Below are 57,671 nucleotides of genomic sequence, written 5' to 3'. Positions count from 1 at the left end.
CCAGCATCTGCCACGCTTACGATATGTTGTATGCGTACTACGCCCGTGGTGGGATGTACATGAACTTTGGCAAAGTGTACAGAGAAAGAGTACATGGAGTATTTCTTTCTTTCCTCTCCGCCCTGGGAGGTGGCTGTTACTTTTACTTCCGGCAGCTTTTGTTGTTGCAGGAGTGCTTCGTGTGTAATTTTTGTTTGCCGGTCGGCAGTGATGAGTTGTCCATCTTCATAAATAATCTGCTCCGGGGTGGTTTGTTTAAATGCGGGTACCTGGCTGATAGCGAGGTTAGCCAGCTCTTTCAGCAGGGTATGGCAAACATCCGATACGGCGCTGCCCACAGTAGATACGGTGGCAGACCCTCCTTGTTCCGGCGCATAGGGAAAGGAGGATTCTCCCAACATAAAAGTTATTTTATCCGGGGAGATACCGGTAACGTCGGCGGCGATTTGTACCATGGCGGTAGCAGTACCGGGACCAATATCTGCAGCGGCGCTTTGCAAGGTGAGCGTGCCATCGGCTTTTAGTATAGCCGATACCGTAGCTTTGCCACGATAGGCGCCGAAGGTGCCGCTGCTCATGCCATAGCCTGCCAGCATACCGTTTTCCTGCATGCTGCGGGGCGCCGGGTTGCGGCTGGACCAACCAATTTTTTCCGCTCCTATCTGGTAAGCTTCCTTCAGGTATTTACTGGAGAAGGGAAGGTTTCTTTCCGGGTCGGTATCGGCATGATTCAGGATGCGCAATTGCAGCGGATCTATTTTCAATTTGTAGGATAGCTCATCTATGGCCGATTCCAGGGCAAAAGAACCGGTGGCTTCTCCGGGGCCCCGCATCCAGATGGGCGTGCTCATATTGAGCGGTACCAGCTGGTACCGGGTATTTACGTTGGGGCAATCGTACATGAATTTCGTCATGGCTACAATGCCTTCTGTAAAGTCTTCATAAGGCGACGTGATAGCGACGGCTTCATGGGTAATGCCGGTTAATTTCCCATCGGCGGTGGCGCCCATGCTTATTGTTTGGCTGGAGTTGGGGCGGTATCCTACCAGTGTAAACATTTGTTCGCGGGTGATAACCAGCTTTACCGGTTTACGTATTTTTTTGGCAGCCAGTATGGTGGCAATTTCCAGTGGCCATACACGGAGCGCCATGCCAAATGCGCCGCCTACAAACCGGGAATGGACGGTAATATTTTGTTCAGGGATTTCAAACAGTTCCTGTATCGTTTCCTGTACGCTTTTTACGCCCTGTGTTTTGGCGTAGAGGGTGAGGGTGTCGGGGGAGGTCCAGTGTGCAATGATGCCAGCCAGTTCCATAGGATTGTGTACTTCCAGTGGGATGGTGTATTGGGCGCTGTGGGTAACGGGCGCTTTTTGCCAGGCATTGATTTCTCCACGGGAATAGTCTTTCATACGGTTGTTCTGAAAGGCTTTATCCATGCTGGCTTCCATATTGGTATAATGTGTTTCCTGGTTGTACTGCACTTCTACCAGGGAGGCGGCATATACCGCGCGTTCCATGGTGTTGGCCACTACAATAGCCACTGGTTGTCCGTTGGAATAGATGCGGTTATCGCGGAAGATTTGCAGGCCGTTTTTGTCGCCCGGATTTGTTTTTTTATATCCTGGCACTGGTGGTGCGTTCAGGTGCGACACTATATCCGCTACTCCCGGTGCACGCAATGCTTTGGTGGTGTTAATGCTGGCAATGGCGCCGCAGCTGATGGTACTGCAAACCAATGCAGCGTATTGCATATCCGCCGGTTGGTGGTCGGCAAAGTATTTGGCTCCGCCGGTTACTTTCAGGCGACCATCCACGCGGTTCATGGGTTGTCCTGTTTGTTGTTTTTTCATGCGGTAGCAGCTTTTAGTAAGGCGGTTTGAATACTGTTGAATGCCAGGTCTTTTTTAAAGCCGTTGTGGGCATACGTTTTAGCACCCTGGATGGCGATGTTTGCCGCCAGCCGGAAATTGTCGCTGGTAGGTGCTTTGCCGGTGAGCGCTTTCTCTGCATCGGGAAGGCGCCACGGTTTATGCGCTACACCTCCCATGGCTATACGAATATTGCGTATCACGTTGTCGCTGATATCCATGGCCACGGCTACGGATACCAGTGCGAAAGCATAGGAGGCACGATCACGTACTTTGAGGTAGCAGATATGTTTGGTGAATGGGTGCGTGGGGATTTCCACGGCCGTGATCAGTTCGTTTTTAGCCAGGTTATTATCCAGCTGTGGGGTATTGCCTGGCAGGCGGTGAAAGTCGGTAAATGGAATGCGGCGTTCGCCTTTAGGTCCTGCTACCAGTACCGTAGCGTCGAGGGCGGCCAGTGCTACGCACATGTCACTCGGGTGAACGGCGATGCAGTTGTCGCTGGCGCCGAAAATGGCGTGCATACGGTTAATGCCACCGATAGCGCCACAGCCGCTGTTGGGCTGGCGCTTATTACAGGGCATAGACGTATCGTAGAAATAGGAGCAACGGGTGCGTTGCATCATGTTGCCACCTACGGTAGCCATATTGCGCAATTGTTGGGAGGCGCCGGCCAGCAGAGCTTCCGACAATAGCGGATGCTGTGTTTTTACCAGCTCATGTGCGGCCAGGTTGCTGTTGAGCACCAGGGCGCCTATGTGCAGGGTATTACCGTCCTGCCGGATCTCCCGGAGGGGGAGCTGGTTGATGTCGATCAGTTTTTCCGGTAAGGTGACCCCGTTTTTCATGAGGTCGAGCAGGTTAGTACCGCCTGCAATGAAGCGGGCGCTATGATCGCGTGCCATAGCGTCTATGGCAGCCTTAAGGCTGTTGGGTCTTACGTAGGAGAAAGGATTCATGCTATTTGTCCTCCATTTTTTACATCCATGATGGCGTTTACAATATTGTCGTATGCACCGCAGCGGCAGATGTTGCCGCTCATGAATTCGCGGATTTGTTCCGGGGAGCCGGCATGTCCTTCGTGTAGGCAGGCTACGGCGGACATGATTTGTCCGGGAGTACAATATCCGCATTGGAAGCCATCGTGCCGGATGAATGCTTCCTGTACCGGGTGCAGTTGATCGCCGCTGGAAAGTCCTTCGATGGTGGTGATTTTTTTGCCTTCCTGCATCACGGCAAGGGTGAGACAGGAGTTAATGCGCTGGCCGTTTACATGTACCGTACAGGCGCCGCATTGGCCGTGGTCGCAGCCTTTTTTAGTACCGGTCAGCGCCAGCTGTTCACGTAGGAGATCCAGCAGGGTAACGCGGGGTTCTACAGAGAGCTGCATTTTTTTTCCGTTTATTTCCAGGTTGACCGGCATTTTTTCAAACACGGCAGCAATGGCTTCGTCATGTTGCGCAGCCTTCAGCACCAATGGTGGTGCTAAGGCCAGCGCCATAACAGCAGAAGATTGTTTCAGGAAATCGCGGCGGGCTTCCTGTTTATCTTTTTTTGGTGGAACAGATGATGGCTTGTTTTCCTGTGGCATTTTGCACCCGTTTTTTTCACTAATAAGTTAGCAAAAAAAAATGGTTCCGGGTGCTAAACTTTGATGTATGGTGAACGGAGAAGTTAGCCTATTGTTTTGGGGCTACCCTGGTTTCCCCGTTGCGGGTTATGCGCATGGCGGTAGCGTTGCCATTGTTGTCGGTTACAAACTCAATATCGAAGCCGGCCTCATTGTCCAGGAAGAAGTGGGTATTATCTGCCGCGCTCATGGGCGATCTGGGGCCTTTGTCGGGATAAGCCACCAGCTGCCCGTTTTCCAGCTTTAGCTCTACCAGCAGCGATTGCGCAGTGATCTTATACATGCCGGTATATTTTTTCAGGATGTCTTCGCTCAATTTTACCGCCACTTTCTTTGTCGGTATATAGTAGGGTTGTTGGTAACAAGCGGCCAGTATGCTTTTGGCGATGCCGTTGAGCGCAGGAGTTTCAGTATTGCTGAGTAAAATAATACAGATATCATCTTCTGGTACTCTCAACAGCTGGGAGCGGAAGCCAAAAATGCCACCACTGTGCATCACGGCTTTATGTCCAAAGAGACTGTCTATTTCCCAACCAAATCCATAATGGTTTTTCACCTGCGTGGTAGCCAGGGCGATAGATTGCGCGCTGATAACGCGGTTCTGTTGCAGCGCCTGGTGAAAGCGGTATAGGTCGCCGGTGGTGGAGTAAATGGCGCCGGCTGAAAAGGATACGGATGAATCTACTAAGGGAGATATTTTCGTGTAATCATTCAGGCTGTCGGCTACATATCCAATAGTTCTGTTGTTGCTCTGCAGGTGCGCAAAGTCAAACCCACTGTGTTGCATACCGGCTGGTTTGAAAATATATTTCCTTACTGCAGCTTCCCAGGGTATGCCGGTGGCTTTATGCACAATATATCCCAGCATGGAATAGCCGGAGTTACTATAGTTCCAGCCGGTACCCGGGGAAAAATCCAGTGGTTTATCTTTAAACAGTGCGATCATTTTTTCTTCTGTAGCTGGTTGTTCGGGGTGCCAGAGATCCCTGTCCAGCCTGGTATAATTGAAGATGCCGGAAGTATGCGACAGCAGTTGACGGATGGTAATACTATCGCCATGTGGATAAGCCGGGTAGAATTTGCTGATGTGGTCGTCGAGTGACAACTGATGCAGCTCTGCGAGTTTTAGGATCAGGGTGGAGGTGAAGGTTTTGGTAATCGACGCCAGCTGGTATTGACTGTTGGTGGTGTTGGGGATATGTTCGTTCACGTTAGCGGAACCGTAAGCTTTATCTATGAGTATTTGTCCATGTACCGCTACGAGCGCCGTGCCGGAAAACTGGTGTTGGTCATGATAAGCATAGAGGAGGGTATCAATTTTTTGTGCAGTGGTTTGGGCATACAGGGTTTGTACTGTGAGGAAGAAGCACAACAGGGGGAGTATTCTCTTGAGCATAGCAAAAATTTTTGGGAAGGTAGTCCAGGGGATGGGAAATGGGGAGGTAAATGTGATGGAACTATGGAAAAACAGGACGAAACCGGTAAAGCGGTGTTTTAATTAGTGTGCCTGATAGTGCCAGGAGCGGGGTAGCAAAGTCATTTACGGGCAATATTTTTTGCCTGCATGTTGTTCTTCAAAGTCTTTTATTTGTTGTTGCAGCGCGCGTTTTTGTTGCAGGTATTGTTTGAGGTCTAAGCCTTGTTGCCTGGTCGTTTCCAGTTGGGTGAGCGCTTTATGCAGCTGGTAATAGGCTTTTCTGATCTGTGCAATTTCGGAGTTCCGGAAAGCCAGTACATCAGGAGCTTCGCGGATAATATCGGTAGAAAATCCATTCTGTACCCAGTTATTAAAGTCATAACCCAGTACGGCCATGCTGCCGGTGTTGAGGGCGCCGTATCCGACGATGTATACAGTGGGATCGTTGTATTGGCAGTGGAGGCAAACGGCCTGACCACCACTGTCATCACCGATGCTGAGGTATTGTGGAAGGTATTGTTGTACCTGGTAGTCGGCGTTGCGTTGGAGCAGATGAGCAGTGCCATACAGCAATACCAGGTCGGTTACCGGCAGGTCATCTTCTGCTTGTTCTTTTAGCAGGAAGTTGCGATAAGCACCCGGCAAGGGGAAGCCGAGTGCTTTTTCTATTTCAGAGATGTTATTATTGTTCGCCATTTTTAAGTTGTGCTAACCATTGTTGGGCGAATTCGTTGCCGGGTTCCAGTTTGATCACTTCCTCAAAAGCGGCGATGGCATTGGGTATCTGGTCCATGTTGTAGAACAATACGGCCCGGTTTACGTGCACATAGGGATCGTTTGGTGCCAGTTTCAACACTTCATCATAGATCGCCAGCGCCTCTTCGTCCAGCTGAAGCAGCATAAAGACGGATCCTTTATTCATCATCAGGTTAGGCTCTCCGGGCGCCAGTTCCAGGCCTTTGTTGGCATATTGCAATGCCAGTCGTAATTTGTTGATAATACCCATTTGAGTATCCTGGTTATAGCCGTTATCTTCCATGTGGGTGATCGCTGTATTGGCTTCCTGCAGCATTTTTATTACCTGTTGTTCATACCAGCCAGCGCTTTTTTCTACATTTTCAGCGAAGGGAACATTTTCCAGGTCTATTTCTTCTGCCGTATCCGTGCCGGGTTTCATTTTATCGGCTGCCGGTGCATACCACCATTCGCAGAATTTTCCCAGTTCGCCGCCGATGGGTAATTCATCGGAAGGTGGTAAGGTATCCGCATCAATGGCATCGTTTGCCAGTACCAGTTCCAGTATAGATTCGAGTGCTTTGTAATTAATAGGTTCTCCCATTTGCTCTGCATTCATTACGATGTAGGGCATCAGCTGGTAGTAGCTGGCCAGCAGGCTGGTATTTTTTTGTTGGCCTGCCAGTTCTGCAATTTCGTGCGACATGGTAAATACGTCTATTTCTTCCGGGGCTATCGCATCTTTGCCGGTTAGGGTACCATTGTCTACCAGGTCGGTCCACAGCAGGGAGCCGGCATCGCAGTATAAGATATAGTGGTTGGTGTTATGGTCGTAGTTGGCGTAGCCGGCTACCGGGTTGGTTTCAGCGTCCCATTCGGCGGTCGGTTGCTCGTAGATGAAACTGAATTTTTTGCTGGCTTCCAGCGCATCAAACCAGGCTTTATGGGCTTCGTAGGCCGGATGAGCGCTGATAGGAAATGTATAAACGAAGCGGTGTTTGATCAGCGTATCTATTACGCGGAAATGGGTAAACCCGGTATCAAACTGTTGTTGTACGCGATAAAGGTTATAGAAAAGACTTCTTCGGTCGAGTCCTTCTTCGGGGCTTTCGTCCAGACAATAAACGGATAATTCCACCCATGATTCAACTTCGTGCATCGACATATGTAGCGCGGTTTTTAGGCAAAACTACGTAAAAAGCAGAAAGCGTAAGGCAGAAAGCAAAAAGCTATTGTGGGAAGTGATCTTAGCGAATATTTAAAATATGCTTTGGTCATTCTCCACAATAGCTTTTTGCTTTTTGCCTTACGCTTTCAACAATACGTTCTTCACGTATTTGTAGCTTTGGGTGATGCTCTGGAACGGATCGATGGTGATTTTGTCCTGTTCTACAAACAGGTGTTTTACACCTGCCAGCTTAGCCTGGGCAAATATTTTGTGGAAGTTGATACTGCCGGTGCCTACTTCTGCGAAGGTTACGCCGGAGAGCAGCTCCATAGAGGTTTTGTTTTCTGTACCGGCTGCAGTGAGACTGGCCGTATTGTTTTTATCCATGTCTTTTACGTGCCAGGCAACGAAGCGGCCGGGTGCTTCTTTAAAGAGGGCTACCGGGTCGCGTCCGGATTTTACCGCCCAGAACAGATCCAGCTCAAAGGATACGAGGGAAGGATCTGTTTCTTTGAGCATAATATCATAGCCGGTGCTATTGTTATCTGCCAGGGGTTTAAATTCCCAGTAGTGATTATGGTAGCCAATGTGGAGGTTAGCTTTTTTACAGATTTCACCTGCCTTATTGAGTTGTTCTGCCATGAATTTATAATCGTCCGCTACCAGTTTTTTATCCCAGAGGGAGAGTGGTAATACCGGTACAATGAAATAGCGTTGCCCCAATGCGGCGGCTAGTTCAATTTGCGGTTGCAGGGCATCTGCGTTACCATTGCCCCGCGTAAGGTAGTCGTTGAGCTGATAGTGGCCGCTGGGTGTTACCAGTTGATGCTGTTGTAATACGGCGCCCAGTTCTTTTGGCTTGAGGCCCCAGAATTCCCCTTTATCGCCGGCGCCCTGGAAGCCATAGAATGTTTCTACTTCGCGGTAGCCAATGCCGGCTACTTTGGCCAGGGTACCTTTAGGGTCCTTGTCCAGCTGATCACGCAGGGTATACAGCTGAATACCGATTTTCTTAGGGAGTGCTTTATTGCCGGTCATAGCCAGGAGGCTGCCGGGGAGCATCATGCCTGCTGCCATCAATCCTGTTTGCTGGAGGAAGGAGCGTCTCGAAGTATGCATGGTCATAAAAAATTTATAACGTGGGTAAATGTTGAATCACTGCAGTGGTTATATAGGGCAATTTAATAAAACGATTTTATCTTGACCGAATTTTTTAGCCGCTATGGGAGGAGATGGTACTTTTTTGCAGAAACCGGCAGAATAATACAATAAAAAGATAGTTTGACATAACGGAAATGCGCGTGTGATAAAAATAAATATTCCCTTTGTAATCGTTAGTGGTGGATGGTTTGAAACCTCTTGTGCTGCATCATTGCAGCAGCTGTTTTTATTCCTGTAATTTTTGAATAGAGGAGGTTTTAAAATGGTTAAATTGTTAGTCGTTACTTGTCCAAAACCTTGTCCAACATGCGTGTTTTTTTCAGCAGTATAAAACAGGCCGAAAAGGGTACCCGCCAGAAATCCAGGTTACGGGAGTGGATAGAGGCGGTAATTTTCGCCGTTGTTGCTGCGACCCTGATCCGTACTTTTATTTTTGAGGCTTTTGTTATCCCCAGTGCTTCCATGGAGAAGACGCTGTTAATCAATGATTTTATTTTTGTGAGCAAAGTCAGTTATGGGCCCCGCATTCCTATTACCCCGTTGGCATGGCCTTTTACTAACCATACCATGCCTTTTACAAAAGATGTGGCTCCCTTTTCCACGACTGTACAGTGGCCTTACAGGCGGCTGCCGGGATTTGGGCATATTGAGCGTAATGATGTAGTGGTGTTTAATTATCCCTGCGGCGACACGGTGCTGAAGAATAAAGCGGGGGAAGATGAAGACTACTATACCATGGCCAGTTTGGGAGCGGAATACCTGCACAAAAATTACGGACCACCTATTACCAGGCCGGTAGATAAGCGGGAAACCTGGATCAAGCGCTGTATAGCGGTGAGCGGGGATACTATTGAGATCGTGAGCGGCGAAGTATATATCAATCACCGCCCGGGGAGGATACCTCCAGATTTCCAGGCCCGCTATTATGTGACTATGCCGGACCGCAAGCGGTTGAGCGAGGCCATGCTAGACAAGCTGGGGACAGATCACATCCCACGGCCTATGCGCGATTCAGGTATGTTCATACATAACTTGTCGCCCAATAACCTAGATACCCTCTATGCCAGGGGAGCGCGGATAAAACGGGTGATAGTGGAAGGTTACGGCGATTACCGGATATTTCCCTTCGATAACAAACACTATGAATGGACACAGGATTGTATGGGCCCGGTTTATGTTCCAAAAAAGGGTGTTACCGTGACACTTGATACTTTAACCCTGCCTTTTTACCGCCGCATTATCGACACCTATGAGCATAATACGTTAAAGGTGGTGGATAACAAGATTTATATTAATAACCAGGAAACCGGTACTTATACTTTTAAGATGAATTATTACTGGATGATGGGGGATAACCGTAACGAATCGACAGATTCGCGTTTCTGGGGTTTTGTTCCTGAAGATCATATTGTGGGGAAGGCCTGGATTATCTGGATGAGCTTTGACCATGGCCACATCCGCTGGCGACGATTGTTTAGCACGATTAAATAAGGAGGACTTTGCATGACAGTTGGGTTACACAAAATCCTCCGGGTGATTTACCGGCTATGGCAAAGGGCTGTATGGTGCTTTGATGATTTTTAAATTCGTACTTTCGCAGCATGCCCGTATTGCATCATTCAGACTACAGAGCGCCATTCCTGCTGCAGAATCGTCATATGTTAACGATTTACCCTTCCCTGTTTCGAAGTATCGCTCCTGCGCCTTACCGGCGGGAACGTATTCCTACGCCGGATAACGATTTCCTGGACCTGGATTTCAGCGAAAAAGGGAATGACCGTATCGTAGTGATTTTGCATGGACTGGAGGGAAATTCAACGCGTAAGTATGTACTGGGCATGGTGCATATTTTTAATGAAGCAGGCTTCGACACCGTGTCTATGAATTTCCGTGGCTGCAGCGGAGAGCCCAATAAAAACCTGTGTTTTTATCATAGCGGGGAAACGGGTGACCTGCATACCGTGATTACCTACCTGCAAACATTGGGGAAATATAAGACCATACACCTGGTCGGTTTTTCGCTGGGAGGTAATGTCACACTCAAGTACCTGGGGGAAAAGGGGAGTCAGCTGAAAGGCGTCATTAAATCGGCAGTAGCCATCTCGGTGCCCTGCGATCTTAAAAGCAGTTCGGCTGAATTGGAGAAACGGCATAATATCATTTACATGCAGCGATTCATCCGCGACCTGGGAGAGAAGCTGCGGTTAAAGGAACAACTGTACCCGGGCCGAATCGACTTGTCGGGCTACAACGCAGTAAAGTCATTCCGGCAATTCGACGACCGTTACACCGCGCCTATACATGGCTTCCGGGACGCGTTGCAATACTGGGAGGAATGCAGTTCCCGCAAATACCTACACAGGATACAGGTGCCTGCTTTGCTGATCAATGCTGTCGACGATCCCTTCCTGAGCAAAGAATGTTATCCCTACGACCTGGCATCCAAAAGTTCCTGCTTTTTCCTGGAAACACCACAGCAGGGCGGACATGTAGGCTTCGTGAAATTTGGAGTGCCCTATTACTGGTCGGAACAACGGGCCTTATCGTTCTTGCAGGAAGCGTAAATAGTTTGTATTTTGATACCAGCTTTAGCATCGACGCTAATTTATTTTGTTATGAAAAAAACTGGTCAATTTTTTTTGAGCCTTGCCCTGCTCCTGGGCAGCTATATGAGTGGAAACAGCCAACAGAAAGCGCCTGGTATCAACTATTGGCTTACTTCTCCCGATAAATCTGTTGTGCTGCAACAACAGCCGCGTACTTTGTTGTTTAGCGCCGTGAAAAAAGATATGCCCGTTATAACGGTAGACGATACCCATACGTTCCAGGGAATAGATGGATTTGGGTTTACGCTCACCGGAGGCAGCGCTACGCTGATCAACCAGCTGCCCGCCGATCAGCAGGATGCTTTGCTGAAAGAATTATTTCTTACCAAAGGAAACGGCATCGGTATCAGCTATCTGCGCCTGAGCATCGGCGCCTCTGACTTGAGCGCCAGCGTATTCACCTACGATGATATGCCCGAAGGAGAAACAGATCCGGAGCTGAAGCATTTTACCATCACTGAAGAAAAGAAAGACCTGATCCCGGTGTTAAAAAAGATTGTGGCCCTTAATCCTGCCATCAAGATATTAGGCTCTCCCTGGACTCCACCAGCCTGGATGAAAACCAATGAATCTTTTATCGGTGGTAGTTTAAAGCCGGAATATTACAGCGTGTATGCACAATATTTTGTGAGATATATACAGGCGATGAAAGCCGCCGGTATTACGATCGATGCCATCACAATTCAGAATGAGCCGCTGCATCCCAAAAATAATCCGAGCATGCTGATGCTGGCGCCCGACCAGGCCGCCTTTATCCGGGACCACCTGGGACCTGCGTTTAAAAAGGAACGCATCAAAACGAAGATTATCTTATATGATCACAACTGCGATAAGCCGGAATATCCTATTTCTATTCTCCAGGATGCCGCTGCCAGCCCGTATATCGATGGATCCGCTTTCCATTTATACGGTGGTACTATTGATGCGCTCAGTAAAGTACACGACCTGTTTCCCGGTAAGCATCTTTATTTTACAGAACAGTGGTCGAATGGGAAGGGCAGCTTTGCTGAAGAACTGACAACAAATACTACGCAGTTGATTATTGGCGCTACCCGCAACTGGGCGCGCAATGTACTGCAATGGAACCTGGCAGCGGATGCGAAGTGGAACCCGCATACTGATAAAGGAGGTTGTTCCCAATGCCTGGGAGCTATTACCATTGATGGAAATGCTGTCTCGCGCAATTCCTCTTATTATGTGATCGGGCATGCGTCTAAATTTGTGCCGGCCGGTTCGGTGAGGATTGCATCCGATATTCCCGGTAAACTGGATAATGTAGCTTTTAAAACGCCTGCCGGAAAAAGAGTACTGATAGTGGTGAATAATGATACCACGTCGCAATCCTTCCAGATCAGTGCGCGCGGGCAACAGGCCACTGCATCGCTGAATAGCGGAGAGGTAGCCACGTTTGTCTGGTAATGTTTTATTCTCCTTTCATGGTGTTGGCTTAACCGGTGTAAGGAACCTTCGGGAAGGTTATATATATTGTTAAGACACCGTTATGAAATAACACTACCAAAAATATCAGCGCGAACAATGATGGTGATGCTTTCAGGGTGTTGTATCTATACCTGATGCCTATTTTATTCGAAATGCCTGTATGAATTTATAGCATCGCACTTTTAACCGAATATGTTACTATGCGTATTGAACGGAGAAAATTTTTAAGAAACGTAAGTCTTACGATGGCAGGTGCGCTCACGGTGCGCCTGCCGGTAGTAGGCCGGGCTATCCAGGATAGCCAGCACCGCCTGTTGACTACCACGCAGCCTCCTGCCGGGTGGATCGCTTCCCTGTATGAACGTGGCCAGGCTACCCGCTATCTGAAAAGCAGGAATGAATTGCAATACATTGGTATGCCGGTAGGCGGCATTATGTGCGGTACTGTATACCTCGGCGGCGACGGTCGTTTGTGGCTATGGGATATTTTCAATAAAAACCAGGAAGGTATTGAGCCGAAAGTCGTAGACTATAACGCCAATGTACTGGATGGTGGAAAGAAAGTACGCTCCCGCGATGGGGCTTGCTACATTGCTCCTTCTAAAGATATCCGTCCGCTGGACCAGGGATTTGCCCTGCAGCTGCGCTATGGTAATAAAACGGAGATACGGAAGCTGGATGAACACAGCTGGCCGGAGATCAGCTTCGAAGCCACCTACCCGATGGCTACCATCCGGTATATAGATCCAGCGTTACCGGTAGAAGTAACGCTGGAAGCCTTTTCGCCCTTCATTCCATTGAATGAAGATGATTCTGGGCTGCCGGTAACTATCCTGTCTTACAAAATAAAAAACAAGAGCAATACGCCGGTTACCGCCACTATCATGGGATGGCTGGAAAACAAAACTGCGCTGTATTCCGCCGCCGCCGCGCATGAGCGGGTAAACACCGTGGTAAATGGTACCGGGTGGAGAGGCGTTAACGCCATCATCCGTACGAAAAGCGGAAGTAACGAAGCGCTCGAAAAACAGTTCGACTACGGTAATATGTGCCTCGCTGCCTTTGATAAGGCCGCCATGGCTAATTCCGCTATGCTGGAAGGGCCGCTGACCAACAAGAGTTTTACCCTGATGCCGGAAAAGCAAACCGTAAAAGATACCGGGGAGAAATTAACCGGCGCCGTGGCATTATACAATACGATACCACCGGGAAAGACTATACGAAATGACTTTGCTATCAGTTGGTATAGCCCTAACTTGCATTTCAACGGTATCCAGGGTGAAGGCCGTTATTATGCCAACAAGTTTGCCGACGCGATAGCGGTCATGGATTATGTAAACACTAATTACGAGCGCCTGAGCCGTGAAAGCCGCTTATGGAAAGATACCTGGTATGACGCGTCCTTACCCTGGTGGTTTATGGAGCGTACTTTCCTCAATATTTCCACGCTGGCTACTACCACGGCGCATCGTTTCCGCTCGGGCCGTTTCTGGGCCTGGGAGGGCGTAGGTTCCTGTGAAGGCACCTGCACGCACGTTTGGCAATATGCACAGGCGGTGGGCCGTATCTTCCCGGCATTAGAAAGGGATACGCGGGAACGGGTGGACTTGGGCATTGCGCTCCTGCCAGATGGGGGCATTCTTTTCCGCGGCGAAGCAGAGAAACGCCCGGCAATAGACGGACAGGCCGGTACTGTGCTGCGTATTTATCGTGAGCACCAGATGAGTAAAGACAGCGCTTTCCTGGAAAGGAACTGGTCTGGTATTAAGAAGGCCACGCTCTTTATTATTCGCCAGGACCGCAACGGCGATGGCATGGAAGACACGCCGATGGAGAATACGCTGGATGCCGTATGGGATGGTGAAATAGCCTGGATTGTAGGGTTGTGTATTGCTGCCGTAAAAGCTGCGGGCCTGATGGCTGCAGAAATGAACGACCAGGAATTTGCTGCTATCTGTAACGACTATACGGAGAAAGGCCGGCGTAACATGGAAACGCAGTTATTCAATGGCGAATACTTTATTCACCAACCGGATAAGGTAAAAGGAAGAACGGTAATTGGTTCTTATAACACTTGTCATATCGACCAGGTATATGGACAGAGCTGGGCTTTCCAGGTGGGCATGGACCGGGTGATTGACCGCGAAAAAACCTTGTCGGCATTAAAGGCTTTATACCGTTATAATTACAAAGCAGATGTAGGACCTTATATCGCTGCGCATCCGGGTGGGCGGCCTTATGCGCTCGCAGGTGAAGCAGGGATGATCCTGAATACCAATCCTAAAAATGAGCCTTATCCATTTGGGGTAAAAGATGCCTGGCAGCTGGGATATTTTAATGAATGTATGACCGGCTTTGAACACCAGGTGGCGGCTCATATGATGGCGGAAGGGATGACAGATGAAGCGCTGACCCTCACCCGCGCAGTGCACGACCGTTATCATGCTGCCAAGCGCAATCCTTTTAATGAAATAGAGTGCAGCGACCATTACGCCCGTGCCATGGCTAGCTACGGTACTTTCATTACTGCCAGCGGGTTCCAGTATCATGGCCCCAAAGGCTATATCGCTTTCGCTCCCGCTATAAATAAGAACAATTTCAAAGCCCCATTTGTGACGGCAGAAGGCTGGGGTACTTATTCGCAGCATAGAGAGCATCATGTCTTGCAGCTGAAATATGGTAAGGTGACCCTGAACACCCTTCGCTTTCAACATAGCGGCGTAAAGCAGGTGAAGTTGGGAAATAAGACAGTACCTTTTAAAGCAGAAAATGGATTTGTTACTATACAGCTGGATCAGCCGCTACAATTACAGGCCGGTCAGCAGCTCGACATTACAATGGTATAACAACTCCGTGCCGCCATGCAGGAAAAATAAAATACAGTACCTTACTGCCATAAATTTTTATCAATGGCAGCATTAAAATTGTTCATGGTACTGTTGGGATGTAAGCCAGATGGCCGTCATACAGAGCAGCATGATATATTCTTTGGTATTGGAAACCAGCTGAGAGACCTGATTCCTGATATGGAAGTATTCTGGCCGGAAGCTAAAGGGAAGTTACATATTGATGGTTTCCGGGAGGTGAATATAGTAGATGATCACCAGATCAGGGTGGTAGAGAGAAACGGACAGGAACCCGGCGACCGGCAACTGTTTTTCCTGAACCTGGGTGGATATAAGCCCAATGAGATGGAAGAGTTTCATTATAAAATACTCAGTGTACAAACAGATATCGGCGTCGCGATCCGGGCATCTAAAGAAACCGTCTTTTTTAAACATACCACTTTCGGGACCGCTACGTCTCACGTGGATGACAAGTATGGAGTGGACGTGGATGATGTTTATACCGTGAAAGATATACTGCCACTACATCTCAAAGAAAAATACACGCTGGAAATAACACCGGTATCAGAAGCAGTGGCGGATCAACTGCACCTGGGATATTTCCAGTTTAGTAAAATATAAATCATGATGGGAGCTGTTTTTCAGCAGGAAGAAGAATTAAATGACATGCTGGCACCACAGGGACGCATCATTGATATGAACCTCAGAGGAGAAGCGCTGGAAAAAATATTACACTAATGATCGTCCCTTTCATTTCCGGCATGGTATCTGTGCCGTAGACTACGAATTTTTATTCGGTGAAATGGATGACAATGACCACCCGTTCCGGTTTCCCGGGACGGGTTTTTTTATGCCATTAATTTTATTATTTTTAATAGTTGTAAAAATGACAATTAATAATTCCGCGTATGAAACATATTTACTGGTTTGTCCTGATATTACCTGTTGTTATTGGCGCTTGTCAGTCCAATAAGCCCGCTTCCACGGTAGAGGGTCCGCTCACAGAAGCGCAGCAGCGGTTGCCTGAAAACGCCGTCAGAGGGCTCAAATCCCGGGAAGGATTGGAAACGACCCTCTTTGCCAGTGAACCTGCCATTATGAATCCCACCAACATGGACATTGATGAAAAGGGGAGGGTGTGGATAACAGAAGCTTACAACTACCGCAATGAACTCAATCCCGGCCATCCCTATAAGCAGGCGGGCGACCGGATCATGATCCTGGAAGACCTGGATGGTGATGGCAAATCTGATACGGCTAAAGTATTTTACCAGGATACCTGTATTAATGCAGCACTGGGAATTTGTGTGCTGGGCAACAAAGTCATTGTCTCCTGTAGCCCCAACGTCTTTATTTTCACCGACACCGACGGCGATGATAAGGCTGATAAAAAAGAGCTGCTATTCCGCGGTATTGGGGGTATTCAGCATGATCATGCCATCCATGCCTTTACGTTTGGTCCGGATGGTAAATTGTATTTCAACTTTGGTAATGCAGGAGATAGTATCCTTGACAGGAACGGCAACGTTATTAGAGATGCAGAAGGGCGGCTGATTGCCAATAAAGGCACGCCTTACCGGCAAGGCATGATTTTCCGCTGCAATCTGGATGGAAGTGACCTGGAAGTGATGGCGCATAACTTCCGGAATAATTATGAAGTAGCAGTAGATGCTTTTGGTAACATGTGGCAGAGCGATAATGACGACGATGGTAACCGGGCGGTACGCATCAACTATATCCTGGAGCACGGTAACTATGGTTATACTGATGAGATGACCGGTGCTGGCTGGTCGAGCCGCCGTATGAATATGGAAGACTCTATTCCTTACCGGCACTGGCATCTGAATGATCCGGGTGTAGTGCCCAACCTGTTGCAAACGGGTGCTGGTTCACCTACAGGGATGGTGGTGTATGAAGGTGATTTATTACCTCCCGTGTTTCATAACCAGATGATCCATGGAGAGCCGGGACATAACGTAGTGCGTTCTTATCCCGTAAAAAAGCAGGGCGGAGGCTATACGGCTACTATCGAAAACATACTGGAAAGTGGTACCGACCAGTGGTTCCGTCCTTCCGACGTGGGAGTGGCTCCGGATGGTTCGTTGTTTGTGGCCGACTGGTATGATCCGGGCGTAGGTGGCCACCAGGTAGCTGATCTCGACAGAGGACGTATATTCCGCGTAGCTCCTGCCGGGAGCAAGTATAAAGTATCACCGCCGGTACTCAATACTGCTGCAGATGCAGTCACCGCATTAAAGAACCCCAATCTCAGTACCCGTTACCTGGCATGGACAAAGTTGCATAATATGGGCGCATCGGCAGAGAAAGACCTGGTGAACCTGTACCATAGCAATAATCCACGTTACCGGGCGCGTGCCCTTTGGTTGCTCAGCAAGTTGCCTAACGGTGCAGACTATATCAAAACAGCCTTGCGGGATAAAGATGAAGATATTCGTATTACGGCGATCCGTGCTGCAAAGGAAACGGGAGTGACTTACGGCAATATGCTGGTAACGGATCCCTCGCCGGCTGTGCGTCGCCAGGCCCTGCTGGCTATGTATCATAGTCATGAGGCTGATATGCCTGCCAACTGGGCGCTATTGGCAGCGCAGTACGATGGTAAGGATCGCTGGTACCTCGAAGCGCTGGGCATTGCAGCAGATAGTAATTGGGCGGCCTGCTTCGATGCCTGGCGGAAATTACCACCCAACAAACAACATCCCGAGGCAGACAATGACATTATCTGGCGCGCCAGAACGCCGGCAGCATTGCCGCTATTAGCCGCATTGATTCAACGTGACGAAAATGACCCCTTGCAAAATAAGCGCTATTTCCGGGCCTTCGACTTTTACCCCGCCAAAGAAAGTACGCCTGTGTTGTTGGGATTACTGAAAGGACATCATCCTAAACAGGATTATATCAATGCCCTGGCTTTTATGCAGCTGGATGCTGCCGCTTTGCCCAGGACCGGGGAAATGGCAAAACTGCTCCATAACGCGTTGCAGGTATTTAAAGACCATTCAGCGTTCATAGACCTGGTGCGGAAGTATAAGCTACGCGACCAGAATGAAACACTGTTACAAACGATCCTCCATAACCCGGCAAATGAAATACAGGGTTATGCCATGAAAACGCTGCTCGAATGCGGCGGTCAACCGTTGGTGATGAAGCGCCTTCAGGGCAAAGACACTGCCGCCGCCTTTATCCTGGTGGAAGCCATGGGTAAAGCCCAGGACCGGCCTAACCGTGAGTTGCTGACCACCCTTATTCGTAATAAAGTATATCCGGCCCCGTTACGTGAGCTGGCTGCCCGCAACCTGGGTCGTGGATGGGATGGATACGCTGATTTATGGAGCCTGGTAGAACGTAAATTATTGCCGGCTGACCTGGATACGGTAACAAAAGATGTACTTACCCATGCCTGGCGTCAGGATGTGAAAGCCAAAGCAGTAGCGTATTACGAGCCGGCCGTGGTAAATAAAGCATTACCGCCTGTTGAAAAATTGCTGGTTATCAAAGGAGATATACCGAATGGCAAAAAGGTATTTGCCAGCTATTGCAGTTCCTGTCATTTAGCAGGAAACACCGGGGTGAATTTTGGCCCTGCCTTATCAGAAATCGGCAGTAAGCTACCCAAAAGCGCCATTTATGAGGCCATTATCCATCCTGATGCTGGTATCAGCTTTGGCTTTGAAGGTTACTTCTTCCAACTGAAAGACGGCTCACAGGTGTTGGGATATATTGCCAGTCAAACTGATGAGGAAATAGATGTGCGTATGGCAGGAGGACAAGGAGTGAAATTGAAGAAAAAGAATATTGCGTCCCGGAAAGCATACGAGCATTCGTTGATGCCTACTGGATTGGCTACTGCTATGTCGCAACAGGAACTGGCAGACCTGGTGGAATACCTGGCGGCCTTAAAAAAGTAGTGTAAACTGATTTAAAGCTAAGCCGCGCCGGTGCTCCTGGCGCGGCTTTTTATCGTTCCAGTATGGCGGTTACGCCCATGCCACCGGCAGTGCAAATAGATATGAGCGCCCGGCCGCTACCACGCTGCTGTAATATTTTGGCCGTTTGTGCTACAATGCGGGCGCCGGTGGCCGCAAAGGGATGGCCGATGGCTACACTGCCACCGTGGGTGTTGAGTTTTCTGCGGTCGATACTGCCGAGCGGTGTATCCCAACCCAGTTGTTTACAGTAGGCGGCATCTTCCCAGGCTTTGAGGGTACAAAGCACTTGCCCGCAAAACGCTTCATGAATTTCATATACATCGAAGTCCTGCAGGCGCAGGTGATTGCGTTTCAGCAAGCGGGCCACAGCATAGGTGGGCGCCATCAGCAGTCCTTCTCCATGTACATAATCAACAGCAGCTGATTCTGCATCTACCAGGTGAGCCTGCACCGGCCAATTTTGTTGCTGGGCGTATTCTTCGGAGGCAAGCAGGAGCGCCGCGGCACCGTCGGTATACAAGGTGCTGTTGCCGGCTGTCAGCGTACCGTTTCCGCTGAAGTCGAAGGCTGGCTTCAACGCGGCCAGTTTTTCAGGCGTAGTGTCTGCGCGTACAATGGTATCTCTTTTAGCTCCTTTGAAGGGTATTACCAGGTCATTAAAGAAACCGTCGTTATAAGCTTTGGCAGCGTTCATATGGCTTTGATAGGCCAGGGCATCCTGCTCTTGCCGGGTAATGCCCCATTCTTTTACCATCTTTTCGGTATGTTGGCCCATAGACAGACCTGTTCTGGGTTCTACGATAGAAGGATATACCGGGGCCAGGTCTTTGAACCGGATAGCCGCCAGTATTTTTAACCGTTCTCTGAAGGATTTGGCGGAGCGTAGATCTACCAGTTTCCAGGCCAGCTGTTGTTTAAACAGCAGGGGAATATCGCTGTTGGTGTCGCTGCCTCCGCTGATGCCGGTGTCTATTTGTCCGCAGGCAATGCGGAGACCGAGTTGTATGGTAGCATCGAGACTGGTGCCACAGGCTCTTTGCAGGTTATAGGCCGGCGTATGTGGATCGAGGGCGGTGCCCATGATACATTCCCTGGCGAAGTTCCATTCGGTAGAGCGGTTCAGCAGGGCGCCCAGGGCCACCTCCCCGATTCTTTTTCCTTCCAGTCCATAACGTGTAACGAGGGCGTTGAGACAGGTGGTCAGCATTTCCTGGTTGCTGATATGGTTATATTCCTTGAAGGATTTTACAAAAGGGATGCGTACTCCACCAATAATAGCGACCTTTTTCATAAGGAAATGCTTTTATTAAAGTTAACGAATCCGGGGTGATTTTCCTGTTCGCTATTGAACCTGCGTGTTCGTTAATGGACGGTGATAAGAATAGCATATGCCCGTCCCTGGCTATTTTGTATATTGGCCTGCTTTCTGTACAGCATTGGCGCACCGCATAAAAAGTAATGTATGATGCAACTTCACTGGTTTAAAACTGCCTGGAGAAATATTCACAGCAACCGCTTTTTTGCCTTCATTAATCTCATTGGGTTAACAGCAGGATTCGCAGGGGCTATGCTGATTTTTTGCCTGGTATATTATCATCTGAGCTTTGATAATTTTCACCTGGATGGAGACCGTATTTATCGCATGGTGTCTGCTTCTCATTATGAAGAGGACGATTATTCCCAGGGAGTACCACAACCTGTGGGGAAAGCTTTCCGCAATGACTATATTTATGGCGAGTATATCGCCATGCGCTCCAGCCTGGGAGAACCCCAGGTAACTGTTGGCAGCGGCGCCGCGAAAAAGATATTTAACAGTGAAGCGGCCTATGTGGAAGCCGACTATTTCCGGATTTTCAATTATCCTTTTATCCGCGGCAATGCGGCTGTGCTAACGGCGCCCGATCAGGCAGTGATTACAGAGAAGGAGGCAAAACGTTTTTTCCCCGGAAGAGATCCTGTAGGGCAGCAAATCGTTATTAATAACGGAAATGCCTATACGATAGCAGGTGTGCTGAAAGATATTCCGTCCAATACCAGCAACCGGCAGCAGCTATACCTGTCTTATGCCAATTATAGAAAAGCTAATCCATGGATGGGCGGAGATAGCAGTTGGGCCGCAGTATCCAGTGGCGTACAGTGTTTTGTAAAATTACGCCCGGGTATATCTGCCGCAGCGGTGGAGAAAGTATTCCCGGCATTTCTCTCCAAATATATATCCCCGGAAGGCGCCAAACATGCTTCATTGTTCTTGCAGCCCTTAAGCGATATTCATTTTAACAGGACTTATGACGGCCAGACAGAAAAAAAACAACTGTGGGTACTGGCTACAGTAGGCTTATTCCTGGTGCTTATGGCGGGGATCAATTTTGTGAACCTGGCTACCGCACGCTTGTTTTACCGTTCACGGGAAGCGGGTGTACGAAAAGTGCTGGGAAGCTCCCCGTCGCAAATACGCTGGCAGTTTATTACAGAAACGGCCATACTGGTGTTTACATCAACGATATTATCGCTGCTCACTGCTTATGCGGCACTGCCTTCGTTTAATCAATTATTTGATACCACCATTAGTTCCGCTGCTCTTTACCAGCCTGTTTTTATAGGGTTTTCCCTGGCACTTTTTGTAACAGTATCCTTGCTCGTAGGTTATTACCCCGGTACATTATTGTCGCGCTTAAAACCGGCAGAAACCATCAGGGGAAAGCTGGGCGTGGCCCGTACAGCAGGCGTACCGCTACGCAAGGTATTGGTGGTGTCGCAATTTGCAATTGTATTGTTTATGATCAGTTGCACCCTGATCATCTCCCGGCAAATGAAGGCATCCATGGATACCGATATTGGCTTTAATAAAACCGGTATTGTGATGGTAGATGTGCCCAACCAGGATCTATCGGTCATTGAAACTATCCGCCAGCGTGTGGGGATGCTGGCAGGTGTAAACGGACTCAGTTTCTGTTACTCCTCGCCCATGTCTAACATGTATAACCTGAATGATTTTGAGTTTGAAAATGCTACTGCGAAAACGGGCTTCCGTATCAATGAAAAGGCAGCAGACACCAGTTACCTGCACACTTTTGGCCTGCATCTGGTAGCCGGCAGGAATATGACCGGGGGAGATACAGCGGCCACCTGCCTGGTGAATGAAACGTTTGTAAAACGAATGAAATATACACCGGAGCAAATACTGGGAAGAAAGATGACCGCGTTTGGTAGAAAAGTTGTTATTACGGGTGTGGTGAAGGATTTCCATACAAACGATTTTCATGAAGAGATAGCGCCGGTGTGCCTGGTGAGCAATTATCGGTCTTACGGGAGGTGCGCGGTAGCGATGGATATGCGGAAGGCAAAGCAACTGTTGCCCGCCATGGAGAAGGTTTGGAAGGAGGTATTTCCCGATTATGGGTGGTCTTATAATTTCCTGGACGATAACATCCGTGATATGTATCATGCGGAGGAAACGTTGCTGAAGCTGATACAGATTTTTTCTTCCCTGGTTATCCTGGTAGGTTGTATCGGCTTATTTGGTATGGTATCATTTATAGCCGTACAGAGAAAAAAAGAGATAGGCGTAAGGAAGGTGTTGGGCGCAAGCGTTACTTCCATCCTGTGGTTGTTTATGAAAGAGTTTCTGCAGTTACTGTTAATGGCATTGCTGGTGGCTATCCCTGTAGCCTGGTATGTAATGCATCAGTGGTTGCAGGATTTTGCCTTCCGGGTTACTTTGAAGCCCGGCTATTTCGTAATGCCGGTGTTGATAACAACGGTATTGGTACTGCTGACTATTAGTGTGAAATCGGTAAGAGCTGCCTTGTCAAACCCAGTGCATAGTTTGAAGAATGAATAAACGTCAAATGATGCTTCCGGGCTATAGCATTAGCGTTTACAAGGCGTAAATATGATTTACCGGGTTCGGTACTGGTTGTCCCTGGAATGCGGCAATAATATTTTGTGCAGCAATGCGCGACATGGCATTGCGCGTTTCTACTGTAGCAGATCCGATATGCGGTAGCACCGCTACTGTAGGCATTTGCAGCAAAGGGTTATCGGGGTGCATGGGTTCCGGGTTGGTTACATCAAGGCCGGCGCCCCATATCTGCCCGGTTTCCAGGGCGGCGATGAGGTCTGTTTCATGGTGGATACCACCCCTGGCGGCATTGATAAAAATGGCGGAAGGCTTCATTTTCGCGAATGCGGCTTTGTCGAATTTCTCTTTAGTTTCCGGCGTGAGAGAGGTATGTACGCTGAGTACATCGCTCTGTTCGAGCAGCTCGTCGAAGCTCACCCATTGGGCGTCCAGCGCTTTTTCGGCAGCTTCATTGCGATGCCGGTTACAGTAAATAATCTTCATGTCAAATGCTGCGCGGCATCGCTGGGCCATTACACTGCCTATGTTGCCGAGTCCCCAGATGCCTAATGTTTTTCCTTCTATATCTACACCCAGGTTGGCCGTAGGAGAGGAGAAACCCCACTCGCCGTTGAGGATTCTTTTATGATGAAAAAATGCTTTCCTGGCTACGGCGAGCATCAGCAGGAAAGCGTTATCGGCAGTGGCATTACTAAGTACGCCGGGTGTGTTGGTAATTTGTATACCTAGTTCGGTGGCGGCTTTCAGGTCTACGTTGTCGTAGCCTACGGATAGCAGGCTGATTATTTTCAGGTGCCGGCAATGTTCCAGTAGTGGGCGGTCAATTTTCCTGCCCCCGGCAAATAGCAAGGCATCGTTTTCCTTACATTTTGCAATCATCTCCTCTAGACTCATTTCCCGCGGTTCACTCCACTGAGTAACGGTAATGCCTGCATGCGCCAGTAAGGCAAGGCCTTCTTCGGGAATAACCCGGGTGGTAAATACCTTCATACATCTATTGCTTTAATATCGGGTAAATTACATGCTGCCGGCGCTCGCTGCAGCGAGCTTGCGATGCAATTGCTTTTTCCGGACATGTGTATTTCTTTTCCATGCTTTCCATAATTCAAACCATAGTACGGCAGTGGCGCCTAAACCGGTACAGATAAGCAGTTGCGGTAGCTGTAAGGCAGCTATACTAAAGAAGTTTGCTATTGGTGGTACATACAGCATGATAGCCAGTAACACGAGGGTAATACAGATAACGCCTATCATCATTTTATTGCGATTGCGCATACTGTGTATAAAAGAATAATAGAATGAGCGGTTTACCAAAGTAAGGAAAATATTGGCAAGTACCAGGGTGGTAAATACCATGCTGCGGGTGTTAATCTCGGAATAGCCCATAGTTACGCTCCACTGGTAAGCCCCCAGAACGCCTGCAGTAATCAGCAATCCCTGCAGGATGCTGATATTCATTTCCCTGAACGAGAGGAAGGTTTGTGTGATAGGTCGTGGTGGCAGCTGCATGGCATTTTCCTCCATTGGTTCATTTTCATATACAATAGAACAGGTAGGCCCCATGATTACCTCGAGGAAGATAACATGTACCGGCGTAAATATATTCGGATAGATCCATCCCAGGAATAAGGGTACTGACACCGTGAGAATAATGGGAATGTGGATAGAAATAATATACTGTATTGCTTTTTTAATATTCGTATAAATCCGGCGTCCTATGGCGATGGCGTCTACCATGCCACTCAGGTCATCGTTTACCAGGATGAGTGCTGCCGCTTGTTTGGCTATTTCCGTTCCTTTTTTACCCATGGCGATGCCGATATGTGCGGCTTTTAATGCCGGGCCGTCGTTGACGCCATCGCCGGTCATGGCCACTACTTCCTGGTCGGATTTCAGGGCATTGATAGCGGCCAGTTTAGCTTCGGGGAACATGCGCGTAAAAATATTAACCGATTGCAGGGTATCCTTCATTTCCTCCTCCGCCATTTGCATCAGCGCATCGCCATTTATGGCTTTATCGGCATGCTGCAGTCCTGCTTGTTGGGCAATAGCTTTGGTAGTAACCGCATTATCGCCGGTAATGATTTTCACCACGATGCCTGCCTGGTAGAACTGTTGGAAAACCTTTTCTATGTTGGCCTTTGGCGGATCGTAGAAGGCCAGCAACCCCAGGAAAACAAAAGGAAATTCCTGCTGTGTAGCCGGAAACTGATCGCCGGTAAATTCGGCGTTCGCTACACCCAGCACCCGGTATCCTTTGCCGGCAAGGGTATTCACCTGGTCCAGCATTTGTTTTTTTTCTGTTTCGGGGAGATGAGATACGGCAATAATAGCTTCCGGTGCTCCTTTCGCTGCCACGATGCGCTGACCTGCTTTGTTGCCAAAAATATGCGTCATCATGGGAGGTTTACCTTCCAACGGATATTCATGGATGATTTCATACTCCGGGCGTTCGTCTTTGGATGTTACCTTTTCGTATAGTCGATGCAGTGTTTTTTCCATGGGGTCGAAAGGTACCGGTTCGCTGGCCCACATGGCCATGGTGATAACATCGGCCGGAAGATCGTCTTCACCGTATAAGGTAAGATCCGCGGCGCTGTAGATAGCATGCAAACTCATCTTATTTTCAGTGATAGTGCCTGTTTTATCGGTGCAGATAATCGTGGCGCTACCCAATGCTTCTACCGTGCGTATCTTTTTTACGATGATACCCATTTGCATGAGTCGCCGGGAACCCAACGCCATAAAGGTGGTAAAGGCCACAGGTATTTCTTCGGGCAGGATAGACATGGCCAGGGTGAGGCCTTTCAGCAGGCTGTCGGCCAGGCTGCCGCTGCGGATATAATTAAACAGCCATACTGCCAGGAATACCACCACCCCGACAATAGCCATCCATTTCACGAACTGGCGGATTTGCAATTGCAGCAAGGTAGGTTCTTCTTTAATGTCCAGTATCGCCTGTCCCAGCTGTCCTATTTTCGTTTGCGCCCCTACCTGCGTTACTTCGCAGATGGCCAGTCCGGATACCACCAGGGTGCCGCTATATACTTTGTTGTCTTCGTCATCGGGTTGTTTGGATACGGCAAAGGCTTCACCGGTGAGCGCCGATTCATTGACCGAAAAATCGTTGGCATGTACGATGATGCCATCGGCATTGATGGTATTGCCTTCTGATATCATGAGCATGTCGCCGGTAACAATTTCGCTGGTGGGGATATTGGTGAGCTGGCCGTTACGGATAACCTTGCTAAGCGGCTCATTCAATTTTTGGAGGGCGTCCAACGCCTTACGGCTGCGGCTGTCCTGGTAAAAGGAAATGCCCGATACAAGCGCAATGGCCGCCAGCATGAAATAGGCCTCGCCCAGTTCACCCATGACAAAGTAAATAGCCGTTACCGCGATGAGCAGCACCAGCATGGGCTCGTCTATTATTTCTCTAAGTATATGTGTCAACAGGTTGCCATCTGGAACGGGAGGGGTATTGCTGCCATATTGTTCCCTGGAAGCGGCTACTGCTGCGTCGTCCAGTCCATGGATATTTTCCGGTAAATTAATTTGTCCAATCATATAGGATCTTTTAGGGTGATAGCCGTGTACTAAATTTACGAATTATGTAATTCATCTTTTTATTACCATCTTTATTGCCTCATACGATTTAACAGTGAAACAAATGAAAAAGCAAGTGATACTGGCGGGGCTGTTGCTATGCCTGTCTTCTACGTTATTGGCACAGGATTTTCCGGCCATACAGCAACTGGCGCAGCGCAGGGTTCCCTGGCTGGCCAAATCGCTGGTTTTGAAAAATATACCGGCGGAGAATGATAAAGATGTTTTTGACATTACGACCCCTGGAAAGCAGGTGCAGATCAGCGCTTCCAGTCCCAGCGCCGCCGCCGCAGGCCTCAACTGGTACCTCAAGTATTATTGCCACCGCGCTATGTCGCATATGGGCGACAACCTGGCGCCTGTATCTCCCTTACCGGCAGTAAAAGAAAAAGTACACATCAACACCAGCTACGACTACCGCTATGCACTCAATTACTGCACCATCAGCTATACCATGAGTTATTATAACTGGAAAGACTGGGAGCGGGAGCTCGATTGGATGGCGCTCAACGGGGTAAATGTGATGCTGACTACCATGGGAACCGAAGCTGTATGGCAGCATACGCTGGAGCGCCTGGGCTATACGCCGGAGGAAGCGCGCCGCTTTGTAGCCGGACCAGGTTTTACCGCCTGGTGGCTCATGGGTAACCTCGAAAGCTGGGGAGGACCGGTGACCCAGCGAATGATAGACCAGCAAACCCACCTGGAGAAGCAGATACTGACCCGTATGAAAAATATGGGCATCGCCCCGGTAATGCAAGGCTTCTATGGTATGATCCCGGTAAACCTGAAAAAGAAAATGCCGCTGAAAGTGATTGAACAAGGCAAATGGGCAGGTGGCTTTCAGCGTCCCGATTTCCTTGTGCCAGGCGACAGCAACTTTACCCGTATTGCCGGCATTTACTACGAAGAGATGAAGAAATTATATGGCAACGAGATCCATTTTTTTGCCGGTGATCCTTTTCATGAAGGAGGTATCAGCAAAGGAGTAGATGTAACCGCCGCTGCCGCAACCATCCAGCAAACCATGCTGGCGCATTTCCCGGGCAGCACCTGGGTATTGCAGGGCTGGCAGGCTAATCCTTCCAGTGCCTTACTGGCGGGACTCGATAAGTCGAAAGTGCTGGTACAGGAACTTTTCGGAGAAAATACTGCCAACTGGGACACCCGCAAAGGATATGAAGGCACGCCCTTTATCTGGTGCAGTGTGAATAACTTTGGCGAGAAGCTGGGATTGTACGGTAAGCTGCAGCGGTTTGCAGATGAAACCTGGAGAGCGGCTCATAGTCCCTATGCCAGCCTGTTTAAGGGTACTGGTATTATGCCGGAAGGTATTCACAACAACCCGGTGGTATTTGACCTGATGCTGGAACTGGCCTGGCGCCCGGAAAAAACAGACGTAAAAGAGTGGATAAAATCATATGTGCGTTACCGTTATGGCAGCGATAACGCCGATTTGCAGGCTGCCTGGCAAGGCTTGCTGGCCACTGCATATAGCAGTTTTCCACAATACCAGGAAGGTCCCAGCGAGTCGATTTTCTGTGCGCGGCCTACCTTAACGGATCGCCCGGTATCATCGTGGGGCACCCGCAAACGGAATTACAACGCAGCCGATTTTGCCGCTGCGGTGGCCACTTTCCTGAAAGCGGCGCCCAGGATGAAAAACAATGCCACCTATGACATTGATGCCATAGATTTCCAGCGACAGGTGAATGCCAATAAGGGGGAGGAGATCTATACCGCCATGGTGGCTGCCTATGAGCGGAAAGACCTGGCCGCTTTTCGACAAAGCGCTGCCAGCTTCCTGGCGCTGATAGCGCAACAGGACCTGCTGCTGAGCGGTAACCCGCACTTCCGGCTGGACACTTGGGTAAATGCCGCCAGGAACCTGGGACAAACACCCGCGGAAAAAGCTTTGCTGGTAAAGAACGCCAAAACTCAGATCACTTATTGGGGACCAGATAACCCGGATACGGATTTGCATGAATATGCCAATAAGGAATGGGGGGGACTTCTGCGCAGTTATTATCTGCCCCGTTGGAAAATGTATATAGCCGCATTAACCAGTCAACTGGAAGGCAAGCAGGTGCCGCCAACAGATTTCTTTAATTGGGAAAAGCAATGGACTTCCCGGTAATGCAGTATTGGTATCTTATAAATATAGCCCTTAGTGTTAAATTTAGTTAAGGACAACCTGTCTGACGGTGGTACGGCATGGAGATTGTGGCCCTTGTATTCCTACACACGATCTGTCACATTAACTGTCAGCATGCTATGGAGGAATCGGCCGGGATTAAGCGCTTTGTAAATTATCTTACAGCGGATAAGTGGGTGGCAGTGGCCATCTGTTTCATTACGGTATTAAGACTTTCTTTTATCTGGTTAATGGGGCCTATGCCCCAGGATGCCTATTATTACTTTTACGGGCAGCATTTTGCCCTTTCCTATTTCGATCATCCTCCAGCGATTGCCTGGATTTTGCGGGCTTTTACAGACCTTTTCGGACGGCACGTGTTTGTAATCAAGCTGGCCGACACCCTGGTAACGGCAGGCACTCTGCTGGTGTTTTACCGGCTGGCCCGGTGTTTCCTGCCCAGGGAGCGGGCCTGGAATGCCTGGCTGCTACAGTATGCCACGCTGATGGTAACGATATTGTCGCTCATTTCTACGCCGGACGTACCGCTGTTGTTCTTCTGGTCGTTGTCGTTGCTGGCCATGTACAAAGCGCTGTTTGAGCGGCGCCGGATGTACTGGATCTGGTCGGGCATTGCCATGGGACTTACGTTCGACAGTAAGTATACGGCGTTATTCCTGCCGGCGGGCGCCGTGTTATTTTTATTATTGTCGCGGGAACACCGGCGCTACCTGTGGTCTGGTGGCTTTTTGCTGAGTATCCTGTTTTTTGCAATTACCATCTTACCGGTGGTGATCTGGAATGTAGATAACCAGTTTGCCTCTTTCCGATTCCAATCGTCTGAACGGGTAGGAGGAGTGGAGTTGCACCCGTTAGACTTTTTCGGCGTTATCGGACACCAGGCAGCCATATTGTTACCGGTATTGTTGGGCGTTTTATGTTATTATCTCTGGAAATTTGTTCGTAAATACGGGGTACATCTTGGCCGCATTCCTGCGCGGCACCTGTTCCTGTTATGCTTTTTTGTGCCTATTTGCGGCCTGTTTACCGTGATATCACCTATATATTGGGTAAAGATCAATTGGATGATGCCTGCTTATATCACCGGCATCATCTGGGTGAGCACCTGGCTTACGTTTAAGTATATACGGTGGCAGTGGATTTGTTCACTGGTAGTGCATGCGGCCCTGGCTGTGGAAGTGCTGTTATACCCGGTGCCTATCCATTCCGATGATACGATGATAGGCTGGAAGGGCCTGGGAGATGGGGTAAAAACATTGTCGGCCAGTTACCCTGATGATTTTATTTTTTCGGCAGATGATTATAAAACCAGTGCCATGCTCAACTTATATCTTGGCCGCATGGTATATTCCCGCAATGTGATTGGGGAAAACGCATTGCAATTCGATTTTATAGGCACTGATTTGAATACCCTCAAAGGTAAAAACGCTCTTTTTATTAATTCTCTCACCGATGTAGATGATGATAAAGATGAAGTCGCTTTTACGGATGAGTTAGCTCCGTTTTTTGGTTCCGTCACACCGCTGCCTGCGATTGTTGTTACCCAAAACGGCCATGTAGTAAGGAAATTCCTGGTATACCGCTGCCTGGATTACCGTCCTCCTATGGACACCGATGATCACCGTCATCCCGAAAAATGATGAATGTCATTCCGACAGGTAATGCGCATCATTGTTCAACAACATGCGCGGGCCTAATTTTACATCATTGAATTTCTAACCGGATCATCATCATACTAAGATAAAATAGTGAACGGAGAGGTGCTGTTGTAAAGTATCACCGTTAAAAGCGGTGATACTTTTCCTGGTATCTTTAAAATTGCAAATTATGTTTAGTGGTTTGACTCCTACTTCCAGGCAACGCAGGTTTTGTGAAGGCTTTCTCTTTTTCCCGATTAAGCATCTGCGTAAATACGGACATTTCATTTTCAGGCAATATGGAGGTCATGCGGGCGTGAAATCGTTGCTGGATATGAAGTTGGGTGCACTGGACTTTAATACCCGGTATGCAGAAAGTATCCAGCAGTGTATTACCGAAGAAGCAGCGCCTAAAGCCCTGCGGGTATTGGATAAGATGGAAGCGGCCTATGCCAGGATGCAGGCAGCAGGAGCGCCGGTAACAGGGGTTTACCAGGATTTCAATGAGTTGTTTATTCACTACTACCGTGAGGTGATGGTATATCATAACGTGGTGTTGCGGAACCTGAAGGAAGAGCTGAAGCCGGTGCTGAAGCCTAAAATCACGGATGGAACGACTGCAGTGGCCGGGTATGATCACATACATAAAGTAGCTAAACTGGTCAAGGAGTTTTTAATACAGAGCAAAACGATATTGACTTTACTGGATGATTTTGTGGAAAAGGAAAACAATTTCCCTGCTGCTTACAGCCACAAGGAAATTGTATTGCTGGTAAACGATATCAGGCAGTTATATTTTACGCAGAAAGACCTGGTACAGCTGTTAAAGAGCTGGGCCAGAGACAAAGACATACATGGACTTCAAACGTATTACAATTAGCCTTTGATATGGCGCATGAACTGCTGAAAGATCCTACCCATGCTGAATTTATTGAATGGTGCAGTGCATGGATCAGGATACTGAAAACCTTGAGAGCGGAAAATGCAGCGTTAATTAACCAGTTGGCGGATGCATTAAAAGAAACCGCACGCCGTTCTTTCATAGAACAGGCGGAGGAATTTCAGTTGTTGATGTTGTCCAGGGAACAGTCTATGATATTATTGAGGCACGAGATAAATGAGCAGATGGAATGGCTGGAAAAGCAGCCCATTGGCGTACCTGCCCCTCATTTGTATGAGGTGTTGAAAGGAGATGTAGAGGGAATGGTACAGGAGCATGATAGGGTGAGGGTTGCTTTTCTGGTCTTTATTAACCAAGGGGTTAGTTAACCAGGTCCGTGAGTTTTTTGATCGACAGGGAGGCAATCTGTCCTTCTTTTAAGGCAATCAGTTGCTCGTCCCGGAAATCGCCCAGGGTGCGTATCAGCGACTCTTTGGCCACGCCTGCTACGGCGGCCAGGTTTTCCCGGCTGATGTCTATAGTAAAATGTTTACTGCCGGTGCTGTTATATTTCTTATCCAGCATCAACAATGCTTCTGCCACTTTTTTACGCAACGAATTATAAGCCAGCCCAATCAGCTGCTGTTCTTTTTCAACCATTTCCTTCGACAATAACTGGATGAATTTCCCCAGAACTTCGGGGTTGCTGCTAATCAGCTGCTCGAAGTCTTTCTGGGGGATAATAGCCAGCAGGCTTTCTTCCATGGCTTCTGCATTTTCCTGGTAGTTGCCACCTTCCAGTAACGCATTATACCCCAGGAAATCCCCTTCATTGTACAACCCGATAATCAGCTCCTTTCCATCATCATTACGTTTATACGTTTTTATCTTTCCCTGCAGGATATAGTACAGGTATTCGGGCCGGTTGCCGGCGGTATAAATGTTTTGTTTCTTTTTGTACAGGTGGGTATTCCTGTCCTCCCGCAGGCGGGACAGGTGTTCATCGCCGGTGCTGGCAGACAGCAGTACTTTTACGCCGTGTAAGCCGGTAACACTGGTGTCTTTAATTTCAGCGCATCTTTTCAGCCGGCTTTCGATGGCGCTCAGCAGCTCTGTTCCTTCAAAGGGTTTAGTGATATAATCATCGGCGCCCATTTCCATACCCTTGCGGACGTCGCCCCGTTCCGCTTTGGCCGACAGGAAAATAAAAGGCGTGGTTTGCAACGCTTTGTTTTTATGGAGCATATGTAGTACCCCAAATCCGTCGAGTACCGGCATCATAATATCGCATACGATCAGGTCGGGATGATGTTCCAGGGCCTTGGCCACGCCTTCTTTCCCGTTGGCAGCGGTAATTACCTCGTAGTTGGCCAGCTCCAGGATTTCGGCCACATTTTCGCAAATAGCGGTATTATCTTCTATCAACAGGATTTTTTGCATGTTATTTAGTTTTTCGGAAATGGTAGGGATACCAGGAATTCGGTGCCCTGATCAAGTGTACTGTTGCAGGAAACAGAACCGTTCATCAGTTCTGCATATTTGGCTACGATATGTAATCCAAGACCGGTGCCTTGTATGTTGGCAACATGCTGGCTACGGAAGAAGCGCTCAAACAGGTGATGCCGGTCTTCCTCTGAAATGCCGATCCCTTTATCCCGTACGGACAACTGGAAGGCGCTGTCGCTGCACTGGGTACGAATAGAGATAATGGCGCCTTCGGGAGAAAACTTGATAGCGTTGGACACCAGGTTCATCACGATGTGCTTCAACAGTGTAGGATCAAGATGTGCCTGCGGATTACCGTGGTGGGCATAATAAATTTGCTGGGCCGATTTTTTTAATCCATCCATTTCGCTGATGATCGTGCCAATGTGCTTACCGGCATCGAACAGGCTGTGACGTACCTGGATTTTCCCTTCTTCAATTTTTCCTACGGATAAAAAGTCATTCAGGATATCGGTCAGCATATTCACTGAAGAAATGATACGCTGTATATGTTTACCGCGTTTGGGGGCATCTTCTATGGCTTCATACTTGGATACCAGGTATACCGACGACAGGATGGCGCTCAGTGGTGTTCTGAATTCGTGCGATGCCAAGGAAACGAACCGGGATTTCAATTCATTGAGTTCCCTTTCTGTTTCCAGGGCTACCCTTAATTCTGACTCTGCCTGTTTAATCCGGGTAAGGTCTATAGCAATACCTATATAGCCGGTAATTTCGCCCGCTTCGCGTATAGCCGATACCGTAAGCGACACCGGCAGGGAGGTGCCATCTTTACGAACATACAGCCATTCATATTCATTGTGTAAGTTCAGTTTGGCTTTGATCGTGAGTGTTTCCATCCCAGGTTCCACGGCCTGGTGCAGCTGCCGTGAAAACTCCTCTGCTCTCAGCGCTACTTCTTCTTTATCATGCAGCATCATAGGCGTGTATATATCAATGACCTCGCTGGCTTTATACCCGAGTATCCGTTCGGCGGCAGGGTTAAACCATTTGATATATCCTTCCTTGTTGATAACAATGATCATAGCGCCGGCGTTGCTCCATACGCTATTGAGAATGCTGTTGATTTTTTTGAGCGTACCTTCTTTAATCGCTACTTCCTTCTTTTGCTGGGTGAGTTGTTGCTGCGTTAGCTCTGAATTTTTCCTGTCGGAAATATCCATTACATATATAATGGTTAGCACTCCCCTGGGTGTTTCATGGTCGCCCTGGTTGACTTCCACCGGGAACCGGCTGCCGTCTTTCCGCAGTGCAACCCATTCCCCGTCCTGGCAGGACAGGAGACTATCTATTGGTGCGCCGGTGATTTCTTCTTTCGTATAGCCGAACTGGTTAAGCAGGAAGGGGTTCGCCATGAGGATAGCGTTGTCACTGTCGGCTACCAGTATACCGATCGACGCATGGTTAAAGAGTACTTCGAAGCCGATGTAATTATTTTGAGTGGTACTAGTCATACCGTAACTGACCCTTTATTGCGGTGCTATATAAATTTAATGATTCCGTTTGGAATAACACGCAGCCAGTTTAAAAACCGATGTTAAGTCTTTCATTCTGAACATAGATTTTTTTATTGCTATAGGTAAGTGCTTCAAAATAATTATCATCCTGGGGAAAAGTGCGTAGGGCGGGCGCCCAAGGCGGCCTGCTGCGGTATTACTTCTGGTTAATTGGGGTTTCTATAATCAGGAATTCTGCCTTCTCACCGCACTGCAGGGAAATATCACCGGTTTCCCAAATCCCTATCGCATCTCTTTCCTGCAATACCTGGTCCTGTACCCGCAGGCCACCGGCAATAGAAAAAATAAACACGCATTTATTCAGCGGATTGAAGGTGTAGGTGAGACTGGAAGGTTGCTCATAATAGCCCAGTGATAATTTCGCATTCTGGTTAATCCAGCAATGTTGCAAACCTTCCTCTCCTGAAACGATGGTCACCAGTTTATTCTTACGTTTATCTTTCGGAAAACTGCGTTGTTGATAACGGGGCATGATATTTTGTTGCTTGGGCATAATCCATATTTGCAGGAAGTTCACTTCTTCGCTGCCAATATTATATTCTTCATGTCTTAACCCACTACCGGCACTCATAATTTGTACCGCGGGTGCTTCTATTTCGGTGCTATACCCCATCGTGTCTTTATGGTTCATTTTACCTTTCAGCAATACGGAAATAATTTCCATGTTAACATGCGGGTGTATGCCAAAGCCTTTGCCGGCCTCCACAAAATCGTCGTTGAATGCCAGCAGGGTGCCGAATGCGCTGCGCATCGGGTGACAATAGTCGCTGAAGCTGAAGAAGAAATTGCTTTTCAGCCAGCCAATATCTTTGATACCCCTTTCGCTTGCGGGGAAGAGTTGCAGTTTCATATAATCAAGAACAGGTAACGTGTAAAATTGTTTTGCACCGGTACATAATTACCGTGAAAACGAAATTAACGGCAATTTTCCGTATCTCGTAAATAACTTTCCCGAACTCGTAAGCCTTGTTTTTTTTCTGCACTTACTTTTGCTTCACTTTTCAGATAAACTTTAACATGTATAAATATTTACTCCTGATCATATGCATCATGGGGATAGGGAATCTCTATGCCCAAACCGATACAGCCGCCAACGCCAAAGTGTTGCAGGAGATAGTGGTGACTGCTACCCGCAATGAACAGTTGCTCAGCAAAGTGCCGGTACCGGTGAAGGTGATCTCGAAGCAACAAATACAAGCCATGGGCGTCGTATTACTGCAGCAGGTGCTGGCCGAACAAACCGGTTTGTTGATCACCTCTAATCATGGTACCGGCGTACAAATGCAGGGGCTGGAAGCTGAATACACCCTGATACTGCTGGATGGTGAACCGCTGATAGGCAGAACCGCCGGTACTTTCGACCTGTCGCGGATCGTAGTATCCCATATCGAAAGAATTGAAATTATTAAAGGTCCTGTATCATCCCTATATGGAAGCGACGCGTTGGCTGGTGTTATTAATATTATCACCAGCCCTCGCCAAGCTTCCGGAGTAACCAGCATTACCGGCAGGTATGGATCTAATAATACCAATACGCTGGATGCGAATACCCGCGTGCCTTATGCCAATGGTAGTTTTTCTGCCAGCATTAACATGTATAACAGTGATGGATATACGTTAAATGCCAATGCTGCTTCACCCACTGTGTCGCCGTTTAAAGCTACTACGGCGCAAGCCCGCTGGCAGCATGACTGGTCATCGAAATGGCACACCGTTGTGTCGGGCCGGTATTATGCACAACGAGCCAATAGTTATTTCGATGATGCCAAAGGAAAAATAGATGATATTGGAAAGGAGAAGGACATGAATGCTTCCCTGCAAATCAGCCATACACCTTCTGCCCACTTCAAACAGGTGCTGCGCGGATACTATTCCAGCTATTCCACCAATGAAGAAATGCGCTATCAGCAGGATAAAAGTGTGTATGATGTTTCCTTTTTTAAACAACAATATATAAAACCCGAATACCAGGCTGACTGGCAGATACACCCGAAACACCAGTTGATAGCGGGCGCCGGTTATGTGCATGAAACATTGGAAGCTACCCGCTATGATGAGCGCATGGCGTTTAACACCGGCTATATTTTTGTACAGGAAAACTGGAAGCCCGCAACTGCCTGGAATATATTGGCTGGCGGGCGTTTTGATACCCATAATCAATACCCTTCCCAGTTCAGTCCCAAGCTATCGGTGTCCTGGAATTTTTACCCTGATTGGCGTATACTCGGTACCGTGGGTCGGGGCTACCGCGCACCGGATTTCCGGCAGCTGTACCTGCACTTCAACAATGCGGCAGTAGGCTACTCGGTAGTAGGTACCAAGCTGGCTGCTGATATTTTAAAAGAGATGCAACAGCAGGGGCAAATCAAGCAGGTAAACATCGACCCGGAGCAGCTGAAAAACCTGGATGCCGAAAGCTCCTGGTCTTACAACCTGGGGATAGAAGGAAAAGTATTTGCGGCTACTACCGCGAAGCTGAATTTCTTTTATAACCAGGTGAAAAACCTGATTGATACCCGGGCTATTGCGGTAAAAACCAATGACCTCGCCGTATACAGTTATGTCAATATCAACAGCATTACTACCAGCGGCGCAGAACTGGAGTTGGGGCAGCGCATAGGAGCATGCTGGCTGTTTTCGGGCGGATACCAGTACCTGCGTTCCAAAGATAATGAGCTCTTTAAGAAAGTTAAAAACGGCCAGGTATATACAAAAGATGCGCAAAGTGGAGAAACACGCGCACTTTCGCGGCGGGAATATTTTGGTTTGTTTAACCGTTCCCATCATGCCGCTAACCTGAAAGTAGCGTATACCCATACCCGTTTAGGTATAGATGCCAATGCCCGTGTATTGTATCGCAGCAAATACGGATTTACGGATGAGAATGGAAATAATGTACCTGATTTAAAAAGTGAGTTTGTGCCGGGGTATGCTACGGTGAACCTGGCAGCAGCCAAGTGGCTGTTAAGGCGCCAGCTGCGCCTGCAAGCTACTCTGGAAAACCTGTTTAACTACACCGACCCGCAGCACATTGCCACCATGCCGGGGCGGATTTATAGTGCGGCTGTTACCTGGAATTTTTATCACCCTGTTAATAAATAATCACAACCTATATGAAGATGCGATCTTTTACATCAGGCCTGCTGGCCTGTTCACTGGTTTTCCTTTTTTCCTGTAAAAAAGATGATAACAAAGATATCCAGCCTGTACCTGGTGCTACCTCTAAAACAGTCGTTAACCTCGACGCTGATGTGGCCAACAAAAACAGTTTTACCCTGTATAACCTGGCGGAAGGGAAAATTGTACCTAACAGCGACTCAGCTACTACCAAATGGGATATTGGGTTTAAGGCAACTACCATCATCATCAATGGTGGCAGCAGTGGCCCCGGTGGTACAGTAGCACAGGTGATTTCTGGTGTGTATAACCAATTGAACCAGGCGCCGGAAGCAGGTTATGCTACCGATGCTACCGCCAAGAAAGCCATTACCGGCTGGTATTCCTACAATATGACTACCCATGTGATTTCACCGGTAGCAGGATCTATTATTGTTGTGAAGACCACTGGCGGCAAGTATGTAAAAATGGAAATCACCAGCTATTACAAAGATGCGCCTGCCAACCCGGATCAGACGGCTGTGAGTCGCCACTATCATTTCCGCTACGTATACCAGGCCAATGGCTCCCGTAATTTTAACTGATTCTGTTACTCAACTCAAATAGCATGAAACACATCATTACCTTTACCATGGCCGGCATATGCCTGGCATGGACAGCTTCCGCACAGCAGAAAGGCGGCGATAAACTGGCACAGGACAAAGCCGCCATAAAAAGCATGTGCGGGTGCCAGGAAGTAACCTTTGAATATACCGAAACCTTCCCGACCGATACCAGCTATAAACCTAAAGGATATCATAAAATTACCGATGCAGTAGAATATGTGACGGTAGCTGCGGAAGATAAGAACCGCATTGTATTGCAACACCTGCTGATTGCAGATAGTATGGTGATCAAGCACTGGACAGAAGACTGGCTATATGAAAACCAGCAACTGCTGGCGTATGATAAAGACGATGCGTGGAAGAAAGTAACCCTGCCTGCGGCACAGGTAAAAGGGCAATGGACCCAGAAAGTATACGGCGTGGACGATGAGCCCCGCTATGAGGGCTCCGCTACCTGGGTACATGCAGATGGCCGCCACTATTGGGAATCGGCAAGTGATGCGCCGCTGCCCCGCCGGGAATATACTACCCGTAAGGACTACAACGTATTGCATCGTACCAATCACCATGAAATTACCGCTACCGGCTCCATCCATGAACAGGACAACCTGAAGGTAGTGCGTGCCAACGGTACCGACAAAATAATTGTGGGCGAGAAAGGACTCAACACCTATAACCGTACAGATGAAAACAGGTGCAAGCTGGCAAAAGCCTGGTGGGAACAAAACCAGGTTTTCTGGGCGGTAGTGCGTAAGAGCTGGGATAAAGTGTATGGCGGCAACAGCGCTATTCACCTCCAGCGCAAAGTGAATAATGAGCCGCTGTATAAGGTAATGGCAGCACTGGAAGAGAAGGCTTTGCGCAAGGAACTGGCCGGCGCCGCGCTGGAAAAAGAAGTCACCGCCACCCTGCAACAGTTTGCCACCAATAAAGAGTTGAGTTTACAACGATAAACGAGTGGATAAGAAAAGTCGCCGCAGTCATTCCTGGCTGCGGTTTTTTTACGTAAATAAGTAAAAAGGGGGTAAAGGAACAGGGGTTCTTTGCTGCTTACTTGCCTTGCTCCGTGTGTGAACCCTGGTAACCTTGGGGTTAGCACACCTTTTTATTTGCCGTCTGCTGCCTATCTTTACAACTTGTTACTTTAACAGTGTAACAGTTGTAGGTTATGAAATGACTGGAATATTCCTATCCCGGGTCCAAATAAAAGAAGCGGTGCATGTGCTACATGCGCCGCTTTTTCTAGGTATCCCATTATCCTGCCGATATGATTTTCGCATCATTATCTGTATATTTCTGAAAAATATAACGGATACCAGTTTCCTATTGTCATTCACAAAACTAATATATGCATTTAACTCCCCGCGAAACGGAGAAGCTCCTGCTTCATCTGGCCGGCGAACTGGCCGCTAAACGAAAGGCCCGCGGCCTTAAGCTCAATTACCCGGAGTCTATCGCCTACATCAGCAGCCACCTGCTGGAAGCTGCCAGGGACGGGAAATCAGTAGCAGAACTGATGCAATACGGCGCTACTATTCTCACCCGGGACGATGTCATGGAAGGCATTCCTGAAATGATACACGATGTACAGATAGAAGCTACTTTCCCGGATGGTACCAAACTAGTGACCGTCCACGATCCTATTCGTTAATACGTAAAACTACGCAACATGATTCCTGGAGAATATTTTTTAGGGGAAGGAGATATTGAATGCAACGTGGGCCGCAAAACCGTAAGGGTAAAAGTGGTGAATACCGCTGACCGCCCCGTACAGGTGGGCTCTCACTGCCACTTTTTTGAAATCAACCGCAAAATGAGTTTCGACCGGGAGAAAGCTTTCGGTAAACGCCTCAATATCGCCGCCGGTACGGCTGTTCGCTTCGAGCCCGGCGAGGAAAAAGAGGTGGAGCTGGTAGAGCTGGGCGGCGCCCGCCGGGTATTTGGGATCAACAACCTGGTTAATGGCGACACCACCCTGGAAGCCAGCAAGGAAAAAGCGATGACGAAAATGTTGGCCGCAAACTTTAAAAACAAAGCACAATGAGCCTGAAAATAAACAGAGTTAAATACGCCAATATGTACGGCCCTACCGTAGGGGATAAAGTAAGACTGGGCGATACTGATATTATCATTGAGATAGAAAAGGACTTTAACGAATATGGCGATGAGAGCAAGTTTGGCGGTGGTAAAACGGTAAGAGACGGTATGGCCCAGTCCAGCACCGCTATGAGCGACCAGGGCGTACTAGACTTTGTGATCACCAACGTGATCCTGATCGACCACTGGGGCATCGTAAAAGGTGACCTGGGCATCAAAAACGGAAAAATTGTAGGTTTTGGCCAGGCTGGTAACCCCGATACCATGAATGGCGTACATCCCGATATGATCATTGGCGCCGGTACGGAAGTACATGGTGGTGATGGCCTCATTGCCACCGCTGGCGGTATCGATACCCATATTCACTTTATCAGTCCGCAGCAAATTGAAACCGCCCTGTTCAGCGGCATCACCACCATGATAGGCGGTGGTACTGGCCCGGCAGACGGCACCAATGCTACCACGGTGACACCCGGTAAATGGTTTATGGAGAGAATGCTACAGGCAGCCGACTCTTTCCCGATGAACCTGGGCTTCTTTGGAAAAGGCAACTGCGCCACCGAAGGTCCTATCGCCGAGCAGATCGAAGCAGGCGGACTGGGGGTAAAAATACATGAGGACTGGGGCGCTACCCCGGCTGTTATCGATGCCGCGCTGAAAGTGGCCGACCAATACGATGTACAGGTAGCTATCCACACGGATACACTCAATGAAGCCGGCTTCCTGGAAGATACCATGAATGCCATCAATGGTCGCGTAATACATACCTTCCACACAGAAGGTGCCGGTGGCGGTCATGCACCCGATATTATCAAAGCGGCCATGTACCCTAATGTACTGCCTGCATCTACCAATCCCACCCGGCCGTACACAGTCAATACGATCGATGAGCACCTGGACATGCTGATGGTATGTCACCACCTGAGTAAGAGTATCCCGGAAGATGTGGCCTTTGCGGATTCCCGTATCCGCCCGGAAACCATTGCAGCGGAAGATATCCTGCACGACTTAGGCGTATTCAGCATGATGAGCTCCGACTCCCAGGCCATGGGGCGTGTAGGCGAGGTAGTGACCCGCACCTGGCAAACCGCCGATAAAATGAAAAAGCAACGCGGCGCCTTGCCGGAAGATGCCGGCAAAGGCAACGATAACTTCCGCGCTAAACGGTATGTGGCTAAATATACTATCAACCCGGCCATCGCCCAGGGCATTTCCAACTATGTTGGCTCTGTAGAACCAGGCAAGATGGCAGATATCGTGCTGTGGAAACCAGCCCTGTTCGGCGCCAAACCGGAAATGATTATCAAAGGAGGCATGATCATCGCCAGCAAAATGGGCGATCCGAATGCGTCTATTCCTACGCCGCAGCCGGTAATACTGCGCACCATGTTCGGCGCCTATGGTAAAGCTATTCACAAGACCTGCGTGTCTTTCGTGTCCAAAGTATCACTCGAAAAAGGTATTGTGGAAAAGTATGGCCTCGAAAAAATGGTATTGCCCGTTTCCGGTTGCAGAACCATCACTAAAAAACACCTGATCCACAACGATAAAACGCCGGAGATTACCGTAAACCCGGAAAATTATGAAGTGCGTGTAGACGGAGAGGTGATCACCTGTGAACCGGTAAGTACGGTGCCTTTAGCGCAACGCTACTTCCTTTTCTAAAAATAACCGTATGATCATAGAAAAGATAGCTGGCAATATCGCATCCCTTGCAACAGGTAACCGGAAGGTGGACTTTTTGCAACTGGAGTGGTATGAAATGACGAAGCGTATACAGCGTAAACATACGCAGGACGGGCTGGAGATTGCCATTAAGTTCCTGAAAGAAGGACAGCGCCTGCAGCACGGGGATATCCTGTATATCGATGATGAGAAAGTAGTGGTGGTAGATATCCTGCCCAGTGATGCGATTGTGGTGACGCCCCGCTCCTTACTGGAAATGGGCAGCGTATGCTATGAGATTGGTAATAAACACCTGCCTGTTTTTATACAGAACGACCAGGTGCTCATTCCTTTTGAAGAGCCCATTTTTCGCTGGCTGGCGGCTAGTGGCTATGATACCGTGAAAGCGCATACACGGCTAACCAACTTGCTCAATGCCAACGTGCAACCACATAGCCATGGTGGCAGCAGTTCGTTGTTCTCTAAAATTTTAGGCATGGCAGCAAAAGAACGTTAATATATGCAGCACCCGTTTTTAGGCAGCCTGTTGCACCTCAGTGATCCTACTTTACCCATTGGTGGCTATTCGCACTCCAATGGCCTGGAAACCTATGTGCAACAAGGGCTGGTACATGACAGGACTTCTGCCAAAGCATTTGTGGAACAAATGCTTACCGGCAACCTGCATTACAATGATGGCGCTTTTGTATGCCTGGCCTACAATGCGGCTACCGGTAACGATCTCAAAGCTATGCTGCTGCTGGATGAAGAAGTAGGTGCGCTGAAGTTGCCCAAAGAGATTAGGCAGGCCAGCCAGAAGCTGGGACTGCGATTGATGAAAATTTTCAGCAGAAAATATAGCAGCCCTTTGGTGGAAGAATACGCTGCCGCTATTGCCACTAAAACAGCAGAAGGCCACTACTGCCTGACTTATGGTATGTATGCCGCGCTAATGGATATTCCGCTTACCGAAGCGTTGTACGCCTTTTATTATAACGCTGCCATCGGGATGATTACCAATGCCGTAAAGCTAGTACCCCTGGGGCAACTGGAAGGGCAGGATATCCTGTTTGACCTGCAACCCGTGATAGCAGAACTGGTAAACAAAACGATCCACCTGGACCGGGAGCTGGTGGGTGTTTGCAACATAGGATTCGATATCCGCTGTATGCAGCACGAAAAATTATACTCCCGCCTGTATATGTCTTAATGAAAAAGTAACAACCATGAGTGACAGAAAATATGTGAAAATAGGAGTAGCCGGACCGGTAGGATCTGGTAAAACTGCCCTGATAGAAAGATTGTCGAGGCACCTGATGAACACCTATAGCATAGGGGTGATCACCAATGATATTTATACCAAAGAAGATGCGGAGTTCTTAACAAAAAATAGCCTGCTGCCTAAAGAAAGGATTATCGGTGTAGAAACCGGCGGATGTCCGCACACCGCTATCCGTGAGGATGCCAGCATGAACCTGGAAGCGGTTGATGAAATGGCGGCCCGTTTCCCGGAAATAGAACTGATCCTGATAGAAAGTGGTGGCGACAACCTGTCCGCCACTTTCAGTCCCGACCTGGCCGATGTTACCATCTTTGTGATTGATGTAGCAGAAGGAGATAAGATCCCCCGTAAAGGCGGCCCGGGCATTACCCGCTCCGACCTGCTGGTGATCAACAAAATAGACCTCGCGCCCTATGTACATGCCGACCTGGGAATGATGGAACGTGATGCCCGCAAAATGCGCGGTGGCAAGCCTTTCGTATTTACCAATCTTATGTCGTTGCAGGGACTGGATACGGTAATTGGCTGGATTAAGAAGTATGCCTTACTGGAAGATGCAGCAGAGCCTGCGCTGGTAAGATAAATGAATAGGAATGATTAACAAGCTGAGTATAATAAGTGGGTATAAAAATGGGCGCTCGTTTTTGCGGGACACCTACTTCACGCGCCCATTCCGGGTAGCGAACGTAGGGGAACACAAAACAGATCCCTCGCTCTACCTGATGGTCATGAGCTCTTCACCGGGGATATTGGATGGTGATCATTACGATATTGATATTAAGGTAGAAAGCAACAGCCGGTTGCAGTTGCAATCACAATCGTACCAGCGCCTGTTCAATATGCAGCGTGGTGCACAGCAACAGCAGCTGGTTACGCTGGAGCCCAACAGTGTATTCAGCTATGTACAGCACCCGGTGGTACCACATGAAAATGCCATCTTCAAAGGCCGCAACATTATCCGGATGGCCGACAACTGCGAGCTCACCTTCGGTGAAATTGTGACCTGTGGCCGTAAGCATTCAGGGGAGGTATTCCGCTTCAGCCATTTTCAGAATGTTACTTCCGTGTTCTATGGCGATAAGCTGATTGTGAAAGACAATGTGTTGCTGCAACCACAGTTGCTGCCGATGGAAGCAATTGGGCAGATGGAAGGATATACGCACCAGGCCACACTCATTTACGTGAATACGGGTGCTGGCGTGGCAGCCGATTTGCCGGACCAGTTGTATGCTTTACTGGAGGGAGAGGGCGGGATTATTGCTGGTGCCTCAGCCAGCGGGCCTTACAGCACCGTGGTCAGGATATTGGGCAACGGTGGAGAGCAGCTGTTTAACTGTCTCCGTAAAATACAGCAACATTTATGGAAAGCCGCGGTAGTAGCGACAGTAATGAAAGTACTATGAATATCGGGTTAACAACATTGATACTATCGGCGGTTACCATCAGCTGCCTGCATACCGCCACCGGGCCGGATCACTACCTGCCTTTCATTGTGCTGTCGCGGTCGAAGAAATGGAGCATGTCCAAGACTATCTTCTGGACTATTCTCTGTGGTTTTGGGCATATTTTCAGTTCTGTCATTATAGGGCTGATCGGTGTATTGCTGGGATGGCAGTTGTCGAAGCTAGCCTGGTTTACCGATGTGAGAGGTCATCTTTCGGGCTGGTGCCTGCTGGCCTTCGGCGCCGTATACCTGGTATGGGGATTGCGACAGGCGTGGCTGAATAAACCGCACAAGCATTTTGATGTATATGAGGGGGGAGATATTTATGTATATGAACATAAACATGGAGAGGTAGTATATCCGCAGAACAGGGTGAAAGTAACACCCTGGATATTGTTTGCCATTTTTGTGATGGGACCCAGCGAGCCCCTGGTGCCGCTGTTATTTTATTCGGGCGCACATCGCTCTTCCCTCGAAGTGATCGTGCTGATCAGCGTTTTTGCGATCGTTACTGTTATTACCATGTTAGCCATGGTACTGATAGGTTGTTATGGTTATTCCATTATTAAAACAGATAAGCTCGAACGGTACGTACATGCCATCGGCGGAGGAGTGGTAACCCTCTGTGGAATAGGAATGGTATTTCTTGGCTGGTAAATTCTCCCATTCAAAAAGGAATTTAAATGAACGAACGGAAACTTTTTGTTTCCCCTTCGGCCTCTTTTTATTTAGGTTTTCTCCCAGAAAATTTGTTACTTCACGTTATATTGACGCAAACATCCCATGAAGCTTTTTCACGAATATAGAAACCCCTCTCTCGCGGTAGACCTGGTGGTATTTGGCTACCACGACAATACCCTATCTGTATTGCTGCTTAACCGTAAAGAGGAGCCGTTTAAAGACTGCTGGACATTGCCGGGAGGCTTTTTACAGATGGAGGAAACCTTCCTGGATACCTGTTCCCGCATCCTGCAAACCAAGCTGGGCATGAATGAGGTATTCCTGGAGCAGTTATACTCCTTCGATGATCCGGGCAGAGATCCCCGGGGACGGGTAATTGCCGTGGGATATTATGCCCTTATCAATCCTGCCAAGTTCAAAATCGTGGCAGGCAGCATGGCCAACGACGTAAAATGGTTTAATGTAAGGAAGTTGCCGGTGCTGGGTTTTGACCATAAATATATTTTTAAGGCGGCCCTGCAGCGGCTGAAATCGAAAATATTATACCATCCGGTGGGCTTCGAGTTGCTGGATGAACTATTTACTATCACGGAGCTGCATGAGTTATACGAATGTATTCTGCATACTACGCTCGACCGCCGCAATTTCCGCCGCAAGATCCTGGATGCGGAATATGTTATCAACACCGGCATGAAGCGGGAAGGGCTGAAAAACAGGCATCCTGAGCTGTACCGCTTTAATAAGCACCTGAAGAAAAACAATTTCCAGATTAATGTACCTACAGAATCATAACGACGATGGAAAAGTATACTTACAACCCCGGTATTTTCACGATTCGTGATTTTTTTTCTTTGGAGGAATGTAAAGCGCTGATTGAAAAAAGTGAGGCCCTTGGCTATGAAGAAGCCACGGTAGACGTGGGTAACGGCGTGCAACGCCTGATTAAAGGCGTGCGAAATAATGAAAGGGTATTGTATAAGGATAAAGCATATGCTACCTTTATCTGGGAGCGGCTGAAGGAATTTGCGCCGGAAGGCACAGATAACCGGGCGGCCGTTGGCCTGAACGAATTGTTCCGTTTTTATAAATACAGTCCCGGACAACGCTTTAAAATGCATAAGGACGGGAGTTTTGAGCGGAACCGTTTTGAAGCCAGCCAATATACTTTTATGATCTATCTGAACGAAGCATATACCGGGGGAGAAACCATCTTTGCATCCGGGGAAGTTATACGCCCGGAAACCGGTACGGCATTGATCTTTCATCATCCATTGCGGCATGAAGGCTCCCTGCTAACGGCCGGTATCAAGTATGTGCTGCGAACGGATATTATGTACAAACAACTTTAAACATGTCCGCAACCTACGTAATAGGTGATATACATGGCGCGCTGAAAGCTTTAAAACAACTGATCGCACGGATTGCGCCAAAAGAAGCAGATACCCTGATTTTTTTAGGAGACTATGTAGATGGCTGGTCGGAGTCGGCCGGCGTACTGGCGTACCTGATGGAGCTGGAGTTAACCTATCGTTGTATTTTTATTAAAGGGAACCATGATGCCTGGTGCGAGTCGTGGCTGAATGGTGTTATGCCGGAGGCTTCCTGGATGAGAAACGGTGGCGCGGCCACCATTGCCAGCTATGAAAAGCTATCTCCTTCGCAGCTGCAAAGGCATACCGCCTTTTTCAATGATATGCGGCTGTTTTACATCGATGCACAAAAGCGTTTGTTTGTGCATGCCGGCTTTACCTCTACGCACGGGCCTGAATATGAAAGATTTACTCCCATGCTTTACTGGGACCGCAGCCTTTGGGAATTAGCCCTGGCGCTGGATCCGCAAATGCCTCGTGATGCACGGTTTTATCCCAAACGTTTATTACAGTTTCATGAAATTTACATTGGCCATACGCCCAGTGTTAACTATGGCGAAGTACTGCCCATGATTGCCTGTAATGTACATAACGTAGACACCGGCGCCGCCTTTATGGGCAAGATTTCGGCGATGAATATCGATACCAAAGAAGTGTGGCAGAGTGATACGGTGCAGTCGTTTTACCCGGATGAAAAAGGCCGGAATACCTGATCCCGGCCTGTAAAGCATTTAACGTTGTATTTTTTTTACCTTTTCCTCCAGTACTTTATTACTATCTTTTAGCGCCGCGATTTCCTTTTGCATGGATATCAGGTGTAACGTAAGTTCCTCTACTTTCTTCAGAAGAATAGTATTCATTTCTCCTACATCCTGCCCGTGTTCTGCTATTTCATTAGCTGACGGCACTTCGGGCAGGTGTTTGTTTTTATTGATAAAATCTTCTACTGCCTGTAACGAAGGAAGCGAATAAGTAGCTTCGAAGACGTAATCGGGCCAGGGTGTAGTTTGTGTTACTTTCAATCTTCTCGCAGCGATAGTACCTTCTACAGCCAGTTTGTTCGTGCCGGTGGTGAGGGTACCTATGCCCATGCTGCCATCGGCCTTTACCACCACAAGGGGGATGGTATAGGAAGAAATGGTCAATACATTGGCAGTATTCAAACGGCTGGCATTTTTACTTCTGCCATCTATCACCACAGCAGCTGCATTTAGCTCATTAGTGGGGGGCGCTATATCTTCGGATTCACCTGTGAGAATAACGCCAAAAGGTCTGCCGGGACTATAGGAACGACCCGTTATGGAGGTGATAAAACTACCGGGACTGCTGGTGCCATTCGCAATAGTAAGAGCAGCATTTGTTTCTGCGATATTGCTCAGCGTAAACTTAGCCACTGTAGCGGTAGGCAGCGCATTGACATGGAGTTGGGCAGTAGCGGCAGAAGTATTGATTCCTACCGCCCCATTTGTTCTCAAAATAGTGAGATAATTTCCCCGGTAGCTGCCACCATTGTTATAGCTGAACAGAGAAAAATCACTGCCCTGGCCTTCTGTTCCATTTTCAGCCGTAAAGGTTCCTATGGCCCAGCGGAATGACCCTTTTTGCCGGATGATATAATGCCCTCTGCCAGAGCTAATGGTACTATCGGAGGTATAAAACGCCCTCGCACTTCCGGTACCATCAATATTGAAATTAGCATTTGTTTGCAACGCAGTGGAGTTCTGGATTTGGGCGTAACTTCCAATAGCGGACATGGCAAATAGGGAAGTTAACAACAATTTACATTTCATGGTGTAGAGAATATTGGTTATATAATAAGGCTTGAAGATAGATAAAATCACAGAAATAAAAAGGCCGGAATGCTTAGGCTTCCCCTCGCATTCCGGCGCTTAAATATAACAGACAACTTCTTATTGAATCACTTCCTGCATTCCCTGCATGCCTGCACCCATATTCTTTCTCTTGAACAGGCTGGCATCTATTTTACCAAACCGGTAAGCAAAGTTGAGGCGTATCATTTGCGGGTCGCGTAAACGGCTGTAGTACTGTGTGAAGTAAGCGCTTTCAGAGTACTGATCTGACCAGCGGGTTCTGAAAATATCGTTCACACTCAGTGTTACAGAGGCGGCATTATTTTTCAGGAAACTCTTTTTGATAGCAGCATCTACACCCCAGAAGGAGGCAATATACCCTTGGGAAGCGTTTTGCGACTGACCGAACATTGGACCGCTTTGGGGACCACCCTTATTGTCGTTTACCGGCAGGTTGGTTTTAGACTGGTAAGTACCGGTAAGCTGCACCTCGAAATTAGCAGGTAGCTTAAAGGTGTTGTTGAGCTTTCCAAACCAGCTCCAGAGTGCATCCTGCGACTGTGCTACATTATCCGTATTGATTTTGGAATTGTAGATATTCACGTTGGTCGACATATTCCACCACTTGGTAATGGTGTTCATGGCGGTAACTTCAGCACCGGCAGAATAGCTGGAGTTGGCGTTGATATACGTGTTGACCAGGATTTTCTGGTTGTTTACCGGGTCGGTTTCATTAGTCAGGTAACGGGTAATCAGGTTGTTGGTATGGCGGTAGTAAAGAGATGCCAGTAAGGTATTGTTGCCCTTAAACGTTTTCAGGTACGACATTTCCATTGACTGGGTGAACTCCGGTACCAGGCCTGGGTTACCTTTCGTGATGTTCAGCTTATCAGTTGAGTCGGTGAACGGTATCAGCTGGAAGAAATTAGGCCGGTTAATTCTGCGGGTATAACTTACCTGCAGCTCCTGGTCATGTTTTAGCTTCTGGCTTAAAAATATAGAAGGGAACAGGCTTACCGGGTAGCTGTTGCTGAAGTGCTGACCATTATTGAGCAGGTCGCCTGTATAGTTGGAGCTTTCTGCACGCAGTCCTACCTTATAGCCAAAGTTCTTGATGGTGTTGGAGATGCTGGCATAGGCCGCATATACGTTATCGCTATTCTTATAATTATTAGAGGCCGCCGGGATCAGGATATATTTACCTGTTGCGGGATCCATCATATAGTTATTGAAGTTACTTTTCGTAGTGCGGATAGAAGCTCTCAAACCAGTTTCCAGTTTCAGCTTGCCCCGGAAAGGCTTCACATAGTCCGTTTGGATGGTCATGAAGCTCACAGAGCCGCCACCGAGGATCTGCTGGATATCGCTCCCGGTAATATTGTTTTTATCAACGGCATACCGGTCTGTTCTATAGTCAGAGTTGTTGTTGCTTTTACCGCCGAAGTAGTTGAAATCGGCTGTCAATTCTTCTCCTTCTTTGGGGAACAGGTGTTTCATTCCTAGCACTAATCCATTGGCATTGAATTTATTATGCGAACTGGAATTCCGTTGGCTGAAGCCATGGGTAACAGGATTCAGCAGTGTATCGCTGTTGATATCAATTCTTTCGGTAGGGTTCATTTCTCCATGCACCTTAATACCTGCTATAGAGAGGGTAGTGCGGTTGGTAACGAACCAGTCGAGCCCCAGTTTACCAAAAATGAAGCCGCCGTTGGTTTTGTTGTCATTTTCCTGGTTGATGAGGGTGTGCGGTATATCCCCGAAGTTATCACGATCGGTGGTACCATTAGTACGTCCCTTCATCTGGTTGCCCATTACGCTGGCGCTGATATTTACCTTGTCCTGGCGCAGGTTGAAGTCGCCACCACCGTTGAGGGCGCCGCGTTTGTCAACACCCGCGCGGATATTACCGTTGTAACCGGTTTTACGGTTCTTTTTCAGCACGATATTCAGGATGCCTGCGCTACCGCCGGAAGCATCGTATTTAGCGGAAGGGTTGGTGATTACTTCCACGTTTTCGATCGCATCGGCAGGAATCTGTTCCAGTGTCAGCGTGGTGGGGCGTCCATCGATGTAGAGCTGTGGCGCTGCATTACGCAGGGTTACATTTCCGTCGATGTCTACGTTAACAGACGGTACGTTTTTCATGACATCGAGAGCGGTACCGCCGGTGCTCACGATATTTTTTTCTACGTTGAATACCTTTTTATCGATATCCATCTGCATAATGGGTTTGGTACCGGCAACCGTCACACCCTGTAATTGAGTAGTGCTGACAGCCAGCTTGATGTTACCCAGGTCTTTGTCGAATGGCGGAAAGGTAACGGGTTGTTCTACCGTTTTATAGCCGGTAGCCGTTATCCGCAGTTTGAGTGGGCCCCTGCCGGGCAACTCATCTAGGCTGAATTCTCCATTGCCTTTGGTGAGTGCGCCTTTCAGCAGTTTTTCCTTCATTTTTTTGCTAACAGTATCCATGCGGTTTTGCAGGATAATTACAGAAGCGTAAGCAACAGGTTTTCCATCTGGGTCAATAATTTTTCCGTAAACATGTCCGTTCATCCCCATGGGCATTCTGGCGCCAGCGCCAGCGGGGGCCTGTGCCCAGGCAGAGACGGTAAGCAAAAACAGGGCGATTAACGAGTAGATCTTGTGCATTTTATTTAAAATTCAGAGATGCAAAAGTATACCGCGTTGGTGGATTAAATAAAATAAATGAGATGAGCGGGAAAAATATGTCTACGAAATGCGGGCGCGAGGGAGTGTTTTAATAAAGAAGAGAAGCCTGTAATAATTTACTGACTTGATTTTCCGGCTAATGCGTACACAGAATCGCGGTAGGTATCTCCCACAGGTAATTCTATTTCATCCAGGAAAACACTGTTCTTCCGGATGGCGGTAATAGCCCCCACAGATACAATATGCGACTTGTGAATGCGGATAAATTTTGCTGGTGGGAGCTGTTCTTCCAATCCCTTGATACTCATACGGGTTATCACAGGTTTAGGGTTGCCCTGGAGATGTATTTTTACATAGTCTTTCAGCCCTTCAATCCAGGTAATGTCTGCAAATACCACTTTGAGCAGGCTGTAATCCACATTTACAAAAAAGAAGTCTGCCTGTTCCCGGTTGGCCTTACTACCCGATTTCAACAGGAAGAGCTCCTGCGCTTTATTGCAGGCCCTGATAAAACGTTCTAGCGATACCGGTTTTACGAGATAGTCGGTTACTGCCAGGTTAAAACCTTCCAATGCATACTTTTCGTAAGCGGTAATCAGGATCACCATCGGTTTATTGGGCAGCGATTCCAGGAATTGCAGGCCGGTAAGCCCGGGCATTTGTATATCAAGAAATATCAGGTCTACCGATTGATGACGCAGTATTTCCATAGCCTCAAAGGCATTCTGGCATTTGCCCGCGAGCTGCAGGTAAGGTACCATGCTAATGTTGTCTTCCAGCAGGTCCAGCGCCAATGGCTCATCGTCTATGGCAATACATTTCATCATCCAGGTAAATTTAATTGCAAGGATACTATAAACCAATCGTCTTTTTTGTCGATATGCAGTACGTAATCCTCACCGTACAGCAAATTTAAGCGTCTTTTTACGTTCACAAGGCCTATCCCGCTGGTTTTATCTTTCACTTCCGAAGAAGCGGGATTGTATTTGTTACGCACAGAAAAAAAGAGCATCCCGGGGCGGGTATATAACTGGATATCTATCTGAGCATCGGATATTAATCCGGTACCATGTTTAAATGCGTTTTCCACAAAAGGAATGAGCAACATGGGCGCTATCTCATAAGTGTTTTTACTCACTTCCAGGGACACATTCATGGTTACATTTTTTCCGAAACGTTGTTGTTGGAGATCAATATAACTTTGCAGGTACTCTGCTTCCTTTTGCAGCGGCACTTTGTCTTCGTCGGCTTCATAGAGCATGTACCGCATTAACGACGATAGCTTGATCAGCGAGGGCTCCAGCACATCCGATTTTTTACGGGCCAGCGACACCATGTTGTTGAGCACATTAAACATAAAATGAGGACTCACCTGGGAACGCAGCAGCGATAATTCCGTTTTCAGATTCTCGTTTTCGCGGGCGCTGGTTTGTCTTTCCTGCCGTACCTTATCCACAATCATCTGAAAAGCTGTGCTGGTGGACCAGATAAAGAAAAATACGAGCAACGTAAAAAGGATAGCAGGTCTGATATCTATCACATGAGGGTTCAGGAAAAGGATTTCAAACTCATACCGCGCCGTCATCATAAAAACAAATATTGCCAGCACGGACAGTGTGTATTTTACCACCTTTTTTTTGTTGAGTAACCGGGGAATAAACACCCAGGCATTCAGGTAGAAGAAGGTAATCATCACGAGGTCTGTAAAGTACATATACAGCTCCCACTTGTGTTTCTCATTCATGCGTTCCTGCGCATGTGTATCTGACGAAGGATGTAACAGGTAAGGCAGTGAAATGAATGCGAGCCACCCTAAAGTATGGAGTGCTGTAATAACCCATTTTTGTTGATACCATTCCCGTTTCATGGCGGCAAATTAGGCGTTTATATATTTATCATGTGTGCGACTTGCGACCAACCCGGATATTTCTTCGACCAACGCAACTATGATATTAAATTAAGTCTTAATTTTATGATTGCAATTCCCATTCCCATTACCTCATTGTACTAAAACGCTGATATATGACAGCTGATATTACCCGCCGGTAGCGTTCGGACTGGAAGAATAAAATCACATTTAGCATGTTCTATCACCTGTTTCCGGCAGTGCCAACTATTAAGTTGCCGGAGCTGAGCAGGCGTATAGATGATGCGATGCCTGAACTGGAAAAGAAGAACACATTTTAAAGGAGCAGAAAGCATAAAGCAAAAAGCTATTGTGGAGAAGAACTTAGCGAGTGTTTAAAATTCGCTTATATCATTCTCCACAATAGCTTTTTGCTTTATGCTTTCTTTCAGCTTTTCGCTAATTCCTTAATCCGGTTATTCCCGGTAATGATATTCGCTTTCAGTTCACTGAGAATGGAGTATAATCCGAAGTAAGTACGATTGATATACAAACTATGCCGGGAGCCCCGTGCCACTTTAGAGTCGCGGATTTCCTTCATGTTGTACAGTTCATCCATGTAGGCGTAGATTTCATTGAAGTAGGTCTCATTACCGAAATCGAAGGTGTCTACGGTGAAGGGGAGCGTCAGCAGATCGATCATATGCTGGAATAACCCCGAGAAAAATTCCACTTCTTTGGGTGTATCCGTTGGATGGATCATTTCCAGGTTAGTGTATATTTCGTGCCGGCGTTTTTCATCTTTCAGTACTTCCTTATCTACCAAAAGGAAATAATTTTCATAAAAGTCCAGCGGTACTTCTTTTACGCAACCAAAGTCGAATATGCCTACGGTGCCATCGGGGCGCATGAGGAAGTTGCCGGGGTGCGGGTCGGCATGCACCTGTTTCAGGCTATGTACCTGGAATTGGTAAAAATCCCACAGGGCCTGGCCTATTTTATTGCGTACTTCCCTGGAAGGGTCTGTTTGCAGAAACTCTTTCAGGTGTTTGCCTTCCAGCCAGTCCATTGTAATAATCCGTTCAGACGACATGTCGGGGTAGTAGCCTGGAAAGCGGAGGTTGGGTATATGTGCGCAGGCGGCCGACAAATCCATGGAACGGCGAAGCTCCAGTTTGTAGTCGGTTTCCTCCAGCAGTTTGCTTTCTATTTCGTCGAAGTATTTATCCATGTCTACTTCGTTCATGCCTACAATGCGTATTGCGAATGGTTTTACGATACGGAGGTCGGATTTTACGCTGTTGGCAACGCCGGGATACTGGATTTTTACGGCCAGTGTTTTGCCGGCTTTGGTGGCTTTATGCACCTGTCCGATGGAAGCGGCGTTGGCCGCCTGCATTTCGAAGGTATCGTATAACTGGGTGGGCGATTTGCCCAGCGTTTTTACAAAGGTGTTGACTACCAGCGGGCCGCTCAGCGGGGGCGCGCTGTACTGCGACATGGCAAACTTTTCAGTATAGGCTTTGGGGAGCATTCCTTTGTCCATGCTCAGCATCTGCGCCACTTTGAGGGCGCTGCCTTTCAGGTTGCTGAGCGTATCGTAGATATCAGCCGCATTGTCCTGGTGGAGCGCTTCCTTCGTGGTGGAAGGATCCATCAGTTTGCGGGTGTAGTGTTTGATATAATTGGAACCAACTTTAAGTCCGGTCGTAACAAATCTGCCTGCCCTTTCCACCTTGGAGGTAGGAATGTTGGATTGCTCTTTCATGGTGTTTATTTCCTCGTAAAAATAAATTTCCCAAAGTCCAACAAACTATCCAGGGTATTGGATTTGATCAGCTGGAAACTGAGATTCACTGCTTTTTCAATCGCAGCATCGGTCATTTCAAATTGGTGACTGGTATCATCCAGCCAGTATTTCAATACAAACAGGACCTGTAACCAGAAACCATGTACATATTGATCGGAGATATATTTTCTTTCCTTGATTTCGTTGGATTGATAGCCTTCTTTTACCAGGTCGCGTACGTACGCATTAAAGGCATCGTGGAAGGTATCGAGTTTGTTGCGGTACAGGTCTGGCAGGCGGAAATGTTTCCGTTGCAATAACAGGTAGCTGCGGTCTTCCTTCAGTTTTTGTACCCAGAGAAAATAAAAAGCCAGGAGTTTTTCCTGCGCGTTGTACTGGAGGTAGGTAGCATCTGCCTGCAATTGTTCCAGTGTTTGCTGGAAGATAGCTAACCAGATATCCTGTTCCACTGATTCCAGGGAGCTGTATTGTTCGTAAAACGCAGCTTCCGTGATATCTACAATTTTGCAGAGTGCATATACCGATACCGGCGCTTTGCCATTTTCAAGCCAGTACACTTTATAGGCGTTGCGAATAAGCTGTTTGTCCATAAAAAAAAGGTTTACGGTTGTTGAATAAGCCCGTCCGGATTGGTACCGGAGGTTAATAGTGCGGGCGCATACAAATTTACGGTATGCGCGCGTATAAACAGCTTTTTATCGTGGGTGGAAATGTTAAAATCTGTTTTATTTACCAGGAAATTGCTATGATAAAAAAAGGAATTTGGTATTTGGAAAATAACCATATCTTTGCACCCGAATTCCTTATTCTTCATCGTTTAAAATTACAAGGAATCATGACAGAACATACCCACATATCACCCGCACTGCTGCTTGCCTGATCAGGCAAACGCCTTGTTATTGCTCGTATTTTTCCTGCATTACATGACCCGATTGTTTATACAAGATTGTATAAATCAATATCGTATATACAGCCATATTTTATAATAGATTTCCGGCTGTAACAGGATGTCGTATAAGCGTATACGTTAGGATGTTGTTTGTCGCCCCATCAAGCTTCCCCGCAGCGGTTGTTTCACCAAAATATTACAATGGGCGCTCCGTGCCCGGAGGGCGTGCTATGCCCGCTCCTCAATAATTATGCATACTACAATCACCATTTTATGGGCTGTATAAAAACAAAAGAACTAAGTAAAATAGGTTATACCAACGACAGGGCCAGAAGCCTTGTTATCAATACTATTTCCAAACATTTTAAACATACCGGCAAAGCAGAGCTGATGGCGCTGCTGACAGCCATCAAAGCGGATCCTGCGGCCTACCAGGGTGATGAAATACTGGGTAAAATTGCTGCCACTTTTATGGATGAACCGGTGGAATGCCATTTTCATAGTTATGAGCTGCTGGAAAAAGCCGGGCAGCTGAAAGTATACGGCAGCAAGGAAATTGAGCGTTCGGCCAAGCAACAAATGGAAGTGGCGATGTCGCTGCCAGTGACGGTGCAGGGGGCTTTAATGCCTGATGCACACACCGGCTACGGGCTGCCCATCGGCGGCGTGCTGGCGGTGGATAATGCCGTACTGCCTTTCGCCGTAGGCGTAGATATTGGCTGCCGGATGGCGCTCACCATTTTTGCAGAAGGGGAAAGTTTTCTGAAACGCTTTTCCCACCAGGTAAAAGTGGCCTTGAAAGACTATACTCACTTTGGAATGGAGGGAGGACTACCCTTTGAGCAATCGCATGAGGTGCTGGATGACCCTGCGTTTCAGTCGACCGAGCTACTCCGGAAGTTACAGATCAAAGCAGCGCGTCAGTTAGGATCGTCTGGTAGTGGTAATCACTTTGTAGAATTTGGGTTGATAGAAATGGCGGAAGACAATGCGCTGCAACTGCCGGCAAAACAATACCTGGCGTTGTTATCGCATTCCGGTAGCCGGGGACTGGGCGCCAATATCGCGCAGCATTATACCCGCATCGCTATGGATAGCTGTAAGCTGCCACGGTCGGCGCAGCAGCTGGCCTGGCTGGACCTCAACAGTGAGGCCGGTCAGGAGTACTGGCTGGCCATGAACCTGGCCGGCGATTACGCCAAAGCCTGCCACGACCGGATTCACGCTAATCTGATGAAGGCGCTGGGCCTGGAGGCACTGGCCACCATTGAAAATCACCACAATTTTGCCTGGGAAGATACGCTGCCCGGCGGTCAGCGGGTGATCATTCACCGCAAAGGGGCTACCCCTGCGCATGCCGGCGAGATGGGCATCATTCCCGGCAGCATGTGCTCGGCGGCCTACCTTGTAAAAGGAAAAGGCGTGGAACAGGCGTTATACTCCGCTTCCCACGGTGCAGGGAGGGCCATGAGCCGTAAGCGCGCCAAAGAGAACATGACCGTGTCGGGCATGAAAAAAATGCTCGCCAACGCAGGCGTTACCCTTATTGGTGGCAGCGTGGAAGAAAATCCGCTGGCGTATAAAGACATCGAAACGGTGATCAACGCCCAGCAGGAACTAATCGACATCGAGGGCCGTTTTATGCCCGCTATTGTAAGAATGAACAAAGATTAATGACATGAACAAGGTAATTATACAAATCACTTCCGGCCGCGGCCCTGCAGAATGTAGCAGGGTAGTGGCCCGGGTGCAGGAACTGATGCTGAAGCAGGGCCGTGCCGCGGGCATCTCCCTGGAAGTACTGGAAAACATAAAAGGCGACCTGAAAGGTACCCTGTTATCCGCTACACTGTTAGCCCAGGGCGAACGCCTCCCGGCTTTTATCAAAGAGTGGGAAGGAACGGTGCAATGGGTTTCTCCCAGCCCCTACCGTAAATTTCACAAACGCAGAAACTGGTTTGCCGGCGTGTCGGTATTCGATGTGCAGCAACAGTTATCCTGGAATGTGAAAGATGTAGTGCTGGAAACCTGCCGCGCTTCCGGACCCGGAGGTCAGCATGTGAATAAAGTGGAAACCGCCGTGAGGGGCACGCATCTTCCCAGCGGCTTGCAGGTACTGGCCATGGACAGCCGCTCACAGCTGCAAAACAAACAGCTATGCCTTCAACGTCTTGAAGCGAAGTTCCTGGCCTGGCAAACTACCAGGCTCGTAGGCCAGCAGCAGGACCGCTGGCAGGAACATAATGAGCTGGAAAGAGGGCAGGCCGTGAAGGTGATCCGGGAACGGCTGTAGGAGGAGGCTGTATCATAAATAAATGGTACAGCCTCTTCTTTTTTGATGGTGCATTTTATCAATTTGAGATAATATCTTAAAAAATCAATATTCTTTTG

At 48.2% G+C, this 57,671-nt stretch carries 46 protein-coding genes (1 of these 46 running past the window's edge); 27 read left to right on the top strand and 19 right to left on the bottom strand.

Annotated elements, in window-relative coordinates; translation table 11 throughout:
• The 7 genes from FHW36_RS29745 to FHW36_RS29715 all read right to left on the bottom strand — a co-directional run.
• Window positions 1-1,853 carry the 5' portion of a xanthine dehydrogenase family protein molybdopterin-binding subunit gene (locus FHW36_RS29745; protein WP_145675097.1) on the bottom strand. It extends 367 nt beyond the left edge of the window, so only the first 1,853 of its 2,220 coding nucleotides appear in the window; its start codon is at window positions 1,851-1,853; its stop codon lies off the left edge, out of view.
• Window positions 1,850-2,830: an FAD binding domain-containing protein gene (locus tag FHW36_RS29740; protein WP_145675094.1), complete on the bottom strand. Its 981-nt coding sequence runs from the start codon at window positions 2,828-2,830 to the stop codon at window positions 1,850-1,852. The genes FHW36_RS29745 and FHW36_RS29740 overlap by 4 nt, the downstream gene beginning before the upstream one ends.
• Window positions 2,827-3,462, bottom strand: coding sequence for a 2Fe-2S iron-sulfur cluster-binding protein (locus FHW36_RS29735; RefSeq protein WP_145675092.1), 636 nt, complete (start codon window positions 3,460-3,462; stop codon window positions 2,827-2,829). The genes FHW36_RS29740 and FHW36_RS29735 overlap by 4 nt, the downstream gene beginning before the upstream one ends.
• Before the next feature lie 88 nt (window positions 3,463-3,550).
• Complete coding sequence (locus FHW36_RS29730) at window positions 3,551-4,897, bottom strand: serine hydrolase domain-containing protein (RefSeq protein WP_145675090.1); 1,347 nt, start codon at window positions 4,895-4,897, stop codon at window positions 3,551-3,553.
• A 144-nt stretch (window positions 4,898-5,041) separates the two neighbouring features.
• Window positions 5,042-5,614 (bottom strand): SMI1/KNR4 family protein, encoded by a 573-nt coding sequence (locus tag FHW36_RS29725; protein WP_145675088.1) that lies wholly within the window; start codon window positions 5,612-5,614, stop codon window positions 5,042-5,044.
• Window positions 5,601-6,818, bottom strand: a complete 1,218-nt coding sequence (locus FHW36_RS29720) for a tetratricopeptide repeat protein (protein WP_145675086.1) — start codon at window positions 6,816-6,818, stop codon at window positions 5,601-5,603. Before FHW36_RS29720 ends, FHW36_RS29725 begins: the two co-directional genes overlap by 14 nt.
• 141 nt (window positions 6,819-6,959) lie before the next feature.
• Window positions 6,960-7,940, bottom strand: coding sequence for a sugar phosphate isomerase/epimerase family protein (locus tag FHW36_RS29715; protein WP_145675085.1), 981 nt, complete (start codon window positions 7,938-7,940; stop codon window positions 6,960-6,962).
• A gap of 348 nt (window positions 7,941-8,288) precedes the next feature.
• On the opposite strand from FHW36_RS29715, the gene lepB reads away from it, so the two are divergent.
• The 6 genes from lepB (at window position 8,289) to FHW36_RS29685 (ending at window position 18,803) form a co-directional block, all read left to right on the top strand.
• The gene (lepB, locus tag FHW36_RS29710; protein WP_145675083.1) at window positions 8,289-9,473 is read left to right on the top strand and encodes a signal peptidase I; all 1,185 of its coding nucleotides are present in this window, start codon (window positions 8,289-8,291) and stop codon (window positions 9,471-9,473) included.
• A 110-nt stretch (window positions 9,474-9,583) separates the two neighbouring features.
• A complete protein-coding gene (locus FHW36_RS29705) occupies window positions 9,584-10,546 on the top strand; it encodes a YheT family hydrolase (RefSeq protein ID WP_145675082.1) in 963 nt (320 codons plus the stop codon).
• 51 nt (window positions 10,547-10,597) lie between these two features.
• Window positions 10,598-12,007, top strand: coding sequence for a glycoside hydrolase family 30 protein (locus FHW36_RS29700; protein WP_145675080.1), 1,410 nt, complete (start codon window positions 10,598-10,600; stop codon window positions 12,005-12,007).
• A gap of 221 nt (window positions 12,008-12,228) precedes the next feature.
• Window positions 12,229-14,874, top strand: coding sequence for a GH116 family glycosyl-hydrolase (locus tag FHW36_RS29695; protein WP_145675078.1), 2,646 nt, complete (start codon window positions 12,229-12,231; stop codon window positions 14,872-14,874).
• A gap of 63 nt (window positions 14,875-14,937) precedes the next feature.
• Window positions 14,938-15,495 (top strand): DUF1543 domain-containing protein, encoded by a 558-nt coding sequence (locus FHW36_RS29690; protein ID WP_145675074.1) that lies wholly within the window; start codon window positions 14,938-14,940, stop codon window positions 15,493-15,495.
• A gap of 287 nt (window positions 15,496-15,782) precedes the next feature.
• Window positions 15,783-18,803: a PVC-type heme-binding CxxCH protein gene (locus FHW36_RS29685; protein ID WP_145675067.1), complete on the top strand. Its 3,021-nt coding sequence runs from the start codon at window positions 15,783-15,785 to the stop codon at window positions 18,801-18,803.
• Between the two features lie 49 nt (window positions 18,804-18,852).
• Here the strand turns inward: FHW36_RS29685 and FHW36_RS29680 are convergent, their stop codons facing one another.
• Complete coding sequence (locus FHW36_RS29680; RefSeq protein ID WP_145675065.1) at window positions 18,853-20,115, bottom strand: acetyl-CoA C-acetyltransferase; 1,263 nt, start codon at window positions 20,113-20,115, stop codon at window positions 18,853-18,855.
• A gap of 171 nt (window positions 20,116-20,286) precedes the next feature.
• Here FHW36_RS29680 and FHW36_RS29675 point away from each other — a divergent pair, with 171 nt between their 5' ends.
• Complete coding sequence (locus tag FHW36_RS29675) at window positions 20,287-22,665, top strand: ABC transporter permease (RefSeq protein WP_145675064.1); 2,379 nt, start codon at window positions 20,287-20,289, stop codon at window positions 22,663-22,665.
• A gap of 36 nt (window positions 22,666-22,701) precedes the next feature.
• On the opposite strand, the gene FHW36_RS29670 is transcribed toward FHW36_RS29675, so the two are convergent.
• Window positions 22,702-23,676, bottom strand: coding sequence for a 2-hydroxyacid dehydrogenase (locus tag FHW36_RS29670; protein ID WP_145675062.1), 975 nt, complete (start codon window positions 23,674-23,676; stop codon window positions 22,702-22,704).
• 27 nt (window positions 23,677-23,703) lie between these two features.
• Window positions 23,704-26,253, bottom strand: a complete 2,550-nt coding sequence (locus FHW36_RS29665) for a cation-translocating P-type ATPase (protein WP_145675060.1) — start codon at window positions 26,251-26,253, stop codon at window positions 23,704-23,706.
• Between the two features lie 103 nt (window positions 26,254-26,356).
• Here FHW36_RS29665 and FHW36_RS29660 point away from each other — a divergent pair, with 103 nt between their 5' ends.
• From FHW36_RS29660 to FHW36_RS29645, 4 genes are all read left to right on the top strand, one after another.
• Window positions 26,357-28,429 carry an alpha-N-acetylglucosaminidase gene (locus tag FHW36_RS29660; RefSeq protein WP_145675058.1) on the top strand — a complete coding sequence of 691 codons (2,073 nt, stop codon included), beginning with the start codon at window positions 26,357-26,359 and terminating at the stop codon, window positions 28,427-28,429.
• A gap of 137 nt (window positions 28,430-28,566) precedes the next feature.
• Window positions 28,567-30,087, top strand: coding sequence for an ArnT family glycosyltransferase (locus FHW36_RS29655; protein WP_186452677.1), 1,521 nt, complete (start codon window positions 28,567-28,569; stop codon window positions 30,085-30,087).
• 187 nt (window positions 30,088-30,274) lie between these two features.
• Window positions 30,275-30,964 (top strand): hypothetical protein, encoded by a 690-nt coding sequence (locus FHW36_RS29650; protein ID WP_145675054.1) that lies wholly within the window; start codon window positions 30,275-30,277, stop codon window positions 30,962-30,964.
• A gap of 8 nt (window positions 30,965-30,972) precedes the next feature.
• Complete coding sequence (locus FHW36_RS29645; protein WP_145675052.1) at window positions 30,973-31,353, top strand: hypothetical protein; 381 nt, start codon at window positions 30,973-30,975, stop codon at window positions 31,351-31,353.
• Here FHW36_RS29645 and FHW36_RS29640 read toward each other — a convergent pair.
• The 3 genes from FHW36_RS29640 to FHW36_RS29630 all read right to left on the bottom strand — a co-directional run bounded on the left by FHW36_RS29640 (window position 31,346) and on the right by FHW36_RS29630 (window position 34,837).
• Window positions 31,346-32,404: a response regulator gene (locus FHW36_RS29640; RefSeq protein WP_145675051.1), complete on the bottom strand. Its 1,059-nt coding sequence runs from the start codon at window positions 32,402-32,404 to the stop codon at window positions 31,346-31,348. The genes FHW36_RS29645 and FHW36_RS29640 overlap by 8 nt on opposite strands.
• A gap of 5 nt (window positions 32,405-32,409) precedes the next feature.
• Window positions 32,410-33,924, bottom strand: coding sequence for a sensor histidine kinase (locus tag FHW36_RS29635; protein ID WP_145675048.1), 1,515 nt, complete (start codon window positions 33,922-33,924; stop codon window positions 32,410-32,412).
• Window positions 33,925-34,123: 199 nt separating this feature from the next.
• The gene (locus tag FHW36_RS29630) at window positions 34,124-34,837 is read right to left on the bottom strand and encodes a pirin family protein (protein WP_145675046.1); all 714 of its coding nucleotides are present in this window, start codon (window positions 34,835-34,837) and stop codon (window positions 34,124-34,126) included.
• A 167-nt stretch (window positions 34,838-35,004) separates the two neighbouring features.
• Here FHW36_RS29630 and FHW36_RS29625 point away from each other — a divergent pair, with 167 nt between their 5' ends.
• The 14 genes from FHW36_RS29625 to FHW36_RS29560 all read left to right on the top strand — a co-directional run bounded on the left by FHW36_RS29625 (window position 35,005) and on the right by FHW36_RS29560 (window position 46,961).
• Entirely contained in the window at window positions 35,005-37,089 is a 2,085-nt protein-coding gene (locus tag FHW36_RS29625) for a TonB-dependent receptor plug domain-containing protein (RefSeq protein WP_145675044.1), read from the top strand.
• Between the two features lie 11 nt (window positions 37,090-37,100).
• Complete coding sequence (locus FHW36_RS29620) at window positions 37,101-37,688, top strand: HmuY family protein (protein ID WP_222429216.1); 588 nt, start codon at window positions 37,101-37,103, stop codon at window positions 37,686-37,688.
• Window positions 37,689-37,711: 23 nt separating this feature from the next.
• Window positions 37,712-38,662: a DUF6607 family protein gene (locus FHW36_RS29615; protein WP_145675038.1), complete on the top strand. Its 951-nt coding sequence runs from the start codon at window positions 37,712-37,714 to the stop codon at window positions 38,660-38,662.
• 395 nt (window positions 38,663-39,057) lie between these two features.
• Window positions 39,058-39,360 carry an urease subunit gamma gene (gene ureA / locus FHW36_RS29610; RefSeq protein ID WP_145675032.1) on the top strand — a complete coding sequence of 101 codons (303 nt, stop codon included), beginning with the start codon at window positions 39,058-39,060 and terminating at the stop codon, window positions 39,358-39,360.
• Window positions 39,361-39,378: 18 nt separating this feature from the next.
• A complete protein-coding gene (ureB, locus tag FHW36_RS29605; protein WP_145675025.1) occupies window positions 39,379-39,753 on the top strand; it encodes an urease subunit beta in 375 nt (124 codons plus the stop codon).
• Window positions 39,750-41,471, top strand: coding sequence for an urease subunit alpha (gene ureC / locus FHW36_RS29600; protein WP_145675020.1), 1,722 nt, complete (start codon window positions 39,750-39,752; stop codon window positions 41,469-41,471). Before ureB ends, ureC begins: the two co-directional genes overlap by 4 nt.
• A 10-nt stretch (window positions 41,472-41,481) precedes the next feature.
• Window positions 41,482-41,988 carry an urease accessory protein UreE gene (gene ureE, locus FHW36_RS29595; protein WP_145675014.1) on the top strand — a complete coding sequence of 169 codons (507 nt, stop codon included), beginning with the start codon at window positions 41,482-41,484 and terminating at the stop codon, window positions 41,986-41,988.
• A 3-nt stretch (window positions 41,989-41,991) separates the two neighbouring features.
• Entirely contained in the window at window positions 41,992-42,681 is a 690-nt protein-coding gene (locus FHW36_RS29590) for an urease accessory protein UreF (protein WP_145675012.1), read from the top strand.
• 16 nt (window positions 42,682-42,697) lie between these two features.
• On the top strand, window positions 42,698-43,336 hold the full coding sequence (gene ureG, locus FHW36_RS29585; protein ID WP_145675008.1) for an urease accessory protein UreG: 639 nt from the start codon (window positions 42,698-42,700) through the stop codon (window positions 43,334-43,336).
• A 10-nt stretch (window positions 43,337-43,346) separates the two neighbouring features.
• Window positions 43,347-44,156, top strand: coding sequence for an urease accessory protein UreD (locus tag FHW36_RS29580; protein ID WP_145675006.1), 810 nt, complete (start codon window positions 43,347-43,349; stop codon window positions 44,154-44,156).
• Window positions 44,114-44,854 (top strand): hypothetical protein, encoded by a 741-nt coding sequence (locus FHW36_RS29575; RefSeq protein ID WP_246121259.1) that lies wholly within the window; start codon window positions 44,114-44,116, stop codon window positions 44,852-44,854. The genes FHW36_RS29580 and FHW36_RS29575 overlap by 43 nt, the downstream gene beginning before the upstream one ends.
• Window positions 44,855-44,980: 126 nt before the next feature.
• Window positions 44,981-45,670, top strand: coding sequence for an NUDIX hydrolase (locus tag FHW36_RS29570; protein ID WP_145675004.1), 690 nt, complete (start codon window positions 44,981-44,983; stop codon window positions 45,668-45,670).
• A 5-nt stretch (window positions 45,671-45,675) separates the two neighbouring features.
• Complete coding sequence (locus FHW36_RS29565; protein ID WP_145675002.1) at window positions 45,676-46,227, top strand: 2OG-Fe(II) oxygenase; 552 nt, start codon at window positions 45,676-45,678, stop codon at window positions 46,225-46,227.
• 2 nt (window positions 46,228-46,229) lie between these two features.
• The gene (locus FHW36_RS29560; RefSeq protein WP_145675001.1) at window positions 46,230-46,961 is read left to right on the top strand and encodes a metallophosphoesterase family protein; all 732 of its coding nucleotides are present in this window, start codon (window positions 46,230-46,232) and stop codon (window positions 46,959-46,961) included.
• A gap of 18 nt (window positions 46,962-46,979) precedes the next feature.
• On the opposite strand, the gene FHW36_RS29555 is transcribed toward FHW36_RS29560, so the two are convergent.
• The 6 genes from FHW36_RS29555 to FHW36_RS29525 form a co-directional block, all read right to left on the bottom strand.
• Window positions 46,980-48,002 carry a hypothetical protein gene (locus FHW36_RS29555; RefSeq protein WP_186452676.1) on the bottom strand — a complete coding sequence of 341 codons (1,023 nt, stop codon included), beginning with the start codon at window positions 48,000-48,002 and terminating at the stop codon, window positions 46,980-46,982.
• A 156-nt stretch (window positions 48,003-48,158) separates the two neighbouring features.
• Window positions 48,159-50,714 (bottom strand): outer membrane beta-barrel family protein, encoded by a 2,556-nt coding sequence (locus FHW36_RS29550; RefSeq protein ID WP_145674995.1) that lies wholly within the window; start codon window positions 50,712-50,714, stop codon window positions 48,159-48,161.
• Window positions 50,715-50,851: 137 nt separating this feature from the next.
• Complete coding sequence (locus tag FHW36_RS29545) at window positions 50,852-51,562, bottom strand: LytR/AlgR family response regulator transcription factor (protein ID WP_246121258.1); 711 nt, start codon at window positions 51,560-51,562, stop codon at window positions 50,852-50,854.
• Window positions 51,559-52,602, bottom strand: a complete 1,044-nt coding sequence (locus FHW36_RS29540) for a sensor histidine kinase (protein WP_145674989.1) — start codon at window positions 52,600-52,602, stop codon at window positions 51,559-51,561. The genes FHW36_RS29545 and FHW36_RS29540 overlap by 4 nt, the downstream gene beginning before the upstream one ends.
• Before the next feature lie 427 nt (window positions 52,603-53,029).
• A complete protein-coding gene (locus FHW36_RS29530) occupies window positions 53,030-54,349 on the bottom strand; it encodes an ABC1 kinase family protein (protein ID WP_145674988.1) in 1,320 nt (439 codons plus the stop codon).
• A gap of 5 nt (window positions 54,350-54,354) precedes the next feature.
• Entirely contained in the window at window positions 54,355-54,981 is a 627-nt protein-coding gene (locus FHW36_RS29525; protein WP_145674987.1) for a TetR/AcrR family transcriptional regulator, read from the bottom strand.
• Window positions 54,982-55,553: 572 nt separating this feature from the next.
• On the opposite strand from FHW36_RS29525, the gene FHW36_RS29520 reads away from it, so the two are divergent.
• Entirely contained in the window at window positions 55,554-56,954 is a 1,401-nt protein-coding gene (locus tag FHW36_RS29520) for an RtcB family protein (RefSeq protein WP_145674986.1), read from the top strand.
• A 4-nt stretch (window positions 56,955-56,958) separates the two neighbouring features.
• Window positions 56,959-57,573 (top strand): peptide chain release factor H, encoded by a 615-nt coding sequence (prfH, locus tag FHW36_RS29515; protein WP_145674985.1) that lies wholly within the window; start codon window positions 56,959-56,961, stop codon window positions 57,571-57,573.
• The last annotated feature ends 98 nt before the right edge of the window (window positions 57,574-57,671 follow it).

The organism is Chitinophaga polysaccharea, from assembly GCF_007829335.1.
Taxonomy (GTDB): Bacteria; Bacteroidota; Bacteroidia; order Chitinophagales; family Chitinophagaceae; genus Chitinophaga; species Chitinophaga polysaccharea_B.
Note: the sequence above shows the minus strand (reverse complement) of the source record. Positions and strands in the feature narration are given on the sequence as shown.

Coding starts and splice junctions, on each gene's coding strand:
- FHW36_RS29575 (WP_246121259.1), top strand. CDS start 44,114: ATGGAAAGCCGCGGTAGTAGCGACAGTAATGAAAGTACTATGAATATC.
- FHW36_RS29685 (WP_145675067.1), top strand. CDS start 15,783: ATGAAACATATTTACTGGTTTGTCCTGATATTACCTGTTGTTATTGGC.
- FHW36_RS29730 (WP_145675090.1), bottom strand. CDS start 4,897: ATGCTCAAGAGAATACTCCCCCTGTTGTGCTTCTTCCTCACAGTACAA.
- lepB (WP_145675083.1), top strand. CDS start 8,289: ATGCGTGTTTTTTTCAGCAGTATAAAACAGGCCGAAAAGGGTACCCGC.
- FHW36_RS29735 (WP_145675092.1), bottom strand. CDS start 3,462: ATGCCACAGGAAAACAAGCCATCATCTGTTCCACCAAAAAAAGATAAA.
- FHW36_RS29645 (WP_145675052.1), top strand. CDS start 30,973: ATGGCGCATGAACTGCTGAAAGATCCTACCCATGCTGAATTTATTGAA.
- FHW36_RS29700 (WP_145675080.1), top strand. CDS start 10,598: ATGAAAAAAACTGGTCAATTTTTTTTGAGCCTTGCCCTGCTCCTGGGC.
- ureE (WP_145675014.1), top strand. CDS start 41,482: ATGATCATAGAAAAGATAGCTGGCAATATCGCATCCCTTGCAACAGGT.
- FHW36_RS29635 (WP_145675048.1), bottom strand. CDS start 33,924: ATGACTAGTACCACTCAAAATAATTACATCGGCTTCGAAGTACTCTTT.
- FHW36_RS29740 (WP_145675094.1), bottom strand. CDS start 2,830: ATGAATCCTTTCTCCTACGTAAGACCCAACAGCCTTAAGGCTGCCATA.
- FHW36_RS29590 (WP_145675012.1), top strand. CDS start 41,992: ATGCAGCACCCGTTTTTAGGCAGCCTGTTGCACCTCAGTGATCCTACT.
- FHW36_RS29640 (WP_145675051.1), bottom strand. CDS start 32,404: ATGCAAAAAATCCTGTTGATAGAAGATAATACCGCTATTTGCGAAAAT.
- FHW36_RS29545 (WP_246121258.1), bottom strand. CDS start 51,562: ATGATGAAATGTATTGCCATAGACGATGAGCCATTGGCGCTGGACCTG.
- FHW36_RS29630 (WP_145675046.1), bottom strand. CDS start 34,837: ATGAAACTGCAACTCTTCCCCGCAAGCGAAAGGGGTATCAAAGATATT.
- FHW36_RS29530 (WP_145674988.1), bottom strand. CDS start 54,349: ATGAAAGAGCAATCCAACATTCCTACCTCCAAGGTGGAAAGGGCAGGC.
- FHW36_RS29520 (WP_145674986.1), top strand. CDS start 55,554: ATGGGCTGTATAAAAACAAAAGAACTAAGTAAAATAGGTTATACCAAC.
- FHW36_RS29580 (WP_145675006.1), top strand. CDS start 43,347: ATGATTAACAAGCTGAGTATAATAAGTGGGTATAAAAATGGGCGCTCG.
- FHW36_RS29625 (WP_145675044.1), top strand. CDS start 35,005: ATGTATAAATATTTACTCCTGATCATATGCATCATGGGGATAGGGAAT.
- FHW36_RS29525 (WP_145674987.1), bottom strand. CDS start 54,981: ATGGACAAACAGCTTATTCGCAACGCCTATAAAGTGTACTGGCTTGAA.
- FHW36_RS29620 (WP_222429216.1), top strand. CDS start 37,101: ATGAAGATGCGATCTTTTACATCAGGCCTGCTGGCCTGTTCACTGGTT.
- FHW36_RS29555 (WP_186452676.1), bottom strand. CDS start 48,002: ATGTCCGCTATTGGAAGTTACGCCCAAATCCAGAACTCCACTGCGTTG.
- FHW36_RS29690 (WP_145675074.1), top strand. CDS start 14,938: ATGGCAGCATTAAAATTGTTCATGGTACTGTTGGGATGTAAGCCAGAT.
- FHW36_RS29560 (WP_145675001.1), top strand. CDS start 46,230: ATGTCCGCAACCTACGTAATAGGTGATATACATGGCGCGCTGAAAGCT.
- prfH (WP_145674985.1), top strand. CDS start 56,959: ATGAACAAGGTAATTATACAAATCACTTCCGGCCGCGGCCCTGCAGAA.
- FHW36_RS29655 (WP_186452677.1), top strand. CDS start 28,567: ATGGAGGAATCGGCCGGGATTAAGCGCTTTGTAAATTATCTTACAGCG.
- FHW36_RS29680 (WP_145675065.1), bottom strand. CDS start 20,115: ATGAAAAAGGTCGCTATTATTGGTGGAGTACGCATCCCTTTTGTAAAA.
- FHW36_RS29565 (WP_145675002.1), top strand. CDS start 45,676: ATGGAAAAGTATACTTACAACCCCGGTATTTTCACGATTCGTGATTTT.
- FHW36_RS29660 (WP_145675058.1), top strand. CDS start 26,357: ATGAAAAAGCAAGTGATACTGGCGGGGCTGTTGCTATGCCTGTCTTCT.
- FHW36_RS29540 (WP_145674989.1), bottom strand. CDS start 52,602: ATGAAACGGGAATGGTATCAACAAAAATGGGTTATTACAGCACTCCAT.
- FHW36_RS29570 (WP_145675004.1), top strand. CDS start 44,981: ATGAAGCTTTTTCACGAATATAGAAACCCCTCTCTCGCGGTAGACCTG.
- FHW36_RS29665 (WP_145675060.1), bottom strand. CDS start 26,253: ATGATTGGACAAATTAATTTACCGGAAAATATCCATGGACTGGACGAC.
- FHW36_RS29695 (WP_145675078.1), top strand. CDS start 12,229: ATGCGTATTGAACGGAGAAAATTTTTAAGAAACGTAAGTCTTACGATG.
- FHW36_RS29650 (WP_145675054.1), top strand. CDS start 30,275: ATGTTTAGTGGTTTGACTCCTACTTCCAGGCAACGCAGGTTTTGTGAA.
- FHW36_RS29670 (WP_145675062.1), bottom strand. CDS start 23,676: ATGAAGGTATTTACCACCCGGGTTATTCCCGAAGAAGGCCTTGCCTTA.
- ureA (WP_145675032.1), top strand. CDS start 39,058: ATGCATTTAACTCCCCGCGAAACGGAGAAGCTCCTGCTTCATCTGGCC.
- FHW36_RS29550 (WP_145674995.1), bottom strand. CDS start 50,714: ATGCACAAGATCTACTCGTTAATCGCCCTGTTTTTGCTTACCGTCTCT.
- ureC (WP_145675020.1), top strand. CDS start 39,750: ATGAGCCTGAAAATAAACAGAGTTAAATACGCCAATATGTACGGCCCT.
- FHW36_RS29715 (WP_145675085.1), bottom strand. CDS start 7,940: ATGCATACTTCGAGACGCTCCTTCCTCCAGCAAACAGGATTGATGGCA.
- ureG (WP_145675008.1), top strand. CDS start 42,698: ATGAGTGACAGAAAATATGTGAAAATAGGAGTAGCCGGACCGGTAGGA.
- ureB (WP_145675025.1), top strand. CDS start 39,379: ATGATTCCTGGAGAATATTTTTTAGGGGAAGGAGATATTGAATGCAAC.
- FHW36_RS29725 (WP_145675088.1), bottom strand. CDS start 5,614: ATGGCGAACAATAATAACATCTCTGAAATAGAAAAAGCACTCGGCTTC.
- FHW36_RS29720 (WP_145675086.1), bottom strand. CDS start 6,818: ATGTCGATGCACGAAGTTGAATCATGGGTGGAATTATCCGTTTATTGT.
- FHW36_RS29705 (WP_145675082.1), top strand. CDS start 9,584: ATGCCCGTATTGCATCATTCAGACTACAGAGCGCCATTCCTGCTGCAG.
- FHW36_RS29675 (WP_145675064.1), top strand. CDS start 20,287: ATGATGCAACTTCACTGGTTTAAAACTGCCTGGAGAAATATTCACAGC.
- FHW36_RS29615 (WP_145675038.1), top strand. CDS start 37,712: ATGAAACACATCATTACCTTTACCATGGCCGGCATATGCCTGGCATGG.